Here is a 57,671-nt window from a genome sequence, read left to right on the forward strand (position 1 = left end):
TCGGATGAAATCCGCAGATCGATCCGTTCCGCCATCGTCGCGCTGTTTGTCGCGTAGCGGTTGCCGACGCTTTTCATTTTTTTACCGCGCCGTCCATAATTCCGACCAAATCGCTCGGATGTAGGTATTTTTCAATGCAGAACACGGCATCTTCGGATGCGCCACTGACGGCGCAAGATCGATATCGCCTGCTGGTCGACGCAGTGACCGATTACGCCATCTACATGCTCGATGCTGAGGGCAGAGTCGTCAGCTGGAACACGGGCGCGAGGCGCTTCAAGGGATACGAAGAAGCCGACATCTTAGGCCAGCACTTCTCTCGCTTTTATACAGACGAAGACCGTGCCGCGGGATTGCCCCAGCGGGCAATGAATACAGCGGCAACCGAAGGACGCTTCGAAGGGGAAGGCTGGCGTGTTCGCAAAGACGGCACGCGCTTTTGGTGCCACGTGGTGATCGATCCAATCTGGTCACCCACGCGCAGCTTGCTCGGTTTCGCCAAGATCACCCGTGACCTGACCGAGCGCAAGCTAGCTGAAGAGTCGCTGAAACAGAGCGAACAGCAGTTTCGCTTGCTGGTTCAGGGTGTCACCGATTACGCCATCTACATGCTTGACCCGACAGGGCGGGTGACCAATTGGAACATGGGCGCCCAACGTATCAAGGGCTATCTGCCCGACGAGATTATCGGGCAGCACTATTCCGCTTTTTTTACTGCAGAAGACCGAGAAAATGGCGCCCCCCAACGCGGCCTCGACACAGCCTTGCGTGAGGGGCGGTTCGAAAGTCAGGGCTGGCGCGTACGCAAGGACGGCTCGCGCTTCTGGGCCAATGTGGTCGTCGACCCGATCCGCAGTGAGACGGGCACCCTCATAGGTTTTGCCAAGATTACCCGTGACATCACCGAAACCGTCGAGGCCCAGCGCGAGCTGGAAGAGGCGCGGGAGGCGCTGTTCCAGTCACAGAAATTGGAGTCCTTAGGCCGATTGACCGGGGGCATCGCCCATGACTTCAACAATCTTCTGATGGCCGTGCTGGGCGGATTGGAAATCGTGCGTCGGCGGGTGCCGGAGAATCCGCGAATCGTCCCGTTGCTGGACAACGCCATTCGCGGTGCCCAACGCGGCGCCTCGCTGGCCCAGCGCATGCTGGCCTTTGCGCGGCGCCAGGAACTCAATCTCGAACTGGTCGATGCGCCGGCTCTGGTACGTGATATGGCCGATCTGCTGCAGCAGTCGCTTGGCCCTCGGATTCAAATCGAAACCCGTTTTCCTCTCTCGCTCAAACCCGTTCTGGCCGATGCCAACCAGATCGAACTCGCGCTTCTCAACCTCGCGGTGAATGCTCGGGACGCGATGCCCGAGGGCGGCACCGTCACCATTTCGGCTCGTGAGCACCGGCTCGATTCGAGGGATGGCGCGCTGGAGCCCGGAGACTATCTTTGCCTGGCCTTGGCCGATGAGGGCGAAGGCATGGACGAGGCCACACTGGAACGCGCGACGGAGCCATTCTTCACCACCAAGGGTGTCGGCAAAGGTACGGGGCTGGGGCTCTCGATGGTCCACGGCCTTGCCGCGCAGTCGGGTGGCGGTTTGGTGCTCAAAAGCGAGAAGGGGCGCGGCACCACCGCTGAGCTATGGCTGCCGCTTGTCGCAGGTGCCGGTGTGCCGACTGAAGCGGAACAGTCGCAGGCGTCCGAGTCGCGTTGCCCTGTGGCGCTCAGCGTACTGGCGGTGGATGATGACCCCCTTGTGCTGATGACGACCGGCGCGATGCTCGAGGAACTCGGTTGCCGGGTATTCGAGGCGGAATCCGCAAAGCAGGCGCTGGAAATCCTCGCGCAGAATACGGTGCACCTGGTGCTGACCGATCAGGCCATGCCGCAAATGACCGGCACACAACTGGCCGAGGTCATCGGGCAGCGATATCCGAAACTGCCGGTGATCCTCGCGAGTGGCTATGCCGACCAGCCGATCGGGCAGGCCGGCGAACTGCCCAGGCTCGGCAAGCCCTTCACTCAGGATGACCTGGCGCAGAGCATTGCGTTGGTGATGAACCAACCCTGACGGCCAACCCTTCGGGCCGGCCTCTGACTGGTTGGCCCTACGTCTCGCTTGTTTCACTCCCTCACGTTTATATCCTTCCGAATCCTCTCGCTGTGGCCGCGCCCCATGACCGGCCGCGCCGCCCATTGTTTGCAGAAAACGGATAAAGGTGCTGCAGGAAACGGATATTGATGCCGCTTCTCGCGCCGTAGCCTTCATCACGTAGAAACAATAACAATGGAGGCCCCGGCCATGTCCCTGGGATTCGACTACCTTGATTCGCTTGTAGAAGACGATAAAGAGAAGGGCATCTTCCGCTGCAGGCGCGAGATGTTCACCGACCCTCGGTTGTTCGAACTGGAGATGAAACACATCTTCGAGGGCAACTGGCTTTACCTCGCTCATGAAAGCCAGATCCCCGAGAAGAACGACTACTACACGACCTATATGGGTCGCCAGCCGATCTTCATCGCTCGCAACAAGGAAGGCGAACTCAATGCCTTCATCAATGCCTGCAGCCATCGCGGCGCGATGCTGTGCCGCTTCAAAAGCGGCAACAAGGCCACCTACACCTGCCCGTTCCACGGCTGGACCTTCAATAACTCGGGCAAGCTGCTCAAGGTGAAGGACCCCAAGGAAGCCGGCTACCCGGACAGCTTCAACTGCGATGGCTCCCACGATCTGAAGAAAATCGCCCGCTTCGAGTCCTATCGCGGCTTCCTGTTCGGCAGCCTGCGTGAGGATGTCGCGCCGCTGGAAAACTTCCTCGGCGAGTCGAAGAAGATCATCGACATGGTGGTCGACCAGTCGCCGGATGGCATCGAGGTACTGCGCGGCTCATCGAGCTACGTCTTCGGCGGCAACTGGAAACTGACTGCCGAGAACGGTGCCGACGGCTACCACGTCACTGCCGTGCACTGGAACTACGCCGCCACCCAGAACCAGCGCAAGCTGCGCGAAGCCGGTGAAGAGATCCGCACCATGAGCGCCGGCGGTTGGGGCAAGAAGGGCGGTGGTTTCTATTCCTTCGAGAACGGCCACCTGCTGCTCTGGACGCGCTGGGACAACCCTGAAGACCGTCCGCTGTACAGCCGCCGCGACGAGCTGGTCGCCGAAGTCGGCGAGGCGCGTGCCGACTGGATGATCGGCAACTCGCGCAATCTCTGCCTCTACCCGAACCTCTACCTGATGGATCAGTTCGGCTCGCAACTGCGCATCGCCCGGCCGATCTCGGTCGACGAGACCGAAGTCACCATCTACTGCATCGCGCCCAAGGGCGAGAGTGCCGAGGCGCGTGCCCGCCGCATTCGCCAGTACGAAGACTTCTTCAACGTCAGCGGCATGGCCACGCCGGACGATCTCGAGGAATTCCGCGCCTGCCAGGCCGGCTTCCAGGGCCGCGCCATGGAATGGAACGACATGTCCCGTGGCGCCAAGCACTGGATCGAAGGCGCCGATGAGGGCGCCAAGGAAATCGATCTGCATCCCTTGCTCAGCGGCGCGCGCTCCGAGGACGAAGGCCTGTTCGTCATGCAGCACCAGTACTGGCAGCAGCAGATGATCAAGGCCGTGAAGGCGGAACAGGATCAGCTGATTCATGTGGAGGGTGCGTAGATGATCATTTCCTATGAAACCGCGCGCGATTTTCTCTACCGCGAGGCGCGCTATCTCGACGACAAGGAGTGGGACGCCTGGCTCGAACTCTACGCGCCGGATGCCAGCTTCTGGATGCCGGCCTGGGATGATCGCGACCAGTTGACCGAAGACCCGCAAAGCGAGATCTCACTGATCTGGTACGGCAACCGCAGCGGCCTGGAAGACCGCGTGTTCCGCATCAAGACCGAGCGCTCCAGCGCCACCATTCCGGACACCCGCACCACCCACAACATCAGCAACCTCGAGCTGCTCGAGCAGGCCGATGGCTTCTGCAAGCTGCGCTACAACTGGCACACCATGAGCTTCCGCTACAAGACGGTCGATCACTTCTACGGCACCAACTTTTACACCCTGGACGTGCGCGGCGAGAACCCGCTGATCAAGGCCAAGAAGGTCGTGCTGAAGAACGACTACATCCGCCAGATGATCGACGTGTACCACCTGTGAGGGCGCAGCCATGACCTACAACATCGCATTGAATTTCGAAGACGGCGTGACCCGCTTCATCGAAACCAACCTCGGCGAAACCGTGGCCGACGCCGCCTACCGCCAAGGCATCAACATCCCGCTGGATTGCCGTGACGGCGCCTGCGGTGCCTGCAAGTGCTTCGCCGAAGCCGGTCGTTACGACCTCGGAGAGGAATACATCGAAGACGCGCTGAGCGAAGACGAAGCCGAGCAGGGCTACGTGCTGACTTGCCAGATGCGCGCCGAGAGCGATTGCGTGGTGCGCGTGCCGGCCTCTTCGCAGGTGTGCAAGACCGAACAGGTTTGTTTCGAAGCTGCCATCAGCGGTGTCCGCCAGCTGTCCGAAAGCACCATCGCGCTGTCGGTCAAGGGCGAGGCCCTGAACCAGCTGGCGTTCCTGCCCGGGCAGTACGTCAACCTCAAGGTGCCGGGCAGCGATCAGAGCCGAGCCTATTCCTTCAGCTCGCTGCCCAGGGATGGCGAAGTCAGCTTCCTGATCCGCAACGTGCCAGGCGGGCTGATGAGCAGCTTCCTTACCTGCCTGGCCAAGGCGGGCGACAGCCTGACCCTGGCTGGCCCGCTGGGCAGCTTCTACCTGCGCGATATCAAGCGTCCGCTGCTGTTGCTGGCGGGCGGCACGGGCCTCGCGCCATTCACCGCCATGCTGGAGAAGATCTCCGAGCAGGGTAGCGAGCATCCGCTGCATCTGATCTACGGCGTGACCCTCGATCACGATCTGGTGGAAATGGACAAGCTCGAAGCCTTCGCCGCGCGCATCCCCAATTTCACTTACAGCGCCTGCGTGGCCAGCCCCGACAGCGCTTACCCGCAGAAAGGCTACGTCACCCAGCACATCGAGCCGAAGCACCTGAATGACGGCGAGGTAGACATCTACCTCTGCGGCCCGCCGCCGATGGTTGAGGCGGTCAGCCAGTTCATCCGTGAACAGGGCCTGCAGCCAGCGAATTTCTATTACGAGAAATTTGCTGCCAGCGCCTAGTTCCCACGCTCCAGCGTGGGAGCCCTGCCGCAGTTCAAATTTGTAGGGTGGGCTTCAGCCCACCAATGGGGTGCAGGCGGTGGGCTAAAGCCCACCCTACGGTACTACGAGAAGTTCGCGGCCAGCGCCTGAGGGCAGAGCAGTGCACGGCCTTTGTAGGAGCGAGCTTGCTCGCGAAAGGGCCGGCACCCGACTAGATGCCCGGGTTACTGCAGCAAAAGCTTCGCGAACAAGTTCGCTCCTACAGGGTTCGTGCGTGGCTTCGATCACGTCGAGGATAGAAAGATGAACAAGCGTTTCGAAAACAAAGTCGCCGTCATCACCGGCGCCGCCCAAGGCATCGGTCGCCGTGTGGCCGAGCGGATGGCCGAGGAGGGCGGGTGCCTGTTGCTGGTCGACCGCTCCGAGCTGGTCCACGAACTGGCTGATGAGCTTGGCGGCAAAGGTGCGCAGGTCCTGACCATGACCGCTGATCTTGAGCAATTCGCCGATTGCCATCGCGTGATGGACGCCGCCAAGACCCATTACGGCCGCCTCGACATTCTGATCAACAACGTCGGCGGCACCATCTGGGCCAAACCGTTCGAGCATTACCAAGAGCAGGAAATCGAGGCCGAAGTGCGCCGCTCGCTGTTCCCCACGCTCTGGTGCTGCCACGCCGCCTTGCCGCACATGCTGGAGCAGGGCGCCGGCGCCATCGTTAACGTCTCCTCCATCGCCACCCGCAGCCTCAATCGCGTGCCCTATGGCGCGGCCAAGGGCGGCGTGAACGCATTGACTGCCTGCCTCGCCTTCGAGAACGCCCAGCGCGGCATTCGCGTCAACGCCACCGCGCCGGGCGGCACCGAGGCGCCGCCGCGGCGCATTCCGCGCAACACGGCCGAGCAGAGCGAGCAGGAAAAAGTCTGGTACCAGCAGATCGTCGATCAGACCGTCGATTCCACGCTGATGAAGCGCTACGGAACCATCGACGAGCAGGCCGGCGCGATCCTCTTCCTGGCCTCCGATGAGGCCTCCTACATCACCGGCGTGACCCTGCCGGTGGGTGGTGGCGATCAGGGATAGCGGCAGATCGTAGGAGCCAGCTTGCTGGCGAAAGCCGGGCAGGATCACCAGCAATGACTAGGCGGCCCCGGCTCCTGCACAAACGCACCGTTAGCCGCTTCAACGAGTTTTTCCACAACAAAAACAATAGAGAGCCTTGCCATGCGAAAAGTAGATGTTCACGAAATTATCGATAACGCCCGCTTCAGCGGGTTTCACTGGCTGGTCATGAGCCTTTGCGCCCTGTTGTTGATCTTCGACGGCTATGACCTGTTCATCTACGGCGTGGTGCTGCCCACCATCATGAAAGAGTGGGGCCTGTCGCCCCTGGAAGCCGGCGCGTTGGGCAGCTATGCGCTGTTCGGCATGATGTTCGGCGCACTGATCTTCGGCACATTGGCTGACCGTATCGGGCGCAAGAAGGGCATCGCCATTTGCTTCCTGCTGTTCAGCACAGCAACGGTGATCAACGGCTTTGCCAGCACGCCCACCGAATTTGGCATCTTCCGTTTTCTCGCCGGCCTCGGCTGTGGCGGGTTGATGCCCAATGTCGTTGCGCTGATGAACGAATACGCGCCGAAGAAGCTGCGCAGCACCCTGGTAGCGCTCATGTTCAGTGGCTATTCACTGGGCGGCATGTTCTCGGCCGGGCTGGGCATCTACATGCTGCCGCGCTTCGGCTGGGAGGCGATGTTCTTCGCCGCTGCCGTGCCGCTGCTGTTGCTTCCTGTGATCCTCTGGAAGCTGCCGGAATCGATTGGCTTCCTGGTGCGCCAGGGCCGTTCCGAGCAGGCGCGCAAGCTGCTCAATCGTATCGATCCGAGCCGTGAACTCAGCGCCAACGACGAGCTGGTGATGTCCGAGACGAAGGGCAAGAGCGCGTCGGTGCTGGAGTTGTTCCGCGACGGCCGGGGCGTTCGCACCCTGTCGATCTGGGTGGCATTCTTCTGCTGCCTGCTGATGGTTTACGCGCTGGGCTCCTGGCTGCCGAAGCTGATGGCCAATGCCGGTTACAGCCTGGGTTCGAGTCTGTCGTTCCTGCTGGCGCTCAACTTCGGCGGCATGTTCGGGGCGATTCTCGGCGGCTGGCTGGGCGATCGCTTCAATCTGGCCAAGGTCGTGGTGGTGTTCTTCGCGGTATCTGTGGTGTCCATCAGCCTGCTCGGCTTCAAGACGCCGATGCCGGTGCTCTACGCGCTGATCACCATCGCCGGTGCCACCGTGATCGGCACGCAGATCCTGCTGTACGCAGCCGCCGCGCAGTTCTACGGCCTGTCGATTCGTTCCACCGGCCTGGGCTGGGCGTCCGGCATTGGCCGCAACGGCGCCATCGTCGGTCCGCTGCTGGGCGGGGCATTGCTGGGCATCAACCTGCCGCTGCAACTGAATTTCATGGCCTTCGCCATTCCAGGCGTGATCGCTGCGCTGGCCATGACCGTCTTCGCCGTTTCCGGGCAGCGCAGCAGCAATGTCGCGCCAGCCGGGCTGTCGGCGGCGAAAGCCTGATCACTGAACCAGAACTCCGGGAGCCGATATGAGCCACACCCTGATCGAAAGCATCGATGCCGTCATCGTCGATCTGCCCACCATCCGCCCGCACAAGCTGGCGATGCACACCATGCAGAAGCAGACGCTGGTGGTCATCCGCATTCGTTGCAGCGATGGCATCGAAGGCATCGGTGAATCCACCACCATTGGTGGCCTGGCCTACGGCAACGAAAGCCCGGAGAGCATCAAGACTAACATCGACAGCCACCTCGGCCCGCTGCTGGTCGGTCAGGATGCGGCCAATATCAATGCCGCCATGCTGCGGCTGGACAAGGCGGCCAAGGGCAACACCTTCGCCAAGTCCGGCCTGGAAAGCGCGCTGCTCGATGCTCAAGGCAAGCGCCTTGGGCTGCCGGTCAGCGAGCTGCTCGGCGGGCGAGTGCGCGACAGCCTGGAAGTCGCCTGGACGTTGGCCAGCGGCGATACCGTCCGCGATATCGCCGAAGCCGAGCAGATGCTCGACATCCGTCGCCACCGGATCTTCAAACTGAAGATCGGCGCCAACCAGGTGAACGCCGATCTAAAGCACGTCATCGCCATCAAGAAGGCGCTAGGTGAGCGCGCCAGCGTGCGCGTCGACGTCAACCAGTACTGGGACGAGTCCCAGGCCATACGCGCCTGCCAGGTGCTGGGCGACAACGGCATCGACCTGATCGAGCAGCCGATCTCGCGCATCAACCGCGCCGGTCAGGTGCGTCTGAACCAGCGCAGCCCGGCACCGATCATGGCCGACGAGTCCATCGAAAGTGTGGAGGACGCCTTCAGCCTCGCCGCCGACGGCGCGGCCAGCGTGTTCGCTCTGAAGATCGCCAAGAACGGCGGCCCGCGCGCTGTGCTACGGACCGCGCAAATCGCCGAAGCCGCCGGCATCGCGCTGTACGGCGGAACCATGCTCGAAGGCGCCATCGGCACCCTGGCTTCGGCCCATGCCTTCATCACCCTGAACAAGCTGACCTGGGGCACCGAGCTGTTCGGCCCGCTGCTGCTCACCGAAGAAATCGTCACCGAGGCGCCGGTCTATCGCGACTTCCAGCTGGAAGTGCCGCGCACGCCCGGCCTTGGCCTGACCCTCGACGAAGAGCGCCTGGCGTTCTTCAGCCGCAAATAACCGGAGGCTCGAAAGATGCTGTTCCACGTAAAGATGATCGTGAAATTGCCGGTGGACATGGACCCGGCCAAGGCCGCCAAGCTCAAGGCGGACGAAAAGGAGCTGGCCCAGGGCCTGATGCGCGAAGGCAAATGGCGTCACCTCTGGCGCATCGCCGGCCAGTACGCCAACTACAGCGTGTTCGACGTTGCCAGCGTGCAGGAGCTGCACGACACCCTGATGCAGCTGCCGCTGTTCCCGTACATGGAAATCGACGTCAACCCACTATGCCGCCACCCGTCTTCAATTCGTGACGACGACAGCTGAGTGAGCCCTGGCCGGAGAACGTTCCGGCTAGCAACTGACAACTACAAGATGAGGCCTGAGCCATGACTGTGAAAATTTCCCACTCGCCCGAAATCCAGAACTTTTTCAAGGAAGCCAGCGGCTTCAACAACGACACCGGCAACACTCGCCTGAAGACCATCGTCAACCGCCTGCTACTGGACAGCGTGAAGATCATCGAAGACCTGGAAATCACCCAGGACGAGTTCTGGAAAGCCGTCGATTACATCAACCGCCTCGGTGGTCGCAATGAGGCCGGTTTGCTGGTCGCCGGACTCGGCCTCGAGCATTTCCTCGATCTGCTGGAAGACGCCAAGGACGAGCAGGCAGGCTTGAGCGGTGGCACGCCGCGCACCATCGAAGGCCCGCTGTATGTAGCCGGTGCGCCGATTGCCGAAGGCGAAGCCCGCATGGACGACGGCAGCGAAGACGGCGTCGCCACCGTGATGTTTCTCCAGGGACGTGTCACCGGCCCGGACGGCAAGCCGCTGGCCGGCGCGACTGTCGATGTCTGGCACGCCAATACCCAGGGCAACTATTCCTACTTCGACCAGGGCCAGTCGGACTACAACCTGCGCCGTCGCATCATTACCGATGCCGAAGGCCGCTACCGCGCCCGCAGCATCGTGCCATCCGGCTACGGCTGCTCGCCGGACGGCCCGACCCAGGAAGTGCTCGACCAGCTCGGCCGCCACGGTCAGCGCCCGGCGCACATCCATTTCTTCATCTCCGCGCCGGGCCACCGTCACCTGACCACGCAGATCAACCTTTCCGGTGACAAGTACCTCTGGGATGACTTTGCCTACGCCACCCGTGACGGGCTTATCGGCGATATCTACTTCAATGACGATCCCGAGGCCGCGCGTGACCGCGGGGTGGAAGGGCGGTTCGCCGAGGTGGCGTTCGACTTCCAGCTGCAGCAAGCGCCGGCTCCGCAAGCTGAGCAGCGCAGCCAGCGTCCGCGGGCTTTGCAGGAAGCTTGATTGGGCCGGATGGCCGATCGATGCCGTCCGGCGGGCGTAGGGTGGTAACGCTCTTTTCATCCACCGGTTCCTTTGCGGGTGCCAGTGGTGGATGGGTGAAGCGCCATCCACCCTACGTTCAGCTGCGCGGACCGACACCTTCACGGTCAAACCGAGCGTAGGGTGGATGACGCTCTTTTCATCCACCGGTTCTTTTGCGGGGTGCCAGCGGTGGATGGGTGAAGCGCCATCCACCCTGCGCTTAGCCGTCGAACGCTACATCCACAACAAGAGCGATCCGGACACTGTCACGGATAGCCAGGCAGACTTGCGAGGCGACATGAAAACGCTACTCAGCGATATCTCTCTCTCCGCCGTGGTTGCCGGTTTCATCGCGACCGTCATTTCCTACGCGGGTCCGCTGGTGATCATCTTTCAGGCGGCCAACGCCGGTGGGTTGCCGCATGATCTGGTGTCGTCATGGGTCTGGGCCATTTCCATCGGCAGCGGCGTGCTCGGGATCGTTCTGAGCCTGCGCTACAAGGTACCGATCATCATCGCCTGGTCGGCCCCCGGGTCCGCGCTGCTGGTAGCAATGCTGCCGGACATCAGCATGAACCAGGCAGTTGGCGCGTATCTGGCGTCGAGTCTGGTGATCCTGCTGGTCGGGCTTTCCGGCGCCTTCGACAAGGTCATCAGCAAACTACCGACGGCAATTTCCGCCGCGATGTTGGCAGGCATCCTGTTCCGTTTCGGCACCGAATTATTCGTGTCGGTGAAGCAGCAACCCTGGCTGGTGCTCGCGATGTTCGCCACCTACCTGCTGTTCAAACGGCTGTTGCCGCGTTACGCGGTGATGGCGGTGCTGGTAGTGGGCGTTGCGATCGCCGTTGCCGGTGGCGAGTTGCATAGCGAAGCGCTGGTGCTTGGCCTGGCGATGCCGGTCTGGATTACGCCGGAATTCGACTGGCAGGTGATGCTCGGTGTCGCCTTTCCGCTGGTGGTGGTGGCGCTGACCGGCCAGTTCGTTCCGGGCATGGTCGTACTGCGCAACGATGGTTACCAGACCCCGGCGAGCCCGCTGATCAGCAGCAGTGCTCTGGGCACACTGTTGTTGGCGCCTTTCGGCTGCCATGGCCTGAACCTCGCAGCGATCACCGCAGCGATCTGCACCGGTCGCGAATCCCATGAAGACCCAGCCAAGCGCTACGTCGCGGGCGTGTCAGGTGGCGTGTTCTACCTGTTGCTGGGGCTCTTCGGCGCGACCCTGGTATCGGTCTTCACCGCCTTTCCCGCTGCGCTGATCGCCGCCTTGGCCGGGCTTGCACTACTGGCCGCGATTGGTGGCGCGCTGAGTGCCGCGATGTCGGTACCAGCGGATCGCGAGGCCGCGCTGATCACTTTTCTGGTCACCGTGTCAGGCATGTCTTTTCTCGGATTGTCGGCTGCGTTCTGGGGGCTGATATTCGGAATCGCCGCGCATCTGTTGCTGACACTCAGAAAACCACCCGCCGTGCCGCAGAACAGCTGCGCCAGCCTCCCGCAGGAGCAGCCCGCGCGCTGAGATCACCGTAATAACGCCCCACTGAATACCTGAACACCTATGTCGTGCTCCTTCGGCTGCGCCGGAGGGAGCGGCAGCGTGCACCTGAAAAACAACAACAACGAGTGAAATCCATGAAAAACCAGCCACAACTCTCGCGTATCGCATTGGCCATCGGCGCTTTGCTTTGCCTCCCCTCGGCATTCGCCGCCGAAGAGGGCTTCATCGATGGCACTACGGCTACGCTGCAGGCCCGCAATTACTACTTCAGCCGGGACTACTCCGACATCGTCGGGGCGAACCAGCAGTCGAAATCGGAAGAGTGGGCGCAGGGCTTCATCCTCAATGTGAAGTCCGGCTATACGCCGGGCACCATCGGCTTCGGCGTGGATGTGCTCGGTCAGCTTGGTTTCAAGCTCGACAGCAGTGCCAGTCGGGTCAATACGGGGCTGCTGCCGACCGGCAGCGACGGCAAGGCCGCGGATGACTTCGGCCGCATCGGGGCGGCGCTGAAGGTGCGGCTGTCGAAAACCGAGCTGAAGGTCGGTGAGCTGACGCCGAACCTGCCGGTGCTGACTTTCAGTGACATTCGCCTGCTACCGCCGACCTACCAGGGCGCCAGCATTGTTTCCCAGCAGATCGACGGGCTGACTCTGCAAACCGGCCAGCTGCATTCGGGCAGCGTGCTCAACGAAGCCGGCGACGGCCCGATGCGTGCGAAGCTCGGCCATGTGCCGCAACTGGGCGGTGATGCCGAAACCGATCGCTTCAACTATGTCGGTGCCGACTACGCGTTCAATCAAAAACGCACCTCGGCGGGCGTCTGGTACGCGCAGCTGGAGGACATCTACAACCAGCGCTTCTATAGCCTCAAGCACAGCGAGCCGGTGGGTGATTGGGTGCTCGGCGCGAACCTGGGCTTTTACGATTCGAAGGAAGATGGCGAGCGCTTGCTGGGCGATATCGACAACCGCGCGCTGTTCAGCGTGCTTTCGGCCAAGCGCGGCGGCCACACCGTCTCCGTTGGTTATCAGGCGATGTTCGGCGACGACGCCTTTCCGAGGGTTTTCAACAACGTCAGCCCGCTGGGCAATGAAGTGCCGACCTATGAATTCGCCGGTGCCGACGAGCGCTCCTGGCAGGTGCGTCACGATTTCGATTTCGCTGCAATCGGGATTCCCGGCCTGGTTTCCAAGGTGCGCTACATTCGCGGCGACAACGTCGACACCGGCGGTGGCTTCGAGGGCGAGGAGTGGGAGCGTGACCTGGACCTTGGTTACACCTTTCAGAGCGGTGTGCTGAAGAGCCTCAGTGTACGGGTACGCAACGTTACTGCGCGCTCCAACTACCGCAGCGACATCGACGAGAACCGTCTGATCTTCAATTACACCTGGCAACTGCTGTAGCAGCTGTTAGCAATCTGCGGAACGTCTTGACGGTGGGCTTTGCGATTATCGACCATCGGGACGATAATCGAACAACGCTCCCCGACAAGGCTGTCTGCCATGAACGACGAATCCCATCCCCGAACTACTCCGATGGCGCCGGCAATCATTGCTTCGCCGGCCAAGCGCATTGAAGCCTTCACAGGCGATCCGAATTTCATGACTTCGCTAGCCCGTGGGCTGGCGGTGGTGCATGCGTTTCAGGAGCGCAAGCGTCATCTGACCATCGCGCAAATCAGCCATCGCACCGAGATTCCCCGCGCGGCGGTGCGTCGCTGCCTGCACACGCTGATCAAGCTCGGCTATGCCACCACCGACGGTCGCACCTATTCGCTATTGCCCAAGGTGCTGACGCTGGGCCACGCCTATCTGTCGTCCACACCGCTGGCCGTGACCGCGCAACCGATTCTTGACCGCCTCAGCGATCAGCTGCATGAGGCCTGCTCGATGGCCACGCTGGAAGGTGACGAGGTGCTTTATGTGGCCCGCTCGGCGACGCCGCAGCGATTGATTTCGGTCGATCTGAGTGTAGGCAGCCGGCTGCCGGCCTATTGCACGTCGATGGGTCGGATATTGTTGGCGGCTCTGGATGATGCGGCGCTGGATGATTACCTCGACCACGCCGAGTTGCAGATCAAGACCAGTCGCACCCTGCACACGCCCGAAGCTATCCGTGCTTCGATTGCCGAGATTAGGCAGCAGGGTTGGGTGATCATCGATCAGGAACTGGAAGTCGGGTTGCGCTCGCTGGCGGTGCCGCTGAAGGATTCTGCCGGCCAGGTACTCGCCGCGCTGAACGTCGGCACGCATGCCGGTCGGGTGACCCGGCAAGAACTGGAAACGCGCTTTCTGCCGGTGTTGCTGGAGGCAAGCAAGGAGTTGAGCACGCGGCTGTTTCATTGACATCGGCTCGGCATGCGGGTCGATGAAGCGTGACCCGACCTGCAACTCTGGTCCAGCTGCCGTCACCGGTGGGCTGAAGCCCACCCTACGTCGTTGCACGGAGTAGAACCGTAGGGTGGGCCGGGCGGCGCTCCGCTTCAGCCCACCGCAGCGAGAGGCGAGCCGGGAGCTGAGCACGTGGCTGTTTCACTGACGTCGACGCCGTATGCCGGATCGATGAAGCGTGCTGTCACCGGTGGGCTGAAGCCCACCCTACGTCGCTGCACGGAGTAGAGCCGTAGGGTGGGCCGGGCGGCGCTCCGCTTCAGCCCACCGCAGCGAGAACGGGAGAATTTATCCGCAGTTGAATCAATAACTCCAAGGTTCTTATTTCGTTCGATTACCGAACGATTAATCGATTATCGGATTGTTCCAAGGCAAGGCGATGGTTAGTGTGGGTCGTAAGCACCGATTCGTTCGTGCATTCACCAACACGAGACTGACCCATGGCCGAGCTCCTTTCACTACACGAAGCAATTGATCGCTTCGTCAGCAATGGCGACACCGTCGCCCTTGAAGGTTTCACCCATCTGATTCCCACCGCCGCCGCTCACGAAATCATTCGTCAGGGCAAGAAAGACCTGACGCTGGTGCGCATGACCCCTGACTTGGTCTATGACCTGCTGATCGGCGCCGGTTGCGCGAAGAAGCTGATCTTCTCCTGGGGCGGCAACCCCGGTGTCGGCTCGTTGCATCGCCTGCGCGACGCGGTAGAAAAGCAGTGGCCGCAGCCGCTGGAGATCGAAGAGCACAGCCACGCAGACCTCGCTAACGCCTACGTTGCTGGCGCTTCCGGCCTGCCGTTCGCGGTGCTGCGTGCCTATCTCGGTTCTGATCTGCCCAAGGTCAACCCGATGATCAAGTTCATCCAATGCCCCTTCACCGGCGAAACCCTCGCGGCGGTGCCGAGCGTGCGCCCGGACGTCACCGTGATCCATGCGCAAAAGGCCGACCGCAAAGGCAACGTGCTGATCCAGGGCATCCTCGGTGTGCAGAAGGAAGCCGCGTTGGCGGCCAAGCGTTGCATCGTCACCGTCGAGGAAATCGTCGATGACCTTAATGCCCCGATGAACGCCTGCGTGCTGCCGACCTGGGCGCTGACCGCTGTCTGTCTGGTGCCGGGTGGCGCCCATCCGTCCTACGCGCACGGTTACTACGAGCGCGACAACCGCTTTTATCAGCAGTGGGACCCCATCGCCCGCGACCGCGGCACCTTCAATGCCTGGATCGATGAGTTCATTCACGGTACCGAAGACTATTCAGCGTTCCAGGCCAAGCTGGCCGCGCAGCAGGAGGCCAAGTGATGAGCGCTCACGCCAATAACTACAGCACTAATGAAATGATGACGGTGGCCGCCTCACGCCGCCTCGGCGATGGCAGCGTCTGCTTCGTCGGCATCGGCCTACCGTCCAAGGCCGCCAATCTGGCGCGCCTGACCCATGCGCCGGACGTCGTGCTGATCTACGAATCGGGCCCGATCGGCGCCAAGCCTTCGGTGCTACCGCTGTCCATCGGTGACGGTGAACTGGCCGAGACCGCCGACACCGTGGTGCCCACCGGTGAGATCTTCCGCTACTGGCTGCAGGGCGGGCGCATCGATGTCGGTTTTCTCGGTGCGGCTCAGGTGGATAAGTTCGGCAACATCAACACCACAGTGATTGGCGACTATCACCAACCGAAAGTTCGCTTGCCAGGAGCGGGCGGGGCGCCGGAAATTGCCGGGTCGGCCAAGCAGGTGCTGATTATCCTCAAGCAATCGCACCGCACCTTTGTCGATAAGCTGGCGTTTATTACATCCGTCGGTTTCGGTGAAGGCGGCGATCATCGCAAGCAACTCGGCCTGCCGGGCAACGGGCCGGTCGGAATCATCACCGATCTGTGCATCATGGAGCCCGAAGCCGGGTCCAACGAATTCGTGGTGACGTCGCTGCACCCAGGCGCGACCCGCGAACAAGTGATCGAGAACACCGGCTGGGCCATCCGTTTCGCTGACAATGTCGGCGAAACCGCGCCGCCGACCGACAACGAACTGGTTGCCCTGCGCGCCCTGGAGGCCCGCACGGCTGCCGCCCATGGACAATCTGGAGGTGACGAGTGACACGCGAAGTCTTTATCTGCGACGCCGTACGCACACCTATCGGCCGCTTCGGCGGCGCCCTGGCCGCGGTACGCGCCGACGATCTGGCTGCAACCCCGATCAAAGCGCTGCTGGAACGCAATCCGCAGCTCGATCCGGCTGCCATCGAAGAAGTTTTCATGGGCAGCGCCAACCAGGCCGGTGAAGACAACCGCAACGTGGCGCGTATGGCCGCGCTGCTGGCCGGGTTGCCGGAAACCGTACCGGGCGTGACCCTGAACCGCCTGTGCGCCTCGGGCATGGATGCGGTGGGCAGTGCCTTCCGCGCCATCGCCTGCGGCGAAATGGAACTGGCGATTGCTGGCGGCGTCGAGTCCATGACCCGAGCGCCCTACGTGATGGGCAAGGCCGACACGGCGTTTGGCCGCACGCAGAAGATCGAGGACACCACCATCGGCTGGCGCTTCATCAATCCAAAGATGAAGGAAATGTACGGCGTCGATGCCATGCCGCAGACCGCCGATAACGTGGCTGAGGAACATAAGATCAGCCGCGAGGATCAGGACGCCTTTGCCCTACGCAGCCAGCAACGCACTGGCAAGGCGCAAGCCGCTGGTTTCTTTGCTGAAGAGATCGTTCCGGTGGTGATCAAGGGTCGCAAGGGCGACACGGTTGTCGACACCGACGAACATCCGCGCCCGGATACCAGTGCCGAAGCGCTGGCGAAGCTGAAGCCGGTCAACGGCCCCGACAAGACGGTCACCGCCGGCAATGCCTCGGGCGTCAACGACGGTGCGGCGGCGCTGATTCTCGCCAGCGCCGAAGCAGTGCAGAAATACGGCCTCAAGCCGCGCGCCAAGGTGCTCGGCATGGCTAGCGCCGGCGTCGCGCCGCGCGTGATGGGCTATGGCCCGGTGCCGGCGGTGCGCAAACTGTGCGAGCGGTTGAACGTGGCCGTAAGCGACTTCGACGTGATCGAGCTGAACGAGGCTTTCGCCGCTCAGGCGTTGGCGGTGACGCGTGATCTGGGTCTGGAAGACGACAGCCCGAAGGTCAACCCGCAGGGCGGCGCGATCGCACTGGGTCATCCGTTGGGCATGAGCGGTGCGCGCCTGGTCATGACCACCGTACACGCCTTGGAAAAGTCCGGTGGCAAGCTCGGCCTGGCGACCATGTGTGTCGGTGTGGGGCAGGGCCTGGCGTTGGTTGTCGAGCGGGTCTGACTTCTTACGCGAAGGATGGTGGGCTGAAGCCCACCCTACGGCTAATCAAGCTCCGGTAGGGTGGGCTTTAGCCCACCGTTCTTATCCCATCACCGCATACACGGTCTTTGATGGATTCCTCATGCCGCGGCACGCCGCAAGCCTATCTTTTTCGCTCTTGCGATTACCTTTAGATCGACTTTCTGGAGATTCCCCATGCCCACCGTAAAACTCGCCGATGGCGAACTGAATTACCGTCTCGACGGCCCGGTCGATGCGCCGGTACTGGTGCTGTCCAACTCGCTGGGCACCGATCTGCACATGTGGGATGCACAGATCCCCGCCTTCAGCGGACACTTCCGCGTACTGCGCCATGACACCCGCGGCCACGGCGGCTCTGCCGTCACGCCGGGGCCGTACCGCATCGAACAGCTCGGCCAGGATGTGTTGGGGCTGGTGGATGCGCTAGGCATCGACCGTTTCGCCTTCTGCGGGCTGTCCATGGGCGGCCTGATTGGCCAGTGGCTGGGCATCCACGCCGGCCAGCGGCTGACGCGACTGGTTATCTGCAACACCGGCGCGAAGATCGGCACCGACGAGGTCTGGAACGACCGCATCGACACCGTGCTGAAAGGTGGCGAGCAGGCCATGCGCGACATGCGCGATGCCTCCATTGCACGCTGGTTCACGCCGACCTTCGCTGAGCAGCAACCCACACAGACGAGCCGCATCACCCAGATGATCGCGACCACTTCACCGCAAGGCTACGCAGCCAATTGCGCGGCGGTGCGCGACGCTGATTACCGCGATCAGCTGGGTACGATCAGAGTGCCGACACTTATCGTCTGTGGCAGCCAGGATCCGGTGACCACTCCCGAGCATGGCCGCTTCATGCTGGAGCGCATCGCCGATGCGAAACTGGTCGAGTTCGATGCTGCTCATTTATCCAACGTCGAGGTGGGCGATCGCTTTACCGGGCGTGTTCTGGATTTCCTTCGCGGTTGATTTGAACGAAAAAACCGGGCCGCAACAGGCCCGGTAAAATCAACGAGGAGGTGAGCTCTCAGTGGCGCTGCGTTGTCACCACAGCGCCATGGTGTAGCTCAGGATCAGCCGGGTTTCGTCCAGATCGCTGCCGAAGTTGCTGCGCACGGTAGCGTTACGCACCTTCAGGCCGAGGTTCTTCAGCGGTCCGCTCTGAACTACGTAAGCGATGTCGGTATCGCGTTCCCATTCCTTGCCTTCACCGGAGCGGCCGACAACGTTGACGTTGTCGCCGGTCACGTAACGGGTCATCAGGCTCAGGCCAGGGATGCCCATAGCGGCAAAGTCATAGTCATACCGAACTTGCCAAGATTTCTCATCTTCGTTGCCGAAGTCATTGATCTGCAACAAGTTGATCAGCGAATTATCGCCGCCGCTGATGTAGGCAAAACCGGTGTCGCCACTCATTTTCTGGTAACCGCCGGTGAAGCCATGGCCACCGATCTTGTATGTGAAAAGCGCGCCGAAGGCATTGTTGTCGACGTTGCTGCCGCCGTCATCGGTAGAACGCACATAGCGCAGGTCTGACTTGAAGCTCTGGTTGTCACCGATCGGCAGCACATGTATCAGGTTGACGTTGTGCTGGTCATAGATCCCGTCCAGCCCGCCGTAGTAGTAGCTGCCGGTCAGCTCGGGTGAGAACTGATAGCGCCCGCCAGCGAACACGAATTCATCGCTACTGGTCGTGTTACCCAGATCGATGTTCCTCGCGCCGCTGTTGAATACGACCATCTCTTCGTAATCCGAAGAGTCGCGATAGCGGGTGCGGTCGAGCATACCCAGATCAAGAGTGAGGCCTTCGACTTCCTTGCTCTGCAACCAGGCGCCGCGGTAAATATTGGGCAGCAGGCGGCTGTCGTTGCGCATCACCACCGGGATGATCGGCTGCAAAGTACCGACGTGGAGCGTCGTATTGGACATCTTCGCTTTGGCGGTCAGACCTGCCGTGCCGTAATCGTCCTGGGGCTGATTGGACGAATCCCTCTGCAAAATACCGGTACCTGAGCGGTCCTGGCTGGAATCAAGCTTCACGCCGAGCAAGCCTAGGGCATCCACGCCGAAGCCGACCGGGCCTTCGGTGTAGCCGGACTCGAATTTAAGGATAAAGCCCTGGGCCCATTCCTCAGCCTTGGCCTGGGTCGACTCGCTGCCGCGGAAATCGCGGTTCATATAGAAGTTGCGCAGCTCTACGGCTGCCTTGCTGTCATCAATGAAAGCCGCGTTGGCTGGCCCGGCGATGCCCAGAGCAGCGCCTGCACAAAGCAGATGCCGGATGGTTTTGCAGTCATGTTGCATGGGTGCTTCCTCTTATTTTTATCGGTTGTAGTGTTGCGGGTAAAACAGGGGGCGAAATTGTTCCCGCAGCTGGCTAAGCCGTGCTGGGGTCAGGGAAAGTTGATCGAGTGCTGCGAATGGCGAATGAGGCCTGATGGGCGTGCATGTGCGGGCAGTCCTTTCAGTTCTTGTTGTTTGAAAGCGCGCTCTGTGGCGGCACTGACGTCTGCAAAATTACGAGACGTCAGAGCTGTTGAGCGAAAGGTGTGCCAGCCCGGCACTGACTGTGGTCGAAATCGTGCACGCAGCTGGAACTCGCGCGCTAGAGCCTTCAGCCCGGCAGGCCAGCAGGCACGTGGGCGGCGGCTATGCTGATCGGGATGTCCGTCAGGTTGGACATGTTCAAGAGGGCAGGCGGCTTTAAGGTTCCGATGTCAGATTGACTGGACCGTCGTGGCAACGCTGCCGGGTTTCAGCGCCGCGATACATCAGCAGCACCGGTACGCTGCACGACCCGCTGTATCGTGGGATGGGCGCGCGAACCATCATTTGCATCGTTCGATGCTCTACGCCCATCCCGCGAACCCCTTTAGTGCCGGCCTTTCTGGCTCTTCACACAGACGAAGCTCGACGCTTTATTCACGTCGCGCTTGCCTACGTATTTCGGCCAGGCTGGGTACTCACACAATGGACGGGTACGGCCTGGCACCGCGGCGGTGTCGGCGACGATCTGTCGTTTGGGTGCGATACCCTGTTCAACCCAGTTCTCCAGCGCCGTCAGCGAGTCCCAGGACGCGTTGAATACCGTGCTCGCCGCATGGGCATAGCCGGGGATCTCGTAATAGCGCATGAAGCGCCTGGTCTGGCCGACGCCCATGTCCCGCTGCACGCGCTGGTAATACTCGGCCGTGGCACGGGTACTGACCAGCTGATCCGAGGTGCCATGGGCCATGAGGATCTTGCCGCCGTTGGCGACGAAGGCCGACAGATCGGTCTCGTTAACGTCCTGACGCAGCGACAACGCATCGACGCGCGTCTGCCAAGGGCCGAGGTTGGTTGGGTCCAGCGTCAGCGAGTTGAACGTCGGGTTGCGCGTAATGAAATAGCGCACCCATTCATCCCAGAAACCCGAATGGTAGGGCGCGCCCTCGGCGAAACCGGTGCCGTGTACCGGCATGGGGTAATCCGGCTGCAAAGTGTTCAGGCCCAGCCGGTTGACCACCAGCTGCAGGCCAGTGCCGGGACGGCCAAGATCCGTACCCCAGGTGTTGAAGCCGGGATAGCCACGCTCGCCGCTGGCCAGCGGTTGGCTGAAACGGATCGGCGTATTGAACACCTTGAGCGCATTGATTTGCGCATCCGATAGGCAGCTGTCACCGGTATCGGCCCCGCCACGACAGCGCAGCGGACGGCCATTGAGCTTGGCCTTGGCCGGGTCGAACCAAGCGTTGCAGGCGGTCTGATTGCTGATCACCCGGTCGCGCACGCCATCCAGCCCATCGCATGCCTGCATCGACGCTTCAAGCAGCGCGGCACGCTTTTCGAGGCTTGGGAACGCACCTGGCGCGGCCAACGCACGGGTGATGCGGCCGAACTGCAAATCCAGCGCCGCCGCGTTGTAAGCAGGGTAAAGCACGATTGCACCTTGGAAATCCTTCGGCCATTGCTGCACCACCGCCAAGGCTTCGCGCCCACCAGTCGAGCCGCCGGCAAAGTAGCTGCGGGCGGGCTGGCGGCCATAACGCTGTTCGATGATGAACATCGCCGTGTCGCGGGTTTTCTTCAGCGCGTCGTGGGCGTAGTTGGCGAGCGCTTCTTCATTCCACGCGAAGTCGCCGGGATTGACCGGATTGGCGACGTGTCCCGAATCGCTGGCAAACACCGCATAGCCACGGCCCAGCGGCGTCGGCTGATCGACCGGGCCGGCCGGGACGTTGCCCGCGACGTTGGGGACGGTGCCGTTGTAACCGCCACCGCCATACATCATCGCCTTGCTGTTCCACTGCTCCGGCAGAACGATGCGCATCTTGATGGTCGGTGCGCTCGGGTCGACCGGGGCGATTTCGACGTTCAGATCGCAATGAGCGCCGAAGGCTTGCGGTGCGGTGCCGCCAGCGGGTACCGCGGTTGCCGATATCACCCTGGCGCCGGAGGTTGGCAGGGCGATGGCGGCAGCTGGAACCTGGGCTCCGGCCAGCTCGCTACAACTAGCAGCCAGCGCGGGCTCGGCAATCGCAGCCGCCAGCAAGGCAGGGGCGGCCAGCAGTAGACGCGACGCTGCCGAGCGGCGTGCGATATGTGCACGGGTTGCTTTCATGAGGGCTTCCTTCTTGTTGTTGTTGTCGTGCCCGTGGCAACCGCCACGAGGCGAGTGCGCCTGAGCGAATGGATACGGCAGCGACCAGGCTCGTCAGCCGGAGCCAAAGGCGTGCCAGAGCGCGGGACATGGATGCGTTAGGCGATGATCGGTCGGCTTGCGCCGCGCGCGCCGCTCTGCCGAGAGGATCGTCCCGCTAGGCGTGCTGGATGGCTCACGCGCGGGTGTCCAGCTCCGGAGACAGCATGCTTCCGAGCATGTCCGCGATACTGGACGCGTTGTCTGAAGCGGCAGACATTACCTTTGCGTTAATCACCGAAGGTAGCGATCAGCAGAGCGACCCGATCGGTACTGCGGCGTGAGTGACGAAAGTTTTGGATAGAGCAGGAGAGGTCGGGTGCGCATATTGGATGTGCTGCTACGAGCAGATGCTGCCGTTTGCTGCGGGAACCGACCAGGAAGACTTGGCATTCGGCAGCCGGAGCGGCCATTAATGTCCCGCCAGATCCTGCTGCGGTTCCGGTTCCAGTACAGCGATGGTCTGGTCGCTGTGCCTGAACGACACCAACGCCGTTAGCCAGGCCTGTAGAAGTGATGAATTAGCCTGCTGGCTGCGCATCGCGATAGAAATAATCTCCCTTGCGATCGTCACCATCGCGCCCTTGGTTCCCAGAAAATGCCAATTGAACCAGCCGTCGCCGTAAGACCACGGCGTCGCCTGCCCCGGCGCAATCGGAATGTAGACCTTGAGCGAGAGGTCGAAGAGTACCTCCGGCTTTGAAATGATCACCAGCTTCACGTCCGTTACCTTGCGCAACCAGTAGCGATGGTCGAAGCGGCCTCCGGTCAGCGCAGCAGAGTGGCTCAGGGCATCGTCGATCAAGGCTCGGTTATCGATGAGTTGCACGATGAGGGCTCCCATATGCAAGTTGGCGGTACCGACCCCGTGATCCCTTGCGAGGCGCAAAGCGGGTTAAGGGGGCCGGCTGACAGGCTCCGAGCGAGGCCAGCACCATAGACGCAGGTCTCGCTTGGCATACCGGGTTATCGGTCCGCTGCCGTTTTTGTTTAGCGAGTATGGGAAGGTTTTTCGGGGCGCCACGAGCCGATGGCTGAGCATCTTCCTGCTCGCAGTTAATGCCTGCGAGAGAGGACTAAGGCAGTCCATTTCGCTTCAGAAAAGGCGATACCGGCAATCATTTAGCGAACAGCTGACTCATGTCCTTGAATGCCTTGAATTCCAGCGCGTTGCCGCATGGATCGAAGAGAAACATGGTGGCTTGCTCGCCCACTTGGCCTTGGAAACGCACATAGGGCTCGATGACGAACTGAGTGCCCAGCGAGCGCAGACGTTCGGCGAGCGCTTCCCACTCCGGCCAGCTCAGCACGATTCCGAAGTGCGGCACGGGTACGTCATGGCCGTCCACCGCATTGGTGTGCGCAGCATCCTGGGACTGGGTCTTGGGATGCTCGTGGATCACCAGCTGATGCCCGTAGAAATCGAAATCGACCCAATGGTCGGAAGAGCGTCCTTCAGCGAGTCCGAACACCTCGCCGTAGAAATGGCGGGCGGCTGGCAAGTCGTAAACAGGGATCGCGAGGTGGAAAGGTGAAAGGCTCATCAGAGGTTCCTTCTGGGGAGGGCTGGGTGACGCCATTCTTGCTGTTTGTCGTATGGGCAAACAGCGGATATCTTTTGATTCGAGCCTCAAAAAAATCGATCGATAAGGGTCCTCATGATTCGCGAACTCAAAACCTTCCTGACCATAGCGCGGTGCGGCAGTTTTGCGGCTGCGGGCAACAAGATCGGCCTGACCCAGTCGGCAGTCAGCGCCCAGATCAAGAACCTTGAGGACGCGTTGGGCCTTCGTTTATTCGATAGAACAGGGCGTTCGGCCAACCTCAACGCGGCGGGTTTGCGGGCGCTGCCGCTGGCCGAGCAGATTATTGAAACCTTCGCCCTTATGGGTCAGCCGGAGTCGGTGGACGACTACCGTGGCGAACTACGCATTGGCGCCATCGGCACGGTACAGACCGGGTTGTTGCCGCCAGTTCTGCTGCGATTGTTGCGGGAGGCGCCAGGCGTGGAGCCCAAGCTGGCGCCAGGCGTTTCGCTGAACCTGCTGTCACAGATCGATGCAGGCGAAATCGATCTGGCGGTAATGATCCGCCCGCCGTTTGCGCTACCGAAGGAGCTGCACGCCGAGCTGATCCAGCAAGAGCCTTTCGTGCTGATCACGCCGCTGAAGATCGAGGGCGACGACCCGTTCAAGCTACTCGTAGAGCATCCTTTCGTGCGCTACGACCGCAGCTCCTTCGGTGGCCGCCAGGTGAGTCAATTCCTGCGCAAACACCATCTGGATGTGCGCCCAGGGCTCGAACTGGACGAGCTGGATGCCATCGTCAAGATGGTTGAAAGCGGCCTGGGCGTGGCGCTGGTGCCAAAGGCCGGGCTGTGGCTCGAACGCACGCCAACGGTCCGCATCATTTCCCTCGGCAGTGCCACCTTCTACCGCGAGCTGATGCTCGTCAGCCGCCACAGCGCGCAGCGACTGCCGTTGCATCAGCTGTTTCGGCGCTGCTTGTGGGAGGCGTTAGAGGAGAGAAGCTCGGTTTCATGAGGTAGGTTCGACAGCAGGCTGAAGGTCGCTTGCCGCCGATTGCTTCGTTCAACGACCTCGAAGTCCCTCAGGCTTTTTGGGTTCTTGGTAGGAAGATCGCCAACACACCAAACAACGGCAGGAACGAACACAGGAAGTACACGTATTCGATGCCGTGAATGTCCGCCAAATGCCCCAGCAATGCCGCGCCAATCCCGCCGAAACCGAACATCAATCCAAAGAACACCCCGGCGATCATCCCGACATTACCCGGCACCAATTCCTGGGCATACACGACGATAGCCGAGAACGCCGAGGCGAGGATGAAGCCGATGACAACGCTCAGGACGCTGGTCCAGAACAGGTCGACGTGAGGCAGAAGCAGCGTGAACGGCGCCACGCCAAGGATCGAGAACCAGATCACCGCCTTACGGCCAATCTTGTCGCCGATGGGTCCACCGAAGAAGGTTCCCGCAGCAACCGCACCTAGAAACAGGAACAGATGCAGCTGGGAGCTGGCCACCGACAGATCGAATTTCTCGATCAGGTAGAAGGTGAAGTAGCTAGTGAAGCTGGCCATGTAGAAATACTTGGAGAACACCAGCAAGCCGAGCACGGCCAACGCGCTCATCACCCGACCTTTCGACAAGCCATGAGTCGCCGCCTGACCTTGTTTGAGTTTGAACAGGCTCAAGTGGTTGGCGTACCAGCGGCTGATTCGATACAGCACGAACAGCGCAAACACGGCGAACAGCCCGAACCAGGCCACGTTGCCCTGACCGTACGGAATGATGATCGCTGCAGCCAATAGCGGCCCGAACGCCGAGCCCGCATTGCCGCCAACCTGAAAGGTCGATTGCGCCAGCCCGAAACGCCCACCCGAAGCCAATCGCGCGACGCGAGAAGCTTCAGGGTGAAAGGTCGAAGAACCGATACCGATCAACCCCGCCGCCAACAGAATCAACGAGAAGCTACCGACCATGGACATCATCACAATGCCGATCAAGGTGCAGACCGTGCCGGCCGGCAATAGCCATGGCTTGGGATGACGGTCGGTGTAATAGCCGACCCAGGGTTGCAACAGCGAGGCGGTCAGTTGGAAGGTCAGGGTAATCAGACCAACCTGCGTGAACGTCAGACCATAGCTGGCCTTGAGCATCGGATAGATCGACGGCAGCACCGCCTGAATCAAGTCATTGATCAAATGCGCCAGCGCTACCGCGCCGATGATGCGCATGGCCAGCGGACTGCTTTGTTGTATCGCTGGCGCCGACGCCACGTCGGCCTGGGCATTGCTGATGGACATTCGAGTTCCAGATGGGAGTACAAACGGGCGGGTGGCACAATTTGCCATTTTTCAGTGCAACAGCACCATCCCCTTAGCATCCTAATGAAATTGATTTCAGACAGCGCAGGCCGATGATTCCGGTATCGGTCCGCGAATTTGTATTCCAGATACCCAGCCCATCAGCGCCTGATGCTGAGCGCCATGTGACAGGTGCGCTGCGGGCTGAGCAGTTTTCCCGGGTCGCCGTTATCGAGGTTCGATAAGCGGAAAGTCGGGTTTGAAATCATCCATCAAGCTCAGCAGTTCGAGCAGCTTCTTAGGGTTTCCGCTGACATCAATCTCACCGGTTTTAAGGGCCTTGGGGAAGCTGTTCTGGCGCTGCAAAATGTTGTTGAGCGTCGCTCGGGTGAGCGTCACCGTCGCATCGGCGGCGTCGGCCTGAGCATTGGGTAGCCAGGTCAGCGCAGCGTTTTCCAAGTTCACCCGAAAGCGCTCATTGGTGTCGGTGAATATCCAGTTGAGCACCACGTGCTTGCCTTCGGCTTTTATGCCGTTGAGGCGGACACCGAGCAGGTCAAAGAACATTCCCGTGTCGAGCGCCTGCAGCAGATCCTTATGCAGACCCGGCTCCGTCGCCGTGGTCGGCGCCGTGCCGCGCAGATCCTGTGCGCCCGAAAGATAAACGTCGCGCCAGGGACCTGACTCGGCCTGATAGCCGAGCTGCTCCAAGGCATCCGCCGCTAGTTCCCGAGCCTCGCGCTTGCTTGGGTCGGCGAACACCGCCTGGCTCATTACCGTAGCGACCCAGCGGTAATTGCCCGCTGCGTAGTCGTTTCGTGCCTGTTTGATTACGTTGTCGATGCCGCCCATGTATTCGATGGTCTTGCGCGCGGCGTCTTGGGGCGTCGGAGGATTCAGGTTGGCAGGATTGGCGTCGTACCAGCCCAGATACTTCTGATAGACGCCTCGGACATTGTGGCGCAGGGTGCCGTAATAATCCCGGGCGGCCCACTCGGTTGCCAGGCTGGCCGGCAACTTGAGTGTTTCGGCGATGTCGCCAGGCCTGTAGCCATGATTCATCAGCCGAACGCTTTGGTCGTGAATGAATTTGTAAAGGTCTCGCTGCACCGCAAGAAAGTGGCGGCCCTGCTCCTTGCCCCAGACTGGCCAATGATGTTGGGCGATGATCACATCGCTTGTAGACCCGTACTGGTCGAGCGCTTCATCGATATAACGCGACCAGAGGCTGGCATCGCGGACCTCGGCCCCTCGCAAGGTGTAGATGTTGTGCATTTGTTGTGAGGTCAGTTCAGCGGTGTTCAGCACGCGCGCCGCCGGGAAATACATCATCATTTCCGCTGGCGCTTCGCTGCCTGGCGCGAGGCGAAAATCGATATCCACGCCATCGATGCGTTGCACACCACTCTCGCGAACGATGTCAGTCGGTGCAATCAAGGTCATCGGACCACGAGACAATCCCTTGCCTAGACCCGTATCGACGTGCCCCTGCGGGCCGACCGGCAGGTCGGTGCCGTACATGTATTTGGCGCGACGTGTCATGGCATTTCCGGCGATCACGTTCTCGCTGACGGCATGTTCCATGAAGCCTTCCGGTGCATAGACCTTCACCCGTCCCGCATCCACCTCGGCCTGGCTCGCCACACCCTTCACGCCGCCAAAATGATCGACGTGGCTATGGGTATAAATGACGGCTACGGCGGGGCGGGCAGGGCGGTGTGTCCGGTACAGGTCGAGCCCAGCTTTGGCGGTAGCGGGCGTGAGCAGCGGGTCGATGACGATCAGGCCAGTTTTGCCTTCCACGATGGTCATGTTGGCCAGGTCCATCCCACGTACCTGGTAGATGCCCTCGGTGACCTCGAACAATCCATGTATGGCATTCAGCCGAGCCTGCCGCCAGAGGCTGGGGTTTACCGATGCGGGGGCCTGCTCGCTATCGAGAAAGGCATAGCGGGCATTCGACCAGACGGTTTGTCCCTGTTCGTCGATCACTTCAGCCTCCGGCAGGGCAGCAATGAAACCGCGTTGGGCATCTTCGAAGGCACGTTTGTCGGTGAAATCGAGCTGTTGCTTGACCGCTTCGTTGGCGTCGCGAGTCGCGGTTGTCGCCGGGCGTGGGTCGGCTGAAGCGAGCGTGCTCACAAACAGGCTGGCCACCGCGATGGCAGGTAAACGGGTAAGGGGCATGACGAACTCCGAAGAAAGCTGAACGATGCCTAAACGGCTCGAATCGGGCCTTTGAACTCTGCCCTCGCTGGATTGATAATTCCAATGCAATGTTCTTTAGCTTTGGATGCATTACACGCATGAATGATCTTCGTCAGCTTCGCCATTTCGTCGCGCTTGTGGACCACGGGCACTTCTCCCGTGCGGCCGAGGCGCTGCATCTGAGTCAGCCGGCGCTGACTCGTAGCATTCAAAGCCTGGAGTCGGCGCTTGGCTGCACATTAATCAATCGTCACGGCCGTGGTATCAGCCTTACTGCGCAGGGCCAACTGGTCGAGCAGCATGCGCGTCGCCTGTTACTCAGCAGTCGCGCATTGAAGGAGGCTGTGAGGCAGATCGACAATCTCGAAGCTGGGCAATTACGTGTGGGGGCGGGCCCGTTTCCAGCGGCACGGCTCGTGCCAGAGGCGCTGGCCAGGCTGATCAAGGCGTATCCGCGCCTGGCCGTCGCAGTGACTGTCGGTGACTGGTCGAGCCTGCGTGACCGCCTGCTCGACGAGCGGATCGAGTTGTTCATTTCCGATATTCGAGAGCTCGAGACCGACGCGGCGTTGGAAATAATGCCGCTGCCGGTTCATCAGGGCGTGCTGTTCTGTAGGCCCGGGCATCCGCTGCTACGCCAGCAACGCATACGTTTTTCAGATCTGGCGGGTTACCCGCTGGCAGGGACCCAACTCCCGGAGCCGGTGGCGCAGAGTGTTCTGAGCGATACCGGGCGAGAAATGCTGAGCATCCAGTGCGACAACTTCCTGCTGTTGAAGACCATGACCGAGCAAAGCGACGCGGTCTGCATGGCGCCTCGGGATGTCGTACAGAAGGATTTCGACAGTGGGGAGCTGATGGAGCTGACACTGCTCAGCGAACGGCTGAGTCACCATTCGGCCTACGGGCTGGTAAGCCGCCGCGGGCATCGGTTGTCACCTGCTGGCGAAGCATTCCAGGCGCAGGTACAGGAGGCCGCGGCGTCGTGTTCATCGGCAATGCGTAACGGCATCGCGTGAAGTCGACCCATGTCCAGGGCGTTGTAGGACCGGATTGTCGATATGCCTGTAAGGCGCGCAAGTATCTCATTGCGGCATAGCCTGCATCCGATTGTTGTATTGGCGGCGGAAAAAGGGGGGCAGTTAGCATCGAGGCTCAAGTCTGAGTAAAGAGAACAACAATTGAACCTCGGGAAGATTTTGAGCCGCAGTGCTCTCTATTGGCCTCAGCACGAGGCTGTCGTCGATGCCTATCGTCGCGTCACGTTCGCCGAACTGGAAAAACGTACCAATCGGTTGGCCTCCGGCTTGTTGCACGTCGGTCTGCCCGCCGGTGCTCATGTCGCATTGCTCGCGCCGAACCGCTCCGAACTGGTGGAGGCGGAAGTCGCTTTCTACAAGAACGGTATGGTCAAGGTGCCGATCAATGCGCGCCTGTCCATCGATGAAATCGTTCGGGTGCTTGCGGACTCCGTTAGTCAGGCGGTGATCGCTGATCCACAATTCGCGCCGGCGCTGCAGGCCCAGCGCGCGAAGCTGCCGGCCCTCAAGTGGATCATTACGCTCGGCGCGGGCGGCGATCTTCTATACGAGCAGGTCCTGGCACACGGCGATGAGCGTCCGGTCGAGTGCGATCCGGATGACGACCAGCTTGCCGTCCTGCATTACACCTCAGGCAGTTCCGGCGTGCTCAAGGCAGCCATGCTCACCTTCGGCAACCGCAAGGCGCTGATTCGCAAAAGTATTGCCAGCCCAACGCGTCGCGCCGTTCCCGGTGATGTGATGGCTCACGTCGGGCCTATCACTCACGCGAGCGGCATGCAGATCATGCCGCTCCTGGCTGCCGGTGCCTGCAACCTGTTGATCGAGCGCTATGACGATCAGGCATTGCTCGAAATCATCCAGCGCGAGCGGGTGACCCGCCTGTTCATGGTTCCGGCCATGATCAATCGGCTGGTGAATTTTCCAGGTGTGGAGCGCTACGACCTCAGCAGTCTGCGCCTGGTGATTTACGGCGCAGCGCCCATGCCCCCGACGCTGGTCAAGCGGGCCATCGAGGTTTTTGGCCCGATCCTGGCGCAGGGTTACGGCGCGGGTGAGACTTGCTCGTTAGTGACCATCCTCACCGAACAGGACCATCTACAGGGCGACGACCATGCGCGCCTCGCGTCTTGCGGGCGAAACTATTTCGAAACGGATCTGCGGGTAGTCGACGAGAACTTCGAGGATGTCCGGCCCGGCGAGATTGGGGAAATCGTGGTGAAGGGCCCGGACATCATGAAGGGCTACTGGCAGGCACCAGAGCTTACCGCTGATGTCATGCGCGACGGTTACTACCTCACCGGCGACCTCGCTACCGTCGATGAGCTTGGATACCTATTCATCGTCGATCGCAAGAAGGAAATGATCATTTCTGGTGGCTTCAACGTGTACCCCAGCGAAGTCGAGCAGGTGATCTACAGCCTGCCTCAGGTGTTCGAAGCCGCAGTGGTCGGTGCGCCGGACGAGCAGTGGGGCGAGTCGGTGCGCGCGGTGGTCGTGCTCAAGCCCGGTGCAGAACTGAGCGAGGTGCAGATCATCGAGCACTGCGGCCGCCATTTGGCCGGCTTCAAAAAACCGCGTGGCGTCGACTTCGTCGCCGAACTACCAAAGAACCCCAACGGCAAGGTGGTGCGCCGACTGGTACGTGAGTCGTACTGGCAGCACAGCGAGCGACGGATTTGAACGGAGATGGACATGATCGAGCCAAGTGAAAAAGCCCAGCACCTGATCGCTGGCCTCAAGCGCTTCATCGAGGACGAGATCAAACCCCTCGAAGCGAGAGAAAACCTCGGCTGGGGAAGGCCGCACCCGAAAGAGGCGCTGCGGGATGTTTGGAAACGCTCTTGTGAATTGGGCTTTTACAACGTCATGTTGCCCGAGGCGCTCGGCGGCGCGGGCCTCAGTGTCGTGGATCTATGCGCGCTGAAGGAAGCCGCATTGCTTACCGGTTCGGCGCTGGCGCCGCACGTGCTTGGTGAACTGAGCGGGCCGCCGCGGATTGGGCATTTGTTCAAGGTGGCCAGCGAAGACCAGATCGAGCGGTTGCTCCGGCCGGTTTGTCGCGCTGAAAAGGCTGTGTGCTTCGCACTCACCGAAGCGGAAGCTGGTTCGGACGCCAGTGCGATCAAGACCCGCGCTCGGCTGGACGGCGATAGCTACGTGCTCAACGGCACCAAGCGCTACATTTCCGGCGCGCCCTACGCTGATTTCGCCGTGCTGATGGCCAAGACCACCGATAGCAACGGCGTGGATGGGGTGACGGCATTTTTTGTCGATCTGCATGCGCAAGGCGTCACCGTCGAGACCGACTACCAGGTCATGTCCGGCCCCGGCAGCCATGGCGATATCGTCCTGCACGATGTCCGCATACCGGTCGCCAATCGCATCGGCGATGAAGGTGTTGGCTTCAAACTGGCGATGGGCCGCATCACGCTCAACCGATTGCTGCACTGCCCGACGATGTTGGGGATGGCCGGGCTGGCACTAAACCTGTCGCTTGATCATGCCCGCACACGCATGCAGTTCGGCAAGCCGATCGCCATGTTCCAGGCGGTCAACCACATGCTCGCCGACATGGCCACTGAGCTGCACGCTGCCCGCAGCATGATGTTGGCTACCGCAGCGCTCAACGACGCGGGCGGGGACATCAAGGTGCAGGCCTCGATGTGCAAGCTGTTCTGTTCAGAGACAGCGTTTCGAATCGCCGACCGTGCGGTGCAGATCCATGGCGGTTCGGGCTTGATCCAGGGCAACCCTGTCGAGTGGCTGTTCCGTGCGACTCGTATGATGCGCATCCTCACCGGCACCAGCGAAATCCAGCGCAACACCATCGCCAAGGGCATCTTGATGTCCAGCTGACGAATCCCATCGCCCCGCCATGCGGCGGGGTTCATAACAATAAATAGAGTAAGCCCATGCACAGTCTCGAACCTACCTACCGTCCACGTGCCGCCTGGACAATTGCCTGCTTGCTGGCCGTCATGATGATGGTCAACTTCCTCGACAAAGTAGTGATCGGCCTGGTCGCGGTGCCAATGATGAAGGACCTGGACCTGACGCCGACCGAGTTCGGCCTGATCGGTGGAAGCCTGCACTGGCTGTTTGCAATCTCCGCTGTGGCAGGCGGGTTCATCGCCAACCGCAAACCTGCCCGCTGGCTGTTGCTCGGCATGGGACTTTTCTGGGCGTTGATCCAAATCCCGATGCTCTTCGTATCGTCCCTGTGGGCGATCATTGCCTGTCGTGTCTTGCTGGGGATAGGCGAAGGTCCGGCCTCTCCGGTCGCGACTCACGCGCTCTACAAGTGGTTTCCTGATGATCGGCGCAGCCTGCCCGTAGCGCTCCTTCATTCAGGAAGTGCGTTGGGTCTGTTGGTAGCTGGGGTCATGATCCCCTGGGTAAGCCTGCATTATGGCTGGCGGACCAACTTTGCGATCCTTGGGGTTGTGGGGCTGATCTGGTGTGTGTTTTGGCTCAAGTTGGGCCGTGAAGGTGAACTGGACCGCATCAGGCCCAATTTCAACAGTGGACTTGGCTCGAATCCGCTGCCGTACCGGCAGCTACTGACCAACGGCACCGTGATCAGCAATTACATCTGCCACTTCGCCGCCAACTGGTCGCTGGCATTGACCCTGACTTGGGTGCCGGCGTATTTGGAAACGGGGCTGGGAATCGACTCACTGGACACTGGACGTCTGTTCGGTCTTTTCGTACTCGTAACCACGCCGCTCAGCCTGTTCATGGCCTGGTGGTCCCAGCGCCTGATGCGTCGAGGCGTCTCCTCGAGAATCGCGCGGGGCGTATTCGTTTCGCTTTGTCTGATCGTCAGCGGTCTGTTGTCGATGGCGCTCATCCTGCCGGACCTCTCCATTGCCGTGCGGATGGCATGCATGACCTTGAGCGGCGGGCTGGCGCTGGTTATGTATTCGGTGGGTCCTGCCATGCTTGCCGAAGTCACCCCTAATTGCCAGCGCGGCAGCATGCTGGCCATTGGAAACGGCTTCGCTTCGCTGGCCGGCCTTTCTGCGCCGGTGGTGACGGGGCTTCTGGTCCAAGCGGCGGATGGCATCGATCCGTCCGGCTACGCGAAGGGCTTCGTGGTTTGCGGTCTGATCCTGATCGGGGCCGGGCTGATTGGATTGATCTTCATGAATCCTCAGAAGTCGCACGTGCAATCCGGTGGAAATTGCCCCGCTGCGGCCTGACGTCAAAGCTCGAGGGGCGGCTGGTCGCGCTCGATCAGTTGTCCCCTCCAGCGTCCTGCCTGGACCAGTTCAACCAATATCGAGCGCACCAGATCACGCATGCACGAAGCGGCAAAATTCAAAGGTCGATGTGCTGAATGCACGATGGAAACGGTACGGCGTATGCCCGGTTCGACGATGCGGCGTGCGGTGGAATGAAGGTTGTCTTCTATAGGTGGCCAGTTGGTGATGGTTGCTGCCAGTCCTGCGCGGACCAGGCTCGCTAGTCCGAGCGCAGATTGTTGTTCATAGCGAACATTCAATTCGACACCTGCTTCCATCGCAGCTTGTTCAATTCGACGACGCAGATGCAGTCCTTTGGGAGGCATAACCAACGCAGTAGCCGCCGCGTGCGCGAGCGTTATGGTATCGGCCGTGTCGTTCATGGCCTGCTCGCCGACCCAGTAAAGTTCTTCGATGAATATGGGATCGGATACCACGTCATCCAGCTCTTCTGCATTGGGCACGACACCGAAATCGACCTTGCCGAGCTCAACTGCCTGGCCGCCTTCTTTGGTCAGCCCATCGCGAATTGTCAGTTCGATATCGCTGAACTTTTTATTGGCGCGGTCGATGAGAATCGGCAATAAGAGCGAAGAAGATGTTGCGGGTATAGAGATCGAAACATGGCCCCTTGGATTTCCCTGAGTCGATTTCAATTCATCTTTTACCGAATTGACAGTTTGGATTACCGAGCGCGCCATTTCATAAAGTCTCTTGCCCGCGTCAGTTAAAACAATACCGTCGTGCTGCCTTTCCAGTAACTGTATTTCTAGTTCTTCTTCCAATAACGAAATCTGCCGGCTTAAGGCCGGCTGGGCAACATAGGCCCGGCGCGCGGCTGAAGAAAAGCTGCCAGCCTCGGTTATCGCGATGAAGTAAGCGAGCTGTTTTAAAGTCATGATGGCCTATTCGTTGATGTTATGGCTGGCATCCCAAGACGTTATTTGTCCCCGTTCGTTCTGCCCAATTACCATCCAGAACTACTAGACGGGACGGACAGGATCGAGCTCTTCAAATACTAAAGCAAAAACTATTAGTGCGGCACTGACCTTTAAATGGTTAAGGCCCTGCTCACTCGAAAAAATAAAGAGGATAAGAGTGATGGCAACTACGAGTCGTGGCCGTATATGGCCGTTTTTCATGGCGCCTTTAGCCTGTGCCGTAGGCACTGCCGCGGCGGCAGACTTTCAACTGGCCGGTGTTGACGTACAGCTGCAATCCGCGATCTCGATCGGCTCGAGCCTGTCGACCCGGGACCCGGACGCCGATCTGATGCGCAGCGCCAGTGGTGATGACGGGCGGCGCAACTATCAATCAGGCGACTGGTTCTCGAAAACCCTGAAGGGCGTACATGATCTGGAGCTGCGCAGGGGTGAATCCGGTGCGTTCGTGCGAGGCAGCTATTGGTATGACTACGCGCTGCGCGACGAGGGCCAGCGCTTCAAGGACGTCGAGGATGCAGGCCGCCAGCGCAATGCAAAATCGGCCGGGGCGCAAATTCTCGACGCCTTTGTCTACCACAACTATCAGATCGCTGATCAGCCTGGCTCGGCGCGGCTAGGCCGGCAAGTGGTTAGCTGGGGGGAGAGCACCTTCATCCAGGGTGGGCTCAATACCATCAACCCGGCCAGCCTGACCGCGTTGCGCCGTCCCGGTTCTGAAATCAAAGAAAGTCTGATTCCGGTCAACATGGTCTACGCCATCCAGAATCTGACCGACAATGTCTCGGCCGATTTCTTCTATCAGCTGGACTGGGAGCAGACCAGCCTGGACAACTGCGGCACCTTCTTTTCAAGCAATGACTACGTGGCCGACGGCTGCTCCGACTTCGATTCCGGTCCGGTGCTCACCGGGAATGCCGCGGCGGTTGCGGGCCTCACACCCTTCGGCGTCGCGCTCAATGACGAGGGCGTCCGCATTCGGCGGGCCGGTGAAGAGAACGCGCGCAACGGTGGCCAGTGGGGGATGTCGCTGCGCTGGTTCGTGCCATCGCTGGACACCGAATTCGGCGCCTACATAGCCAATTACCATAGCCGCCTTCCCTACGTGGGAACGGTTAGCAGCCCGTACTTCAGCAATACCGGCTTCGCGCCGCAACTGTGCGGCAACTTGGGGCTGCCGGGCGGCGCCTGCGCAGGTTTCCTCGGCTCGGACGCCGGCCGCTCGCTTGCCGGCGCGCTGCGGCTTGGCACCTCCGGTTACCTGTTGCAGTACCCCGAAGACATCCGAATGTACGGCCTGTCGTTCTCGACCATCCTTTCGAGCGGGACCGCGCTACAGGGCGAACTCAGTTACCGGCCCAACATGCCCTTGCAATTCAACGGCGTCGATTTGATTCAGGCCAGTCTCAACGATCCGTCACGTTCGCCTTTGTTGACGAGCGGCGCATTGGCCAGCGGAGACAGCGCCAGGTCCAACGGTTATCGCCGCAAAGAGGTAACCCAGCTGCAGGTGACCGCAACCCATGCGTTCAGCCAGATATGGGGCGCTGATCAGGTTTTCCTGATTGGTGAGGCAGGGGCGACCTATGTCGGCGGTCTGGAAGGCCGATTCGGGCCTCGCTACGGTCGCAGTAGCACCTTTGGATCAGGAGAGCTGGCGGACAATCAGGTTTGTCTGGCTAATTCTGAAACCCCGCAGCATTGCAACGACGACGGGTTCGTCACGCGCTTTTCCTGGGGCTACCGCGCCCGAATGGTATTGAGCTATGCCGATGCGTTTGCCGGTGTGGATTTGAAGCCAAGCTTTTCCTGGTCGCATGACGTCAAGGGCTACGGGCCCAACGAGGGGTCAGGTTTCAACGAAGGATCGAAAGCGATCAGTCTGGGTCTGGACGCCGCTTTGCGTGATTACAACGCCAGCCTTTCTTACACCGACTTCATCGACGGGACCTACGGGACCCGTGGCGACCGGGACTTCCTGGCCCTGAGTGTCGGCATTACCTTCTGAGCGGAGCCAACTTATGAAACAGTGCATTCACTTGCTGCGTGGCGGCCTTTTGCTGACCGCGCTGACGTTAGCTCACGCCGTCTCGGCGGCCAATGACACCCCGACGCTTGGCGAATTGACGCCAATCGGCGCCGAGCGCGCCGGCAACACGGACGGCTCCATTCCCGCCTGGCATGGCGGACTCGACAAGAACGCCGGCACCCTCGCTGACAACGGCGCGCCGAGCAATCCATTCGCTGACGAGCAGCCGCTGTTCAAAATCACCGCGCAAAACTACAAGCAGTATCAGGACAAACTCAGCCCTGGCTTGATCGCCATGCTCAATCGCTACCCAGAAACTTTCTATCTGCCCATCTACCCGTCACACCGAACAGTTGCCGTGACGGATTCGACGGCCAAGTCTGTCGAGCACAATCTGGCTTCGGCGCGGCTGGTTAACGATGGAAATGGCCTAGAAAATTTCGAAGGCGCCATTGCTTTCCCCAAGCCTAAAAGCGGCCTGGAAGTCATGTGGAACCATATCACCCGCTACCGTAAGGGCAGCTTCAAGCTGATAACGGATAGCGTGGCACCGGAGCCCAGCGGTGATTTCAGCGTGGTCACTACGGAGCAGCGCTTCACCCTGGCTGAGCATCTCACGGGGTACGAGCCGGGCGATGCCGATGATGTGTTGTTCTTCTACAGCCATCGCATTACCGCTCCGGCGCGCAAGGCCGGCGAAGTGGTGCTGGTCCATGAAACCGTCGACCAGGTGGAAGATCCCCGGCGCTCATGGATATACAGCTCGGGCCAGCGGCGGGTTCGTCGTGCGCCCAATACGGCCTACGACGCTGCCGGGCCCACCACCGCGGGGCTGCGTACCGCGGACAGTCGCGACATGTTCAACGGCGCGCCTGATCGTTACGAGTGGAAGCTGGTGGGCAAGCGCGAGCTGTACATCCCCTACAACAGTTATGATCTTGCTTCGCCCACGCGTAAATATGAAGAGTTCATCAAGCCTGGCCATGTAGACCCGAGCGTCACGCGTTACGAGCTGCATCGTGTGTGGGAAGTGGAGGCGACACTCAAGCCGGGCAAGCGTCATATTTATTCGAAACGCCACTACTTCATCGATGAAGACACCTGGGCAATTGTCGAGGCCGATCACTACGACAGCCGCGGCGAACTTTGGCGAGTAGGCGAAAATCACGGCTATTTCCATTACGGCGTTCAGGCACCGCTTATCGCCATGGAGGTGTTCTATGACCTGCAGAGCAGCCGCTACATCGCGTCCGGGCTGACCAACGAGCAGCCGAAGCCCTATGACTTCAGCTACCGAGCAAGCGCTTCGGATTATTCGCCAGGTGCGCTGCGCAGTGCAGGCTTGCGCTAGTCAGTGGCTGAAAATCGCTGGCTTTCGATGACACTGTACGGTCGAGCATTGGGCGGCTCCACCGGGCTGCTCTTGCCGTGCAGGCGCGGAAGACCGCATGGACGACATGAATACGCCGGTGTGTCATCCCAAGCGTTCAGCGCTACTTGGCAGCGGCGGCGGTGCTGCCGCGCACGATCAGGTTGTAAGGCAAGATCAGGTGAGGCGTCTTAAGGGCACGCTGTTCGAATTGCGCTACCAGCATCTCGACTGCGTGTCTTCCGAATGCTTCGGCGGGCTGGGCGATGGTCGTCAGCGGCGGGTCGCTGAAGGCAGCGAAGGGAATGTCATCGAAACCGGCGACCGACACGTCCTGCGGGACGCGCAGCCCGGACTGGCGGATACGCTGCATCGCACCGATCGCCATTTCATCGTTTTCGCAGAAGATCGCGGTTGGTCGATTCGGGTTATCGAGCAGTTGGCCGGCGGCCTCATAACCGGCCTGCAAGGTGAAATTGCCGCGGCGCAGCAGCTCAGGATCGAGCGCTATGCCGGCTTCATTCAACGCATCCTCGTATCCGGCGATGCGCTCTCGGGTCAGCGGGCTGCTTTGCGGTCCCTTGATCAGGCCGATGCGGCGATGACCCAGCGCGAGCAGGTGTTCGGTCATTGCGCGGGCCGCGGCGCGGTTATCCAGTCGAACGGTCGGGCAGGGTGGAACGTCGAGCACTTCGCAGGCGTTGACCATCGGCGGTAGCGCATTGCCGTGGAGACAGGTTTCAGCGAAGGGGTTGAACGCGCGCAGCTGGATCACGCCGTCGGCTTGGTGGGCGTGAACCAGTTCGGCATAAGCGATCTCGACTTCTTCACGGCCCAGGGTATTGCACAGCAGCACGCGGTAATCGAAGGCCTGCGCGGCTTCCTGAATACCGCTGATGACCCGAGCGAAAAACACATTGGCGATGGCCGGGACCAGCACGACGAGGTTGCGCGTCTTGCGCGAGCGGAACTGCACGGCCATCAGGTTTGGGCGATAGCCGGCCTGTTCGACCGCCGTGTGTACGCGGTCGCGGGTCTGCGGCGATACCTTTTCGGGCGTCTTCAATGTGCGCGAGACGGTAGCGACGGAAACCCCGGCCAGCTCGGCCACCTTGCGAATGTTCGGCATAACTCCTCGATGATCGACGCTAACCCTACCGGTCAGCGGTGCCTAGCGTAACGCAGCGCATCCGACTTGACAGTAAGGCTTTCGGTGCTAACTTCTGAATCAATGTAACCGGTTACATGAGAAGTGATCAAATCTGGAAAGCTGGAGCAAAAGCATGGATTCAACCGGTCGGTCTAAGGTTCGGGTGGGCATGGTGGGTGGCGGTGAAGGGGCATTCATCGGCCAGGTGCATCGACAGGCGATGCGCCTCGATGGTCATATCGAGCTGGTCTGTGGCGCCTTCAGCCGCGACCCCGAAAACAACAGGCGAAGCGGTGCGGCGCTGCATCTCGACCCGCAGCGTTGCTATGAGTCCTGGGAGGCGCTGCTGGCGGCCGAACAGGCGCGGCCGATGGGCCAGCGCATGGAATTGCTGGCCATCGTTACGCCCAATCATTTGCATGCGCCCATTGCCGAGGCTGCGTTGCGTGCCGGCTTCCACGTGTTTTCCGAGAAGCCAGCGGCGCTGTCTCTGGCGGATATGCAGGCGCTTGCAGCAACCCAGGCTGACAGCGGCCGACTATACGGACTGGCGCATACCTACCAGGGCTATCCGATGATCTGGCAGGCGCGGCATATGGTGCGGGCCGGCGCACTCGGTCGCTTGCGCAAGATCTTCGTCGAGTATCCGCAGGGTTGGCTGAGCGAGGACCAGGCAGGGCAGGGCAACAAGCAGGCGACCTGGCGCGGTGAGCCGGCTCAAGCGGGACCGAGTGGCTGCATGGGCGACATCGGTATTCACGCGTTCAACCTCGCCGAATTCGTCAGCGGCCAGCGCTTCGAGCGGCTGTGCGCCGATCTTGGTGTGCATGTCGCGGGGCGCCAGCTCGACGATGACGGTGCTGTGCTGCTCCAGACCGATGGTGGCGCAAGCGGCGTTCTCATTGCCAGTCAAGTCTGTTCCGGCGAAGAGAACGCCCTGACGTTGCGCCTGTATGGCGAGCGCGGCGGCCTCGAATGGCGCCAGGAAGAGCCGAACAGCCTGGTTCATCGCCCCCTCGGCGAGGCGCTGCGAGTGCTGCGTGCGGGTGTCGATCAGTGTTGGCTGTGCGACGACGCGCTTCGGCGTTTGCGCCTGCCCGCGGGGCATCCCGAGGGGTATCTCGAAGCGATGGCCAATCTCTATACCGATTTCGCCACCTCCATCCGCCTGGAACGCGCGCCCGAAATTCCGGGTATCGATGCTGGCCTGCGTGGCATGGCCTTCATCGAGACGGTCATCGCCAGCCATCACAGCGATGCCAAGTGGACGCCCTTCGCCGCTACCGAACGATAGGAACTCAAGATGCAGCAACCCATGACAACCAGCGGTATTCGCGGCCCGGCCATTTTCCTGGCGCAGTTCCTCGGGCCGGAAGCGCCATTCGAAAACCTGCCAAACCTTACGCGCTGGGCGGCTTCGCTCGGCTATTGCGGGGTTCAGCTTCCAACGCTCGGAACGCAGTGCCTGGATCTGCAACGCGCCGCCGAAAGCCAGACCTACTGCGACGAGCTCAAGGGAATTTGCGCAGAAGCAGGCGTGGAGATCAGCGAGCTGTCGACCCATCTGCAGGGCCAGCTAGTGGCGGTGCACCCGGCGTTCGACGGCCTGTTCGACGACTTTGCCCCGGCCGAGCTGCGTGGCAAGCCAAAGGCCCGTACCGAGTGGGCCGTCGATCAATTGCACCTCGCAGCCAAGGCCAGTCGCCGTTTGGGCCTGACCGCCCATGCAACGTTTTCCGGTGCGCTGTTATGGCCCTACATGTATCCCTGGCCACAGCGTCCGAGCGGTCTGGTCGAGGAGGGCTTCGCCGAACTGGCGCGGCGCTGGCGACCTATCCTCGATGCGTTCGAGGAAGCCGGAGTCGACCTGTGCTTCGAGATTCATCCCGGCGAGGACCTGCACGACGGTGCTTCCTTCGAGCGCTTCCTCGGCGCGGTCGACCACCATCCACGCGCGAAGATTCTCTACGACCCGAGCCACCTGCTGCTGCAGCAACTGGATTACCTCGGCTTCATCGATCGCTATCACGAACGCATTGGCATGTTTCACGTCAAGGACGCCGAATTCCGCCCGGACGCTCGTTCCGGTGTCTACGGCGGTTATCAGGGCTGGATCGATCGTCCCGGGCGCTTCCGCTCGCTGGGCGACGGCCAGATCGATTTCAAGCAGATATTCAGCAAGCTGACGCAGTACGGCTACGAGGGCTGGGCAGTTCTCGAATGGGAATGCTGCTTAAAGAACGCCGCGCAGGGGGCCGAGGAAGGCGCTCCTTTCATTCGACAGCAGCTGATCAACCGCGCCACGCGAGCTTTCGACGATTTCGCTGGCGTTGCGAGCAGCGCCTCGAAAAACCGCCGGCTGTTGGGCCTCGATTAAGGCGAATTTAACTGACACGACGTGCACTACAACAAGGACAAGACCATGAGCACACTCAATGCACGGCTGAGCCTGATGATGTTTCTGCAGTTCTTCATCTGGGGCGGCTGGTTCGTCACCCTCGGCACCTTCCTGGCCAACAACCTGAGTGCCACTGGCGGCCAGATTGGCATGGCGTTCTCGACTCAATCCTGGGGCGCGATCCTGGCGCCGTTCGTGATCGGGCTGATCGCCGATCGTTACTTCAATGCCGAGCGCCTACTCGCCATCCTCCACCTAGTCGGCGCGGTGCTGTTGTTCCAGCTTTACCGGGCCAGCGACTTCGGTGCGTTCTACCCGTTCGTGCTGGGTTACATGATCGTTTACATGCCCACATTGGCCCTGGTGAATGCCGTGGCTTTCCGGCAGATGCGTGACCCCGCTCAGGAGTTCTCGAAGATTCGGGTGTGGGGCACGGTGGGCTGGATCATCGCCGGGCTGGTGATCAGCTTTTTGTTCGGCTGGGATTCTCAGCAAGCCATCGCTGCCGGTGCGCTACGCAATACCTTCCTGATGTGCGCCATCGCGTCGGCGTTGCTTGGGGTGTACAGCTTCAGCCTGCCGAGTACGCCGCCGCTGGCCCGGCGCGAGCAGGGCGGGCTCAAGGAAGCGCTGGGCCTGGATGCACTCAAACTGTTGAAGGACCGCAGCTTCGCCATCTTCTTCCTCGCCTCGGTGCTGATCTGCATTCCACTGGCCTTCTACTACCAGAACGCCAACCCATTCCTCGCGGAAATCGGCGTGGACAATCCGACCGGCAAGATGACTCTGGGACAGATATCCGAGGTGCTGTTCATGTTGCTGCTGCCGCTGTTCATCCAGCGTTTCGGCATCAAGAAGACGCTGCTGCTGGGCATGCTCGCCTGGACGTTGCGCTATGCACTGTTCGCCTACGGTAACAACGGCGACCTGCTCTTTATGTTGGTTGCCGGCATCGCCTTGCACGGGATCTGCTATGACTTTTTCTTCGTCTCTGGCCAGATCTATACCGATGCCAAGGCCGGCGAGACGTACAAGGGTTCAGCACAAGGCTTGATCACGCTGGCCACTTACGGCGTCGGCATGCTCATCGGTTTCTGGGTAGCCGGAAAGGTCACCGATCACTTCGCGACCATGGACGGCCACGATTGGCAGAGCATCTGGCTGTTCCCGGCGGTGTTCGCATTGGGCGTCTTCCTGACGTTCCTATTCGCATTTCGCGAGCAACGGCCGGCAGGGCTCGAGACGGCTGCTAAAGTGGCTTGAATGGATCAAACGCCGGTCATCATGACCGGCGTATCCGAACCGGCGAACGCATTGCGACGCTAGGGCCCAGCGTCACGACTGGATGGATGCGGTCCGATGGCAGCCCCAACATTTGCACAAATCTTCTATGACTGACGTCCATCTCCTAACAGAATGCAGGTTAGCAGGCCTTCGCCTGTAGTCATTTCGTCATCGAAGAGCCAACCATGGGTGCCAACAGCTGGGTCGATTTGAAGCTGGATGCCGAAACGGGCATCGAGACCATTCGTGCTCATTTCGAAGGTCATGCCTACGATCCGCATTGGCATGACAGCTATCTCGTCGGCTTTACCGAGCAGGGCGTGCAGCAGTTTCACTGCCGCAAGGTGTTGCATAGCAGCACGGCGGGGCAGGCGTTTTTGCTGGAGCCCGGTGAGATTCATGACGGTCATGCTCCAGCGCCTGACGGCTTCACCTATTCGATGCTCTACCTGCAGCCGCAATGGCTCGAAAGGCAGCTGGGGGCGCTATTCGAGGAGGCGCCTGAGCATTGCCTGCCAAGCTTCGCCGAAACCTTGGCGAGTGAGCCGGATTTGGTCAATCACATCGCCCGAGCATTCCAGGCATTGCACGGCTCTGATCTGCGAATCGTCCGGCACGCGGCGCTGGATGCGCTGTTGGAAAAACTGTCTAGCCACGTTCACTGGCGGCAGAAGACGGAGCTGAACCCGCGGTTGCCTGCGGTGGCGATCAGGGCGCGGGAGTTTTTGCATGCTCACTTGGATCAGGATGTCGGTCTGGATGACCTGGCGCAGATCACCGAGGTGGATCGCTTCCGGCTGTCCAGAGCGTTCAAGGCTGCATTCGGTCTGGCGCCGCATGCCTATCTGGTGCAGCTGCGCCTCAGTCTGGCGCGCAAGCTGTTGCGTCAGGGGCTGGCCCCGGCGAGCGTCGCGGTCCAGCTGGGTTTCGCCGATCAAAGCCATCTCGGCCGCTGGTTCCGTCGTGCCTATGGTTTGAGCCCGGCGGTGTATCGCAAGCGCTGCTCAAACCTTCCAGACCGCTGACGCGCCCCGAAGGAACATGGGCAGAAACACCCACTCGGAGTTTCTGCTCATGTTTTCTATTCTTTCCAAATCCCGGATTCGTTGGGAGTTGGCGCGATGAGCCAGTTCCTGCCCTTCGTTCTGTTTGCTTTCGTGGCATCGATCACCCCTGGGCCGACCAACATCCTCGTCCTCAGCAACAGCACTCTTTATGGTTTGCGCGCCGCGATGCCCATTGTGCTGGGTGCCTGTGCCGGGGCCGCGATGATCGTGCTACTGGTTGGATGGGGATTGGGAGGGGTGTTGCTGCGTTATCCCCTGGTGCAGCAGGGCATGGCCTGGCTCGGTGTGGCGTGGATCAGCGTGTTGGCCTGGCAGCTGTTCCGCAGTCCGGCAACCGGGCTCGCAACGGATCCCAACAGCAAACGCATGGGCGCCTGCGGTGGCGCCGCGTTGCAGCTGATCAACCCGAAGACCTGGATGATGGCGCTCGCGGTCATCAGCGTCTTTACCGGAGCGGATGCCGGCTCGACTCAATACGGCGTTTACGCACTGATCTTCTTTTTTGTCGCTGTGCCTTGCCTGGTTGCATGGGCCGTGCTCGGCCGGGGTGCCGCACGAGTCCTGCGTTCGGGGCGCGCGTTACGGCGCTTCAATCAGGGCATGGCGCTGTTGTTGCTCGTTTCGGCCTGGGCAAGCCTGCTGGCATGAAAGGAAGCGGGCTTCGGCGCGGTGAGGATTGGCGCTATCTTGCGCGTCCGATTCAGCCAGAACATTCCGCGTACGGTATGGGGAACCAAAGCCCCTGAACGAATGGTCTTAGCGCGTAGATAAATGACATCGACCAATCTTTGATTTGCTCCGTGCGGCCCACGGTTTGCCTGAGGCCACGTTTTTTATTTTTCCAAAGGAACGCTAGATGAGTCTCGACCTCAACGCAGGACGCCTACCCGAAGAACACACGCTGACCAACATTCCGCGCCTGATTTCGCGTTATTACAGCGAGCGCCCTGATCCCTCGGATCCGACGCAGCAGGTCTCGTTCGGGACGTCTGGTCATCGTGGTTCATCGCTGAAGAACAGCTTCAACGAATGGCACATCCTCGCTACCACTCAGGCAATCTGCGATTACCGTCGAGAGCAGGGCATCGACGGGCCGATCTTCGTCGGGATGGACACCCATGGGCTGTCCGAGCCGGCTTTCGTTTCGGCTTTGGAAGTGCTGGCGGCCAACGGCGTCGAGACGCGCATCGACGCCGGCTGCAGCGAAACCAACGGCGAGCCGGGCTACACGCCGACTCCTGCCATCTCCAATGCGATATTGGAATACAACGCCGGCCGCAGCAGCGGCCTGGCCGATGGCATCGTCATCACACCGTCGCATAACCCACCAGCCGACGGCGGCTTCAAGTACAACCCCACCAACGGCGGCCCGGCCGATACGGGTGTGACCAAGTGGATTCAGGAACGCGCCAACGCGCTGCTGGTCGCCGGGCTCAAGGGCGTGCAGCGAATGGATTACGCGCAAGCACTCAAGGCTCCGACCACCCAGCGCTTCGATTTCATCGAGAGCTACGTGGGCGGCTTGGACCAAGTGATCGACCTCGAAGCGATTCGAAATTCCGGCCTGAAATTCGGCGTCGATCCGCTCGGCGGCGCCGGTGTGCATTACTGGACGCGTATCGCCGAGCGCTATGGTCTGCCGCTCGAAGTGCTCTCCGCCCGAGTCGACCCAACCTTCCGCTTCATGCGCCTGGATTGGGACGGCAAGATCCGCATGGACTGCAGCTCGCCACACGCCATGGCCGGGCTGATCGAAAACAAGGACCGCTTCGACGTGTCCTTCGCCTGCGACACAGACCATGACCGCCACGGCATCGTCGCGCGCTCGGTCGGACTGCTCAATCCCAACCACTACCTGGCCGTCGCCATCGAATACCTGTTTACCCACCGCCCCGAATGGAGCGCTGGGGCGGGTATCGGCAAAACGCTGGTGTCTTCCTCGATGATCGACCGCGTCGCCAAGGGCATCGACCGCAAAGTCGTGGAAGTGCCGGTGGGCTTCAAGTGGTTCGTCGATGGCTTGATGGATGGCAGTCTGGGCTTCGGCGGAGAGGAATCGGCAGGTGCGTCTTTCCTGCGCAAGCAGGGCGGCGCCTGGTCGACCGACAAGGACGGCCTGATTCTCGGCCTGCTGGCGGCCGAAATCACCGCGGTGACCGGCAAAGACCCGGGCGAACGCTACCAGGCACTGACCGAGCGCTTCGGCGCACCTGTGTACCAGCGTATCGACGCCCCGGCCAACCGCGAGCAGAAAGCCAAACTCGGCAAACTCTCCGCCTCACAGGTCACCGCGGGCGAACTGGCCGGCCAGCCGATCACCCAGATCCTCACCGAAGCCCCAGGCAACGGCGCGGCCATCGGCGGGCTCAAAGTCGTGACCGACAACGGCTGGTTCGCCGCACGCCCGTCGGGCACCGAAGACGTTTACAAGATCTACGCCGAAAGCTTCGAGGGCGATGCGCACCTCAAGCGCATCCAGGAAGAAGCCAAGGCGCTGGTCGACGGCGTGCTCAACAGCTAAGGCGCAACATACAGACAAGCCGCCACCGGTTATCGGTGGCGGCTTTTTTATTCGCGGAGGCAGGAACGGTCAGCCGGCAGAGGGTTCGGGCAGTTTCGCGATCACCTTGATCTCGAACTGGAAGCCGTAAAGCCAGGTCACGCCTACAGCGGTCACAGTAGGATGAGGCGCGCTTCCCCAGTATTCCGGCACGACAACACTCCAGATCTTCTCGAAATGCGTTTGGGGGTCGACGATGAAAATGGTCACGTCGACGACATCATCAAACGTGCAATTGGCGGCTTCGAGAACAGCGTTGAGATTTTTGAAGGCCAGCCTGACCTGCGCTTCGAGGTCAGGCTCAGGCGATCCGTCGTCGCGACTGCCCACTTGTCCGGACACGAATAGCATTCCGTTGGATCGAACGGCTGGCGAGTAATGGTTACGCTCATAAAGCGCCTGGCGCCCGGCTGGGAAAACGACGTCACGTGTGTTCATGGATGTCTCTTCTGTCTATTGATATCGAGTGGAAGTAGTTGACGAAGAGACTGTAGAGCTGCCCGCTGGACGGATAAACTCGCAAGTCTGATCAGCACTGTTCTTGAATCCCAAACAATCCCAACGCCCGGAGATTAGATGGACCGCTTTGCCGCGATGCAGGCATTCGCCCGTGTGGTTGAAACCGGCAGCTTCACTAAAGCCGCCGACACATTGCACTTGAGCAAAACCAGCGTGACGCAGATGGTGCAGCAACTGGAGGCTCGGCTTCGCGTCAGGCTTCTCAACCGCACGACGCGCAAGGTCAACGTCACGGCAGATGGCGCCGCCTATTACGAACGGGTGCTGCGGTTGCTGGCGGATCTGGACGATGCTGAAACCAGTCTGTCCAACGCCTCGGCAGCGCCCAGGGGTCGCCTCAGAGTGGATGTGCCCAGCCCGTTCGCGCGCATGATTCTGATACCAGCACTGCCGGCCTTTCATGCGAAGTACCCCGAGATTCAGTTGGACTTGGGTGTGAGCGATCGCATGGTGGATCTGATCGATGAAAACGTGGACTGCGTCGTGCGCGGGGGCGAGCTCACCGATCTGTCGCTGATGGCTCGCCACATAGGTGATCTCCAACTGGGGGTGTACGCGGCGCCGAGCTACCTTGAGCGTGCCGGCATGCCGTCACATCCCCGAGATCTGGAAGATACACATCACCGCATCGTCGGCTTTTTGTGGGCGCGCACCGGGAAGGTCTTTCCCTATGCCATGCACTGCAACGGCGAGCGCGTCAGCGTACTTGGTCGTTACGTACTTTCCGTGGATGACGGCAACGCTTATCTTGCAGCCGGCCTGGCAGGGCTGGGGGTGCTTTGGCTGCCTGACTACATGTCTAAAGGCCATGTGGCGCGCGGCGAGCTGGTGCCACTGTTCGAGAACTGGCGACTCGACCCGATGCCGATGTACGTCGCCTTTCCGCCAAACCGCCACGTCAGTGCCAAACTCCGCGTGTTCATCGATTGGGTCGCTGAACTGATGGCACAGCATGCGTCTGTGATCGACCGAGCCCAGCTGTCGCCGTGACCGGGAGAAAGGATTGGGTTCCGGTCTTGTCAGCCTGCTGAGGATCTCCCCAAGTGGGTGTTCAGGTCTGAGCGCTTCACCGGCTGGGCGAACCTGCGGAGAACTTCGCATCGGAGGCTGTCGTAGGAGCGAGCTTGCTCGCGAAGCGTTTCGATAGCGCCCATTCGCGAGCAAGCTCGCTCCTACAGGTCGTTATCGATGATGCTTGATTACTGGAAAAGCCGGCCGGCGAAGCGAGCAAGAGAGGCGAGCACTAATTCGTTTTCAACGTGTAGATATAGGCGTCGGCTGTTCGATTGCCGTCGAGCCTTACTTCGGTCAATACGCGTGCGTAAGCTTCGCCTTCGAATTCGTCCAGCGTGGCCCAGTGATCGGCAAGCTTGTCCGAAGTAAACAGAAATCCCCGAATCACGTCGCCATGTTTGTCCAGCACGATCCCCGGATAACCCATGGCCGCACCCCAGCCTTCTTCTCGGAGCGTTCCGGTCACGCTCGCGGCTTCCCAGGAGCCGCCGATGTCGCCAAGCATGTGCTCATTCGGCCGGCCCGGCCCCAAGGTCCCGTAAACGAAGAGTCGTTCGACCATCTTTCCTCCAGGGAATCGGGGTTTTGGTTCTGTTGCGGTCATAGACCACTGCCTGGTGCAAATGGTCATGGCTCAGCACGGGTATAGATAGCGCAGCCCCAAAGGGGCTGGTTTACCTGGGCGAAGCGAGCGGCTGGACGCGCTACGCACTAGCAAACGAGGCATAACTGCTGCGCACGTGGCTGTCTCGCTTGTTTTGTTTGCTGCTTCTGAAAAGCCGCACGCAGGGCAGCCAAGGACCGCCCTGCGCACTACCTTCAGACCTCGTAACCCAGCACCCGCGGCAGCCACAGCGCGATTTCCGGGAAGATCGCGACCAGCACCAGCGCACTACCCATCACCAACACGAACAGCAGGGCCCAGCCGACCGTCTGTTCCAGGCGGATCTTGGCGACCTCGGTGGTGACCATCAGATTGATCGCGACCGGTGGGGTGAACTGGCCGATGGCGATGTTCATCGCCAGCAGGATGCCGAACCATACCGGGTTCCAGCCGAAGTGCTGCATCACTGGAATCAGGATGGGCATCAGGATCAGGTAGATGGAAATCGCGTCGAGCAGCATGCCGGCCAGCAGCACAGCGATCATCACCAGAATCAGCAGCACCGTGCCGTTGTCCGACAGCGAGATCAGCCACTCGGCCAAGTGGCGGAAGGTGCCGAGCATGGTACCGGCCCAAGCAAAGATGCCAGCCAGGGCGATGATCAGCATCACCACGCCTGAGATCACTGCAGCTTCACCGCAAAGCTTCCAGAGATTGCGCCAATCCAGCTCACGTGTGACGAACAGGCCGATCACCACGCCATAGGTAACGCCCGCCACGGCGGCTTCGGTCGGAGTGAACAGGCCGCTGCGCAGGCCACCGAGAATGAGCACGGGTGCGAAAAGCGCCGGCAGCGCCTGACGGAAGCTTTCGCCTATGGGTGGGCGTTCGGCACCTTCCGGGTTTTCCCAGCCGTAACGGCGGGCCAACAGCCAGGCCGGTAGCAACAGGACCAGGCCGGCGATGATTCCCGGGAACAGCCCTGCGGCAAACAGCGCACGCAAATCCACGCCCGGCACGACGATCGAATAGAGGATCAGCGCGATGGATGGCGGAATCAGGATGGCTGTGGATGCCGAAGCGGCAATCAACGTCGCTGAAAACGGCTTCGGGTAACCGGCGCGGGTCATGCTCGGCAGCATCACCATTGCCACTGCGGCGGCATCCGCCGGGCCTGAGCCACTCATGCCGCCCATGATCAGGCAGACCAGAATCGCAACCATCGCCAGGCCACCATGGCGCGGTCCGATCAGCGCCTGGGCAAAGCGCACCAGGCGTAGCGCCACGCCGGATTTCTCGAAAACGAGGCCGGTAAGGATGAACAGCGGAATGGCAATCAACGGGTATTTGGCGACGCCGTTGTAGGTGTTGGTGCCGAGGGTCGCGAGCATATCCGGCGAGAGGCCGGTGAGAATGCCGATAGCGCCGGACAGGGCCAGGGAAAACGCCACCGGCACGCCGATCAGCAGCAACAGCAGAAAGCTGGCGAGCATCCACAAATCAGGGCTCATCGGTAAGCCTCCCGCGCAGACGATCCAGCGTCATCTGGCTCAGACGCACGATCATCATCAGCGCCAGCAGCGGCAACCAGACCACGTACCACCAGTTCGGCAGCCCGAGGCCGGGTGACTGCGATTCCCACTGATATTCTTCCAGCGCGAATTGCCCGCCAAACCAGACCACCAGGCCCAGCACCAGCACACTGGCCAGCCACTGCAGGAGAATCAGCGGCACGCGCAGCTGCGGAAATAGCCGCTCGGCGAAGCCGATGCGTATATGCCGGTTGCTGCGCATCGCCACCGAGGCGCCGGCAAAGGTCAGGATGACCAGAAGAAAGACCGAAAACTCTTCGGTGAATGCAAAAGAGGCGTCGGTGAAATAGCGCACCACCACATTGGCCAGGCTGATCAGGCTGATGATCACCAGCGCCAGGGTAGCCAGCACGCGCTCAAGGCGCGCGTCCTGTCGATTGTTCATGGAATTCCTCGAATCCCGGCGGCGTCGCACCGCCGGGTAAAACGGTTTTACTCTGCGATCGCTGCGCGGGCTGCTTCGACCAGTTCAGCGCCGATCTTTGGCGCCCACGCTTCATGCACGCTACGGGTCGCCTCGGCGAAAGCCTGATGCTCTGCATCGCTCAGCTCGGTTACCTCGACTCCACGCGCGCGGATGTCTTCCAGACGCTTGGCTTCGCCGCTGCGTGACAACTCGATCTCCCACTTGCCGGCGTCGATCGCAGCCTGGCGCAGCAGCTCGCGGTCGGCCTCAGGCAGCTGCTTCCACACGCGCTGGTTGACGGCGAAGATCAGCGGGTCGGCCATGTAGTGCCAGAGCGTCAGGTACTTCTGGCCGACCTGATCGACACGCGCCACATCGAACACTGACAGGGGGTTCTCCTGGCCATCCACCGCACCGGTGGTCAGCGCCGGTTTGGCATCGGCCCAGCTCATCTGGGTGGGGTTGGCGCCCAAGGCGCTGAAGGTGTCCTGGAACAGTGGCGAGCCGACTACGCGGATTTTCAAGCCAGCTAGGTCTGCCGGGGCCTTCACGGGCTTCACCGAGTTGGATATTTCGCGAAAGCCGTTCTCACCCCAGGCCAGCGGGACGATGCCGCGATTTTCAATGGCGGCGAAAGCGAGCTTGCCGGCCTCGCCCTGGGTAATGGCGTCGAGGTCCGCGTTGTCGGCCATGAGGAAGGGCAGGGAGAACAGGTTCAGCTCCGGCACCTGTGGCGACCAGTTGATGGTCGAGCCGACGGCCATGTCGATCAAGCCGGAGCGCATAGCTGAGAATTCCTTGGTCTGGTCTCCAGCGACCAGTTGCGCATTGGGATAAACACGCAGGGTGATTTCGCCCTTGGAGCGCTCTTCGACCAGATCAGCCCACTTCTGCGCAGCCTGACCCCAGGGGAAGGCGTCGGAAAGCACGGTGGAGACGGAGTATTCGCGGGCTGAGGCGGCAAAGGTGGCAGATAAGGCAGCGGCGGCGGCCAGCGCGGTAAAGCAGCGGGTCAGTTTCATGAGGCGTCCTTGTTCGGATCAGTCTTGGTTTTATTGGCGAACGGCCAGGCGCTGACGAACAGCGACGGCTGTGGTGATGGCGGATCGGCCATCAGGACGCGCGGGTAGCGCGAAAGGACGCTGCAGGCTGCGGATGGTAGGTGCAGCATGGCTCGCAATGCGTCACGACCGCCGAAAACCTTGTGGGTGAGCGGCGTATCAACCGCAGTGCGGCTGACTCGGGCAACTATCGCAGAAGGTGCCAGCGAGCGCTATTGTCGGAGATCCGCGTTGCTGTCGGACAACTTCAAATATCGCGAAACAGGTCGTGGGCGTTGAGCAGGCTGTAGGCGATTTCAGGCCGCTTCTCCAGCCCTCGCCGAATCGCGGCGGGGATCGATTGGCGGGTCTTGCGGCAGAGGCCGGGCAGCTCTGCGATATCAATGCGGATGCCGCGCATGCTGCGCACTTCGTTGAAACCCGGTGCGATTTCCAGGCGAATGCCGAGCTGCTCAAGGATCCGTTGCTGCATGCGCTCCAGGTCGGCCAGGCTCGCCAGGTTCTCCAGTCGGTCCAGCAACCGGTTCTCCTCCTGACGGGTCAGGCGCAGGATGCGCAAATCGCTGTCAGGGGCTTCCAGCAATTCTTCACGCCCGCAGACGCAGGCGCCGGGCGGGCAGGGTTGGCGGATTGGGGCTGAGGAGGTCATGGGCTCAGATCATAGCGATGCGCGTTCGGAATTGCCCATGCCATTCGGCGGGTGCGCCCGCGGACAGTTGGTTCTGGCCCTCGGCATGCTCAGCGGCGTCGGGAGGTTCGCCTGGGTTGCAGGCTATCGAGGGCTGTTGCATTGATGCGGGCCCATTCGTAGACCAGCTCGATCGGCTGGACCATAAGTTTGCCCAGCGGCGATAGGCCATAGTCGACTGCGGGCGGTACCGTGTCGTGAGCATGGCGTTCCACCAGCCCGCTTGCCTCCAGCTCGCGCAGGATCTGGATCAGCATTTTCTTCGAGATGCCGGGCAAACTTCGGTGCAGCACACCGGTGCGGGCGAGTCCGCCATGCCGGGCATGCAACGTGTGCAGAATCATGCTGGTCCATTTGGTCGCGAAGAGTTCGAGCACACGTCTTGGTGCGCAATCTTCGCGCCATTGTTCTTCGTCAGAGCCAGGCTGCATGGGGGTGGTCACCTTTTGGTGCCGACTTGGATTGCGATTTTGCCGCAGTTAAGGTGCCCCACCTGTTCTTAGTTGGAGGCACGAACCATGGCAAATCATGCGCTGGTAGTCGGGGCGAGCGGAATCGTAGGGAGTGCAGTTGCGCGCCTGCTTGCCGATGAAAAATGGCCAGTGGCGGGGCTTGCGCGCCGACCGCTCGCCGAAGCGGGCGTGACGCAGATTAGCGCAGATCTGCTGGAGCCGTCAGCACTCGGCGCCGCGCTGAGCGGCCTGGCGCCGACCCATGTCTACCTCACCACTTGGGCGCGCCAGGCCAGCGAAGCGGAGAACATTCGCGTCAACGCACAGATGATCCGCAACGTTCTGGAAGCCGTTCGCTCGTCGTCGACAGTGCGCCATGTGGCGTTGGTGACCGGGCTCAAGCATTACCTCGGACCATTCGAGGCGTACGGCAAGGGCGCTCTGCCGCAGACGCCGTTTCGCGAAGAACAGGGACGTCTGAATGTCGAGAACTTCTACTATGCCCAGGAAGACGAGCTTTTCGCTGCTGCAGCGCGTGACGGCTTCAACTGGAGCGTGCATCGGCCGCACACGATCACCGGCGTCGCGGTAGGCAATGCCATGAACTTGGCGACGACCCTCGCAGTCTATGCATCGATCTGCCGATTCACTGGTCGGCCGTTCCGTTTCCCCGGTTCCGAGGTGCAGTGGAACAGCCTTACCGATATGACCGATGCGCGTCAGCTCGCCAAGCATCTGCACTGGGCATCAACGACGCCTGCAGCAGCCAATGAGGCGTTCAACGTGGTCAACGGGGATGTGTTTCGCTGGAGCTGGATGTGGCAACGCATCGCCGAGTGGTTCGGCATCGAAGCAGCACCTTTTGAAAGAGAGCCGGCGCCCCTGGAGCAGCAGATGGCGACGGATGCCGGCGTCTGGCAGGAGATGGCTGAACGCTTCGGGCTCGCCGAGACAGACATCAGCCAGCTCATATCGCCCTGGCATACCGACGCAGACCTCGGGCGTCCGATCGAGGTGGTGACCGATATGTCGAAGAGCCGCCGGCTTGGATTTCTCGATTACCAGGCCAGCGATCAAGCCTTCTTCGACGTGTTCGCCAGCCTGCGAGCGCGCAAGCTGATCCCGTGACTGGTAACGATCCGCGCGGCCGCGGGTTCCGGGCTTGTGCGGATCGCTGCCCGGCCTTACTGGCAACCGGCGCCGTGGTGCTAGTTGTATCGCCCGTTGATCCCGCCCACGCTGAACCTACCGGCACCGAGCAGGGCAATGGTGATGGCACCGAAGAGGAACATCCCCTGCAGCTCCAGCGCCCAGCCGCCCATCTTGCCGAGCGAGAATAGCTCCGACATATGTGCCAGGGCGAAGGCGACCAGCATGTTGCCGACCATCAGCACTGCACCCACGCGTGTAAACAGGCCGATGATCACCAATAAAGGCCCGACCACCTCGCCCAGATACACGCCGTACGCGAGAAACGCGGGCAGTCCGTGTCCGCCCAGCATTCCCGCAATCCCACCGACCCCGTTTTGCAACTTGAAGATGCCGTGCAACAGCATCAACACACCTACCGATACCCGCAGTACCAACTTTCCAGTGTCGTCAGTCATGGCTTGTCTCGTCCTCTCTGGCGCCAGGGCTCTGGCATCGATGTCTTACTAACATAGACCAGCGAATCTTCGCCTGCTCGCGGTAATAAAAGCGAGTCACACCTAGCTGTAGATCGACGATCACTGCCTTCAGATGCACGTGGCACGCTCCCGGCCGCTTGATGTCACAGCGATGGAGAGATAACCAATGGAGACCACATGTCGATTGAGGCGGATTTTGCCCTGCTTGAAGAACTTCTGATTGCTCGCGGGCCGGGTGGTCAAGAAGAGGAAGTGCGGACGATTTGTCGTAGAGAACTGGAGTCGAGCTGTGACGAAGTCTGGCTCGACCCGGCCAACAACCTCATCGGATTGATCCGTGCGCCGGGCGTATCTCGCGAAGCCGCACAGCGTGAGGCGATACGGGTGATGGCTCACCAGGACGAAATCGCCATGCTGGTAAAGCGCATCGCCGAAGACGGCCGGCTTCACATTGTCGCGCTGGGCGGCGCATTTCCGGTCAACTTCGGCATGTGCCCGGTAGACATCATGGGCGAGTCGCAAAACTTGCCCGGCGTACTGTCTTTCGGGACGATGCATGGCACGTCCGAGTCGCCTCAATCGACTCATATTCTCAGTGGCAACGTGCAGTGGTCCGACGTGCATGTCATCACTCGACGCAGCAAGGCGGATCTGACGCAAATGGGCGTCAGGCCCGGAAGCCGCGTGGTTCTGAGCCAGCATTGGCGACGTCCTTTCCGGGTCCACGATGCGATTGCCGCGCATTTCCTTGATGACCGGGCGCCTGTGGTTGCGGCGCTTCGCAGTGCCGAGCAGCTGGCTGCACGCAAGGGCGAGCTCAAGCGGGACGTCTATTTTGTGATGACGACAAACGAAGAGGAAACCAATTCGGGCGCGCAATATGCCGCACGCACACTACCGGGAGCCATATCGGTCGCTCTGGAAGTCGGTCCGATTGCTGACGAATACGCCACGCGGCTATGTGCCGATCCGATCATTCTTACCGGGGATGAGAAGGGCTTGTATTCGAGGTCGGTCGCTGACGACCTAATCAGCGCGGCGGAGCGCTGCGGCTATGCACCGCAGCCAGCCCTGATGCCAGGTTTTGCGTCTGATGCAAGCGCGGTGCTTGGCTCGGGATCGTCGGCGCGAGCCGGCTGCCTGGCAATCCCGACGGAAAACACCCATGGTTACGAGCTGATTACCAACGATGGGATAGAAGCATGCGGCCGGACGCTGACCGAATATCTACTGACGATGGACTGAAGCCGCGTCCGAACGGGAAGTGGAGCGTCCAGCTCTCGGCAAGTCCTGCTGGCGTGCTGCGATAACAACCAGGCCCGGCGAGATTACCAGGCCGGCATTCGTCAGATAACGATCCGTCGCGCACCGCAGGCTGGGTAAAACCCATCGCCTATATTTCCTCACCGCCGTTTAGACGTGGCTGGAAGTGACCTGCACAAGCTCTCTTTCCAAGCTACCGGTTTGCAAGCGGAGAGCAGTCGATGCGGCGAGGCAGCGCAGTCCAGCTAATAGGACATGCGCCGTCATGATGTGTATTGCATGGCGAGCATGTACAGGATGCTGGACATGCTACCTCCAGGCAGGCCCTGTCCGCCTAGCAGCCGGCTGTGCTTGAACAGCCTTGCTGTGCGTGGTTTGCAATGGTTTGCCAACCTTTCTGCTGCTTTGCATTCCGGTCTGGCATGGCTTTCGCTCTAGCTTCAGGGTCTCGCTTGTTTCTGATGCATTAATCAGATGCCTCGGGCCCGATAGGGCTAGCCGAACGAGATAACAAGAACAATAAGGAAAATCGCAGATGAATTCCCTTCTCGAGCTATCCGGCGCGCCAGCATCTGGTTTTGTGCCGTCCCGCTTTACTGTTGCCGCAACCAGCGCCTTCCGTAGCAACCGCTATGCTGACAGTCAGCTCGCCGCTTTTGGCAGCGCCCCCTCGACCGCCAACTGTCGCAATCGGAGCCAGCCATGATTCTCAAAGGCAAAGCCGCCCTCGTCACCGGTTCTACCAGCGGTATCGGTCTGGGCATCGCCTGCAAGCTGGCCGAGGCGGGGGCGAACATCATGCTCAACGGCTTCGGCGACGTGGATGCCGCCGTTGCCCAGGTAGCGGCGTACGGTACGCGCGTTCTGCATCATCCGGCCGACGTGTCCAGTGCTGAGCAGATCGCTGACATGATTAGCCAGGTCGAGCGTGAATTCGGCGCGTTGGACGTACTGGTCAACAATGCCGGCATCCAACACGTGGCGCCTGTCGAAGACTTTCCGGTGGAGCGGTGGAACAGCATCATCGCGATCAATCTGTCCTCGGTATTCCACACCACGCGTTTGGCGTTACCGGGCATGCGACAGCGCAACTGGGGACGAATCATCAATGTCTCTTCGGTGCATGGACTGGTCGCCTCGGCGCAGAAAGCCGCCTATGTGGCCGCCAAACACGGCGTGGTCGGGCTGACCAAGACCGTTGCGCTGGAAACCGCCACCACCGGCATTACCTGTAATGCGCTCTGTCCCGGCTGGGTGCTGACGCCTTTGGTGCAACAGCAGATCGACAGCAAGGCGCAAGTTCATGGCGACCCGACGCGAGCGACACGGGATTTGTTGATGGAAAAACAGCCATCGCTGGACTTCGTGACGCCTGAGCAACTGGGCGAGCTGGTGCTGTTTCTCTGCAGCGATGCGGCCAAACAGGTGCGCGGGGCCGCCTGGAACGTCGACGGCGGTTGGCTGGCGCAATAGCCGGCCTCCGACCCTGCGATTCCAGCCGGCCACGCCAGACGCCGGTCAGCGCCACACCTTATGAAATGGAACGATGCCTTATGACTGTGCCGGCCAGCCGGCCAGCCGGCCGTGGTCAGGCGAATGGTCGCCTCGCGGCAATCAAAAAGGATTCCGTCATGAATAAATTCTTCCGTCAGTTCCGTATTGCCCAGCGCGTCTGGGTGCTTACGTTCGGTCTTGGCCTGGTGGTCGTGCTGTTCACGTTGTGGATGGTGACGAGCCTGCAGCGCGGCCTTACCGAGGAGAAATTGGCAGCAGTAGATGCCGCTCTCACGACCGCCATACGTGTCATGGAACACTACGAGGAGCGCGCGCGTACCGGTGAGCTCACCCTGGAGCAAGCGCAGACAGGCGCGATGGATGTGATCGGTACCATCCGTTACCTGGGCGACCATTATTTATGGATCAACAATCTGGACTACGTTTGGCTGATGCATCCGGTCAGCCCTCAGCTGGTCGGACGAAACCTGCGCGATCTCAAGGACAAGGCGGGAAAGCCCTTCGTGCAGCAACTGGTCGAGGGTGTGCGTAGCAATGGCTCGATGCGACTGGAATACCTCTGGCCGCGTCCGGGCGCCAGCGAAGCGGAACCGAAGCTGACCGAGGCGCGCGGTTTCAAGCCCTGGGGTTGGATGGTAGCCAGTGGCATCCATCCGGCCGACATCGATGCAGCGGTGAACCGCGAGGTGAAGGGGCCGCTGATCATCGGCGCGCTGATTCTTCTGGCGTT

Annotated in this window: 50 protein-coding genes (1 of these 50 only partly in view); 34 read left to right on the top strand and 16 right to left on the bottom strand. The window is 61.0% G+C overall.

Going from position 1 to position 57,671, the window contains the following annotated elements:
* Positions 1 to 134: 134 nt before the first annotated feature.
* The 16 genes from D7241_RS05500 (at position 135) to pcaD (ending at position 18,369) form a co-directional block, all read left to right on the top strand.
* A complete protein-coding gene (locus D7241_RS05500) occupies positions 135 to 2,066 on the top strand; it encodes a PAS domain S-box protein (RefSeq protein WP_408100634.1) in 1,932 nt (643 codons plus the stop codon).
* A 231-nt stretch (positions 2,067 to 2,297) separates the two neighbouring features.
* Positions 2,298 to 3,659 (top strand): benzoate 1,2-dioxygenase large subunit, encoded by a 1,362-nt coding sequence (gene benA, locus D7241_RS05505; protein WP_408100635.1) that lies wholly within the window; start codon positions 2,298 to 2,300, stop codon positions 3,657 to 3,659.
* Positions 3,660 to 4,148, top strand: coding sequence for a benzoate 1,2-dioxygenase small subunit (gene benB / locus D7241_RS05510; protein ID WP_408100636.1), 489 nt, complete (start codon positions 3,660 to 3,662; stop codon positions 4,146 to 4,148).
* A gap of 10 nt (positions 4,149 to 4,158) precedes the next feature.
* Positions 4,159 to 5,169: a benzoate 1,2-dioxygenase electron transfer component BenC gene (benC, locus tag D7241_RS05515; RefSeq protein WP_408100637.1), complete on the top strand. Its 1,011-nt coding sequence runs from the start codon at positions 4,159 to 4,161 to the stop codon at positions 5,167 to 5,169.
* A 285-nt stretch (positions 5,170 to 5,454) separates the two neighbouring features.
* Positions 5,455 to 6,234, top strand: coding sequence for a 1,6-dihydroxycyclohexa-2,4-diene-1-carboxylate dehydrogenase (locus tag D7241_RS05520; protein ID WP_408100638.1), 780 nt, complete (start codon positions 5,455 to 5,457; stop codon positions 6,232 to 6,234).
* 141 nt (positions 6,235 to 6,375) lie between these two features.
* Positions 6,376 to 7,719, top strand: coding sequence for an MFS transporter (locus D7241_RS05525; RefSeq protein WP_408100639.1), 1,344 nt, complete (start codon positions 6,376 to 6,378; stop codon positions 7,717 to 7,719).
* A 28-nt stretch (positions 7,720 to 7,747) separates the two neighbouring features.
* Positions 7,748 to 8,869, top strand: a complete 1,122-nt coding sequence (locus D7241_RS05530) for a muconate cycloisomerase family protein (protein ID WP_408100640.1) — start codon at positions 7,748 to 7,750, stop codon at positions 8,867 to 8,869.
* A 15-nt stretch (positions 8,870 to 8,884) separates the two neighbouring features.
* Positions 8,885 to 9,175 (top strand): muconolactone Delta-isomerase, encoded by a 291-nt coding sequence (catC, locus tag D7241_RS05535; protein WP_408100641.1) that lies wholly within the window; start codon positions 8,885 to 8,887, stop codon positions 9,173 to 9,175.
* 62 nt (positions 9,176 to 9,237) lie between these two features.
* Positions 9,238 to 10,176, top strand: a complete 939-nt coding sequence (catA, locus tag D7241_RS05540; RefSeq protein WP_408100642.1) for a catechol 1,2-dioxygenase — start codon at positions 9,238 to 9,240, stop codon at positions 10,174 to 10,176.
* 319 nt (positions 10,177 to 10,495) lie between these two features.
* The gene (locus tag D7241_RS05545) at positions 10,496 to 11,719 is read left to right on the top strand and encodes a benzoate/H(+) symporter BenE family transporter (RefSeq protein ID WP_408101192.1); all 1,224 of its coding nucleotides are present in this window, start codon (positions 10,496 to 10,498) and stop codon (positions 11,717 to 11,719) included.
* Between the two features lie 113 nt (positions 11,720 to 11,832).
* Positions 11,833 to 13,104, top strand: coding sequence for an OprD family porin (locus tag D7241_RS05550; protein WP_408100643.1), 1,272 nt, complete (start codon positions 11,833 to 11,835; stop codon positions 13,102 to 13,104).
* 99 nt (positions 13,105 to 13,203) lie between these two features.
* Complete coding sequence (locus D7241_RS05555; protein WP_408100644.1) at positions 13,204 to 14,046, top strand: IclR family transcriptional regulator C-terminal domain-containing protein; 843 nt, start codon at positions 13,204 to 13,206, stop codon at positions 14,044 to 14,046.
* A 485-nt stretch (positions 14,047 to 14,531) separates the two neighbouring features.
* Positions 14,532 to 15,389, top strand: a complete 858-nt coding sequence (locus tag D7241_RS05560) for a CoA transferase subunit A (protein ID WP_408100645.1) — start codon at positions 14,532 to 14,534, stop codon at positions 15,387 to 15,389.
* Positions 15,389 to 16,183, top strand: coding sequence for a CoA-transferase subunit beta (locus tag D7241_RS05565; protein ID WP_408100646.1), 795 nt, complete (start codon positions 15,389 to 15,391; stop codon positions 16,181 to 16,183). The genes D7241_RS05560 and D7241_RS05565 overlap by 1 nt, the downstream gene beginning before the upstream one ends.
* Entirely contained in the window at positions 16,180 to 17,385 is a 1,206-nt protein-coding gene (gene pcaF, locus D7241_RS05570) for a 3-oxoadipyl-CoA thiolase (protein WP_408100647.1), read from the top strand. The genes D7241_RS05565 and pcaF overlap by 4 nt, the downstream gene beginning before the upstream one ends.
* A 195-nt stretch (positions 17,386 to 17,580) precedes the next feature.
* The gene (gene pcaD / locus D7241_RS05575; protein WP_408100648.1) at positions 17,581 to 18,369 is read left to right on the top strand and encodes a 3-oxoadipate enol-lactonase; all 789 of its coding nucleotides are present in this window, start codon (positions 17,581 to 17,583) and stop codon (positions 18,367 to 18,369) included.
* A gap of 75 nt (positions 18,370 to 18,444) precedes the next feature.
* Here pcaD and D7241_RS05580 read toward each other — a convergent pair whose 3' ends face one another.
* The 4 genes from D7241_RS05580 to D7241_RS05595 form a co-directional block, all read right to left on the bottom strand.
* Positions 18,445 to 19,704 (bottom strand): OprD family porin, encoded by a 1,260-nt coding sequence (locus D7241_RS05580; RefSeq protein WP_408100649.1) that lies wholly within the window; start codon positions 19,702 to 19,704, stop codon positions 18,445 to 18,447.
* Positions 19,705 to 20,272: 568 nt separating this feature from the next.
* Entirely contained in the window at positions 20,273 to 22,000 is a 1,728-nt protein-coding gene (locus D7241_RS05585; RefSeq protein ID WP_408100650.1) for a tannase/feruloyl esterase family alpha/beta hydrolase, read from the bottom strand.
* A gap of 490 nt (positions 22,001 to 22,490) precedes the next feature.
* Positions 22,491 to 22,907, bottom strand: coding sequence for a hypothetical protein (locus tag D7241_RS05590; RefSeq protein WP_255975640.1), 417 nt, complete (start codon positions 22,905 to 22,907; stop codon positions 22,491 to 22,493).
* A 289-nt stretch (positions 22,908 to 23,196) separates the two neighbouring features.
* Positions 23,197 to 23,622 carry a VOC family protein gene (locus D7241_RS05595; protein ID WP_181103922.1) on the bottom strand — a complete coding sequence of 142 codons (426 nt, stop codon included), beginning with the start codon at positions 23,620 to 23,622 and terminating at the stop codon, positions 23,197 to 23,199.
* Between the two features lie 114 nt (positions 23,623 to 23,736).
* Between D7241_RS05595 and D7241_RS05600 the strand changes: the two genes are divergently transcribed.
* Positions 23,737 to 24,621 carry a LysR family transcriptional regulator gene (locus D7241_RS05600; RefSeq protein ID WP_408100651.1) on the top strand — a complete coding sequence of 295 codons (885 nt, stop codon included), beginning with the start codon at positions 23,737 to 23,739 and terminating at the stop codon, positions 24,619 to 24,621.
* Between the two features lie 67 nt (positions 24,622 to 24,688).
* On the opposite strand, the gene D7241_RS05605 is transcribed toward D7241_RS05600, so the two are convergent.
* Together D7241_RS05605 and D7241_RS05610 are read right to left on the bottom strand one after the other, a co-directional pair.
* Positions 24,689 to 25,906, bottom strand: coding sequence for an MFS transporter (locus D7241_RS05605; protein ID WP_408100652.1), 1,218 nt, complete (start codon positions 25,904 to 25,906; stop codon positions 24,689 to 24,691).
* A 228-nt stretch (positions 25,907 to 26,134) separates the two neighbouring features.
* Positions 26,135 to 28,093, bottom strand: a complete 1,959-nt coding sequence (locus tag D7241_RS05610) for an alkyl/aryl-sulfatase (protein WP_408100653.1) — start codon at positions 28,091 to 28,093, stop codon at positions 26,135 to 26,137.
* Positions 28,094 to 28,212: 119 nt separating this feature from the next.
* Here D7241_RS05610 and D7241_RS05615 point away from each other — a divergent pair, with 119 nt between their 5' ends.
* The 4 genes from D7241_RS05615 to D7241_RS05630 all read left to right on the top strand — a co-directional run bounded on the left by D7241_RS05615 (position 28,213) and on the right by D7241_RS05630 (position 33,359).
* Positions 28,213 to 29,133, top strand: a complete 921-nt coding sequence (locus D7241_RS05615; RefSeq protein ID WP_408100654.1) for a LysR family transcriptional regulator — start codon at positions 28,213 to 28,215, stop codon at positions 29,131 to 29,133.
* 162 nt (positions 29,134 to 29,295) lie between these two features.
* Positions 29,296 to 30,837, top strand: coding sequence for an AMP-binding protein (locus D7241_RS05620; RefSeq protein WP_408100655.1), 1,542 nt, complete (start codon positions 29,296 to 29,298; stop codon positions 30,835 to 30,837).
* Positions 30,838 to 30,849: 12 nt separating this feature from the next.
* Positions 30,850 to 32,013, top strand: coding sequence for an acyl-CoA dehydrogenase family protein (locus D7241_RS05625; protein WP_408100656.1), 1,164 nt, complete (start codon positions 30,850 to 30,852; stop codon positions 32,011 to 32,013).
* A gap of 56 nt (positions 32,014 to 32,069) precedes the next feature.
* Complete coding sequence (locus D7241_RS05630) at positions 32,070 to 33,359, top strand: MFS transporter (protein ID WP_408100657.1); 1,290 nt, start codon at positions 32,070 to 32,072, stop codon at positions 33,357 to 33,359.
* A gap of 2 nt (positions 33,360 to 33,361) precedes the next feature.
* Here the strand turns inward: D7241_RS05630 and D7241_RS05635 are convergent, their stop codons facing one another.
* Positions 33,362 to 34,300, bottom strand: a complete 939-nt coding sequence (locus D7241_RS05635; protein WP_408100658.1) for a LysR family transcriptional regulator — start codon at positions 34,298 to 34,300, stop codon at positions 33,362 to 33,364.
* 202 nt (positions 34,301 to 34,502) lie between these two features.
* Between D7241_RS05635 and D7241_RS05640 the strand changes: the two genes are divergently transcribed.
* Together D7241_RS05640 and D7241_RS05645 are read left to right on the top strand one after the other, a co-directional pair.
* Complete coding sequence (locus tag D7241_RS05640) at positions 34,503 to 36,350, top strand: DUF1302 domain-containing protein (protein ID WP_408100659.1); 1,848 nt, start codon at positions 34,503 to 34,505, stop codon at positions 36,348 to 36,350.
* Positions 36,351 to 36,363: 13 nt separating this feature from the next.
* A complete protein-coding gene (locus D7241_RS05645; RefSeq protein ID WP_408100660.1) occupies positions 36,364 to 37,722 on the top strand; it encodes a DUF1329 domain-containing protein in 1,359 nt (452 codons plus the stop codon).
* A gap of 142 nt (positions 37,723 to 37,864) precedes the next feature.
* On the opposite strand, the gene D7241_RS05650 is transcribed toward D7241_RS05645, so the two are convergent.
* Positions 37,865 to 38,869: a LacI family DNA-binding transcriptional regulator gene (locus D7241_RS05650; protein ID WP_408100661.1), complete on the bottom strand. Its 1,005-nt coding sequence runs from the start codon at positions 38,867 to 38,869 to the stop codon at positions 37,865 to 37,867.
* 154 nt (positions 38,870 to 39,023) lie between these two features.
* Here D7241_RS05650 and D7241_RS05655 point away from each other — a divergent pair, with 154 nt between their 5' ends.
* The 6 genes from D7241_RS05655 to pgm all read left to right on the top strand — a co-directional run bounded on the left by D7241_RS05655 (position 39,024) and on the right by pgm (position 46,160).
* Entirely contained in the window at positions 39,024 to 40,184 is a 1,161-nt protein-coding gene (locus D7241_RS05655; RefSeq protein ID WP_408100662.1) for a Gfo/Idh/MocA family protein, read from the top strand.
* A 9-nt stretch (positions 40,185 to 40,193) separates the two neighbouring features.
* Positions 40,194 to 41,267: a sugar phosphate isomerase/epimerase family protein gene (locus D7241_RS05660; RefSeq protein ID WP_408100663.1), complete on the top strand. Its 1,074-nt coding sequence runs from the start codon at positions 40,194 to 40,196 to the stop codon at positions 41,265 to 41,267.
* 45 nt (positions 41,268 to 41,312) lie between these two features.
* Positions 41,313 to 42,551, top strand: coding sequence for a nucleoside permease (locus tag D7241_RS05665; protein ID WP_408100664.1), 1,239 nt, complete (start codon positions 41,313 to 41,315; stop codon positions 42,549 to 42,551).
* Between the two features lie 206 nt (positions 42,552 to 42,757).
* Positions 42,758 to 43,597, top strand: coding sequence for an AraC family ligand binding domain-containing protein (locus D7241_RS05670; protein ID WP_408100665.1), 840 nt, complete (start codon positions 42,758 to 42,760; stop codon positions 43,595 to 43,597).
* Between the two features lie 96 nt (positions 43,598 to 43,693).
* A complete protein-coding gene (locus tag D7241_RS05675; RefSeq protein WP_408100666.1) occupies positions 43,694 to 44,287 on the top strand; it encodes a LysE family translocator in 594 nt (197 codons plus the stop codon).
* Between the two features lie 208 nt (positions 44,288 to 44,495).
* Positions 44,496 to 46,160 (top strand): phosphoglucomutase (alpha-D-glucose-1,6-bisphosphate-dependent), encoded by a 1,665-nt coding sequence (gene pgm, locus D7241_RS05680; RefSeq protein ID WP_408100667.1) that lies wholly within the window; start codon positions 44,496 to 44,498, stop codon positions 46,158 to 46,160.
* Positions 46,161 to 46,229: 69 nt separating this feature from the next.
* On the opposite strand, the gene D7241_RS05685 is transcribed toward pgm, so the two are convergent.
* Positions 46,230 to 46,637: a RidA family protein gene (locus D7241_RS05685; protein WP_408100668.1), complete on the bottom strand. Its 408-nt coding sequence runs from the start codon at positions 46,635 to 46,637 to the stop codon at positions 46,230 to 46,232.
* 138 nt (positions 46,638 to 46,775) lie between these two features.
* On the opposite strand from D7241_RS05685, the gene D7241_RS05690 reads away from it, so the two are divergent.
* Positions 46,776 to 47,708: a LysR substrate-binding domain-containing protein gene (locus D7241_RS05690; protein ID WP_408100669.1), complete on the top strand. Its 933-nt coding sequence runs from the start codon at positions 46,776 to 46,778 to the stop codon at positions 47,706 to 47,708.
* A 253-nt stretch (positions 47,709 to 47,961) separates the two neighbouring features.
* On the opposite strand, the gene D7241_RS05695 is transcribed toward D7241_RS05690, so the two are convergent.
* From D7241_RS05695 to D7241_RS05720, 6 genes are all read right to left on the bottom strand, one after another.
* Positions 47,962 to 48,294 carry a gamma-glutamylcyclotransferase gene (locus D7241_RS05695; RefSeq protein WP_408100670.1) on the bottom strand — a complete coding sequence of 111 codons (333 nt, stop codon included), beginning with the start codon at positions 48,292 to 48,294 and terminating at the stop codon, positions 47,962 to 47,964.
* A gap of 257 nt (positions 48,295 to 48,551) precedes the next feature.
* The gene (locus D7241_RS05700) at positions 48,552 to 49,847 is read right to left on the bottom strand and encodes a TRAP transporter large permease (RefSeq protein WP_408100671.1); all 1,296 of its coding nucleotides are present in this window, start codon (positions 49,845 to 49,847) and stop codon (positions 48,552 to 48,554) included.
* Complete coding sequence (locus tag D7241_RS05705) at positions 49,837 to 50,313, bottom strand: TRAP transporter small permease (RefSeq protein WP_408100672.1); 477 nt, start codon at positions 50,311 to 50,313, stop codon at positions 49,837 to 49,839. The genes D7241_RS05700 and D7241_RS05705 overlap by 11 nt, the downstream gene beginning before the upstream one ends.
* A 47-nt stretch (positions 50,314 to 50,360) precedes the next feature.
* Entirely contained in the window at positions 50,361 to 51,356 is a 996-nt protein-coding gene (locus tag D7241_RS05710) for a DctP family TRAP transporter solute-binding subunit (protein WP_408100673.1), read from the bottom strand.
* A gap of 286 nt (positions 51,357 to 51,642) precedes the next feature.
* Positions 51,643 to 52,044 (bottom strand): hypothetical protein, encoded by a 402-nt coding sequence (locus tag D7241_RS05715; RefSeq protein ID WP_255975695.1) that lies wholly within the window; start codon positions 52,042 to 52,044, stop codon positions 51,643 to 51,645.
* An 89-nt stretch (positions 52,045 to 52,133) separates the two neighbouring features.
* Entirely contained in the window at positions 52,134 to 52,514 is a 381-nt protein-coding gene (locus D7241_RS05720; RefSeq protein WP_408100674.1) for a winged helix-turn-helix transcriptional regulator, read from the bottom strand.
* Positions 52,515 to 52,601: 87 nt separating this feature from the next.
* Here D7241_RS05720 and D7241_RS05725 point away from each other — a divergent pair, with 87 nt between their 5' ends.
* Entirely contained in the window at positions 52,602 to 53,663 is a 1,062-nt protein-coding gene (locus tag D7241_RS05725; RefSeq protein ID WP_408100675.1) for an SDR family oxidoreductase, read from the top strand.
* An 80-nt stretch (positions 53,664 to 53,743) separates the two neighbouring features.
* On the opposite strand, the gene D7241_RS05730 is transcribed toward D7241_RS05725, so the two are convergent.
* Positions 53,744 to 54,142: a DoxX family protein gene (locus D7241_RS05730; RefSeq protein ID WP_408100676.1), complete on the bottom strand. Its 399-nt coding sequence runs from the start codon at positions 54,140 to 54,142 to the stop codon at positions 53,744 to 53,746.
* Between the two features lie 198 nt (positions 54,143 to 54,340).
* On the opposite strand from D7241_RS05730, the gene D7241_RS05735 reads away from it, so the two are divergent.
* From D7241_RS05735 to D7241_RS05745, 3 genes are all read left to right on the top strand, one after another.
* Positions 54,341 to 55,408: a M28 family peptidase gene (locus tag D7241_RS05735; RefSeq protein WP_408100677.1), complete on the top strand. Its 1,068-nt coding sequence runs from the start codon at positions 54,341 to 54,343 to the stop codon at positions 55,406 to 55,408.
* A 720-nt stretch (positions 55,409 to 56,128) separates the two neighbouring features.
* Positions 56,129 to 56,899, top strand: coding sequence for a 3-hydroxybutyrate dehydrogenase (locus D7241_RS05740; RefSeq protein WP_408100678.1), 771 nt, complete (start codon positions 56,129 to 56,131; stop codon positions 56,897 to 56,899).
* 158 nt (positions 56,900 to 57,057) lie between these two features.
* On the top strand, positions 57,058 to 57,671 hold the start of the coding sequence (locus D7241_RS05745) for a methyl-accepting chemotaxis protein (RefSeq protein WP_408100679.1). Its footprint extends 1,024 nt past the window's final position; 614 of the gene's 1,638 nt are visible here — the first part of the coding sequence; it begins with the start codon at positions 57,058 to 57,060; the stop codon falls past the right edge of the window.

This window comes from Stutzerimonas sp. VN223-3, assembly GCF_045999685.1.
GTDB classification, from domain to species: Bacteria; Pseudomonadota; Gammaproteobacteria; order Pseudomonadales; family Pseudomonadaceae; genus Stutzerimonas; species Stutzerimonas stutzeri_AR.

Bases quoted from the DNA above. Each gene is read 5' to 3' on its own strand.
- D7241_RS05555 (WP_408100644.1), top strand. From the start codon at position 13,204: ATGAACGACGAATCCCATCCCCGAACTACTCCGATGGCGCCGGCAATC.
- D7241_RS05645 (WP_408100660.1), top strand. From the start codon at position 36,364: ATGAAACAGTGCATTCACTTGCTGCGTGGCGGCCTTTTGCTGACCGCG.
- D7241_RS05520 (WP_408100638.1), top strand. From the start codon at position 5,455: ATGAACAAGCGTTTCGAAAACAAAGTCGCCGTCATCACCGGCGCCGCC.
- D7241_RS05635 (WP_408100658.1), bottom strand. From the start codon at position 34,300: ATGACTTTAAAACAGCTCGCTTACTTCATCGCGATAACCGAGGCTGGC.
- D7241_RS05715 (WP_255975695.1), bottom strand. From the start codon at position 52,044: ATGACCTCCTCAGCCCCAATCCGCCAACCCTGCCCGCCCGGCGCCTGC.
- D7241_RS05725 (WP_408100675.1), top strand. From the start codon at position 52,602: ATGGCAAATCATGCGCTGGTAGTCGGGGCGAGCGGAATCGTAGGGAGT.
- D7241_RS05580 (WP_408100649.1), bottom strand. From the start codon at position 19,704: ATGCAACATGACTGCAAAACCATCCGGCATCTGCTTTGTGCAGGCGCT.
- D7241_RS05735 (WP_408100677.1), top strand. From the start codon at position 54,341: ATGTCGATTGAGGCGGATTTTGCCCTGCTTGAAGAACTTCTGATTGCT.
- D7241_RS05615 (WP_408100654.1), top strand. From the start codon at position 28,213: ATGAATGATCTTCGTCAGCTTCGCCATTTCGTCGCGCTTGTGGACCAC.
- D7241_RS05630 (WP_408100657.1), top strand. From the start codon at position 32,070: ATGCACAGTCTCGAACCTACCTACCGTCCACGTGCCGCCTGGACAATT.
- pcaD (WP_408100648.1), top strand. From the start codon at position 17,581: ATGCCCACCGTAAAACTCGCCGATGGCGAACTGAATTACCGTCTCGAC.
- catA (WP_408100642.1), top strand. From the start codon at position 9,238: ATGACTGTGAAAATTTCCCACTCGCCCGAAATCCAGAACTTTTTCAAG.
- D7241_RS05545 (WP_408101192.1), top strand. From the start codon at position 10,496: ATGAAAACGCTACTCAGCGATATCTCTCTCTCCGCCGTGGTTGCCGGT.
- D7241_RS05610 (WP_408100653.1), bottom strand. From the start codon at position 28,093: ATGCCCCTTACCCGTTTACCTGCCATCGCGGTGGCCAGCCTGTTTGTG.
- D7241_RS05525 (WP_408100639.1), top strand. From the start codon at position 6,376: ATGCGAAAAGTAGATGTTCACGAAATTATCGATAACGCCCGCTTCAGC.
- D7241_RS05740 (WP_408100678.1), top strand. From the start codon at position 56,129: ATGATTCTCAAAGGCAAAGCCGCCCTCGTCACCGGTTCTACCAGCGGT.
- D7241_RS05550 (WP_408100643.1), top strand. From the start codon at position 11,833: ATGAAAAACCAGCCACAACTCTCGCGTATCGCATTGGCCATCGGCGCT.
- D7241_RS05660 (WP_408100663.1), top strand. From the start codon at position 40,194: ATGCAGCAACCCATGACAACCAGCGGTATTCGCGGCCCGGCCATTTTC.
- D7241_RS05585 (WP_408100650.1), bottom strand. From the start codon at position 22,000: ATGAAAGCAACCCGTGCACATATCGCACGCCGCTCGGCAGCGTCGCGT.
- D7241_RS05605 (WP_408100652.1), bottom strand. From the start codon at position 25,906: ATGTCCATCAGCAATGCCCAGGCCGACGTGGCGTCGGCGCCAGCGATA.
- D7241_RS05690 (WP_408100669.1), top strand. From the start codon at position 46,776: ATGGACCGCTTTGCCGCGATGCAGGCATTCGCCCGTGTGGTTGAAACC.
- D7241_RS05595 (WP_181103922.1), bottom strand. From the start codon at position 23,622: ATGAGCCTTTCACCTTTCCACCTCGCGATCCCTGTTTACGACTTGCCA.
- D7241_RS05705 (WP_408100672.1), bottom strand. From the start codon at position 50,313: ATGAACAATCGACAGGACGCGCGCCTTGAGCGCGTGCTGGCTACCCTG.
- D7241_RS05685 (WP_408100668.1), bottom strand. From the start codon at position 46,637: ATGAACACACGTGACGTCGTTTTCCCAGCCGGGCGCCAGGCGCTTTAT.
- D7241_RS05675 (WP_408100666.1), top strand. From the start codon at position 43,694: ATGAGCCAGTTCCTGCCCTTCGTTCTGTTTGCTTTCGTGGCATCGATC.
- benC (WP_408100637.1), top strand. From the start codon at position 4,159: ATGACCTACAACATCGCATTGAATTTCGAAGACGGCGTGACCCGCTTC.
- D7241_RS05500 (WP_408100634.1), top strand. From the start codon at position 135: ATGCAGAACACGGCATCTTCGGATGCGCCACTGACGGCGCAAGATCGA.
- D7241_RS05650 (WP_408100661.1), bottom strand. From the start codon at position 38,869: ATGCCGAACATTCGCAAGGTGGCCGAGCTGGCCGGGGTTTCCGTCGCT.
- D7241_RS05695 (WP_408100670.1), bottom strand. From the start codon at position 48,294: ATGGTCGAACGACTCTTCGTTTACGGGACCTTGGGGCCGGGCCGGCCG.
- D7241_RS05730 (WP_408100676.1), bottom strand. From the start codon at position 54,142: ATGACTGACGACACTGGAAAGTTGGTACTGCGGGTATCGGTAGGTGTG.
- pgm (WP_408100667.1), top strand. From the start codon at position 44,496: ATGAGTCTCGACCTCAACGCAGGACGCCTACCCGAAGAACACACGCTG.
- D7241_RS05600 (WP_408100651.1), top strand. From the start codon at position 23,737: ATGATTCGCGAACTCAAAACCTTCCTGACCATAGCGCGGTGCGGCAGT.
- D7241_RS05720 (WP_408100674.1), bottom strand. From the start codon at position 52,514: ATGCAGCCTGGCTCTGACGAAGAACAATGGCGCGAAGATTGCGCACCA.
- D7241_RS05640 (WP_408100659.1), top strand. From the start codon at position 34,503: ATGGCAACTACGAGTCGTGGCCGTATATGGCCGTTTTTCATGGCGCCT.
- D7241_RS05700 (WP_408100671.1), bottom strand. From the start codon at position 49,847: ATGAGCCCTGATTTGTGGATGCTCGCCAGCTTTCTGCTGTTGCTGCTG.
- D7241_RS05665 (WP_408100664.1), top strand. From the start codon at position 41,313: ATGAGCACACTCAATGCACGGCTGAGCCTGATGATGTTTCTGCAGTTC.
- D7241_RS05670 (WP_408100665.1), top strand. From the start codon at position 42,758: ATGGGTGCCAACAGCTGGGTCGATTTGAAGCTGGATGCCGAAACGGGC.
- catC (WP_408100641.1), top strand. From the start codon at position 8,885: ATGCTGTTCCACGTAAAGATGATCGTGAAATTGCCGGTGGACATGGAC.
- D7241_RS05560 (WP_408100645.1), top strand. From the start codon at position 14,532: ATGGCCGAGCTCCTTTCACTACACGAAGCAATTGATCGCTTCGTCAGC.
- benB (WP_408100636.1), top strand. From the start codon at position 3,660: ATGATCATTTCCTATGAAACCGCGCGCGATTTTCTCTACCGCGAGGCG.
- D7241_RS05625 (WP_408100656.1), top strand. From the start codon at position 30,850: ATGATCGAGCCAAGTGAAAAAGCCCAGCACCTGATCGCTGGCCTCAAG.
- benA (WP_408100635.1), top strand. From the start codon at position 2,298: ATGTCCCTGGGATTCGACTACCTTGATTCGCTTGTAGAAGACGATAAA.
- D7241_RS05530 (WP_408100640.1), top strand. From the start codon at position 7,748: ATGAGCCACACCCTGATCGAAAGCATCGATGCCGTCATCGTCGATCTG.
- D7241_RS05655 (WP_408100662.1), top strand. From the start codon at position 39,024: ATGGATTCAACCGGTCGGTCTAAGGTTCGGGTGGGCATGGTGGGTGGC.
- D7241_RS05710 (WP_408100673.1), bottom strand. From the start codon at position 51,356: ATGAAACTGACCCGCTGCTTTACCGCGCTGGCCGCCGCCGCTGCCTTA.
- D7241_RS05565 (WP_408100646.1), top strand. From the start codon at position 15,389: ATGAGCGCTCACGCCAATAACTACAGCACTAATGAAATGATGACGGTG.